The sequence below is a fragment of the Mycoplasmopsis fermentans PG18 genome (genome assembly GCF_000209735.1).
Lineage (GTDB): Bacteria > Bacillota_I > Bacilli_A > Mycoplasmatales > Metamycoplasmataceae > Mycoplasmopsis > Mycoplasmopsis fermentans.
Genome location: NC_021002.1, coordinates 824,375 through 882,045, shown reverse-complemented (window position 1 = coordinate 882,045; position 57,671 = coordinate 824,375). Strand labels below are relative to the sequence as shown.

Here is a 57,671-nt window from a genome sequence, read left to right as displayed (position 1 = left end):
CTTTTAATAAAACAAATTTTCCTCTGTTTTTTAATAAGTGCGCTGCACTTAAATATAAAACTTTAATGCTTGCAACAGCTCGAGCAGTAATAATCTCAAAGTAATTTGTTAATTTAAAAAACTCTTCAACTCTTGAATTAATTATATTGACACTTAAATTAAATCGTGCTTTAACTTTTTCTAAAAAATTGCATCTTTTCTTTTGAGATTCAATAATAGTTAAATTGAACTTATTATCTAATGCAATTAGAATTGGAATTGAAGGAAATCCTGCACCGGCACCTACATCTAATATTTTTTTGTTTTCTAGATTTTCATCATAATGCATCATGTAATTTTCAAAAGCTAAAATAGAATCAAGTATACCTTGTTCAAAAATATCATCTAGTGTTTTAAAACCTGTGATATTCATAACTTGATTTTGATCATAAATCATTTGAGCATATTCTTTTAATATGCTAATTTTTGAAGAATATTTTTCAAGTAAATCTTTTTTAGTAATTTTTCTATAGCTCATTATTTATTTGAAGTAATTTCTTTTGCAAATTGTTGATATAAATGAGAAATAGATTTACCACTAATTGATGATTCAATAACATTAGCTAGGAATCTGTCAAGACTTATTACTTCGAGTTTTTTGAATTTACCATCTCTTAATTCTGCATTTTCAATTGAATCAGTAATAATTACTTTATAAACATTTGGATTATTTTCAAAAATTTCAAATCCTTTTGTAAAAATACCGTGAGTTGCAGCTACAATAATTTTCTTTGCACCGTGTGCTTTTAATGTATCAACTGCTTTTAAAATTGTTCCTCCAGTATCAATGATATCATCAATGATAACTGCATTTTGACCTTCAATATCACCAATAAGTCCTAAAACTTCAGTTTGGTTTGTGCCAATACGACGTTTGTCAATAATACAAATTTTTACATCGTTTGAAATTAATTCAGCAAGTTTTCTTGCTCTAATTGTTCCACCGTGGTCAGGTGAAACAACAGTAAATGATTCATGTGTATTTTTAATAGCTTTTGCTAAAGTATAAGCACCACGCAAATCATCAATAGGAATATTGAAGAAACCTTGAATTGCAGGGTTATGTAAATCAACTGCAATAACTTTGTCAGCACCCGCTGTTTGTAATAAGTCTGCTACTAGTTTTGCACCAATAGGTTGACGTCCACTTGCTTTGTGATCTTGACGTGCATATCCATAGTAACTTAAAGCAACTGTAACACTTTTAACACTTGCTCTTTTAAGCGAGTCAATAAATAAGAATAACTCCATTAAGTTTTCATTAACTGGTCTTGATGTTGAAGCAATAACGAAAACATCTTTTTCTCTAACTGTTTTGTCGCTAACTAACATAACTTCGCCATCAGCAAAAGTTGTTTTAGTAATTCCTGTCAAAGGAACTTTAATAATTTTTGAAATTTTTTCTGCTAATTTCAAGCTATTCGGCATACCAAAAAGCATTACATTTTTTTTATCCATTATATAAATTTCTCCTTAAAATGACTTTTATATTTATATTTTAAACTAAAATTAATTAAAATGAATCTTATGGTAAATTATTGTTGAAAATATCATTTTTAAAAGTTTAAATTTTATTTATAAACCTATAAAAAAGGCTTTTAGCTTTATTTTTAGACTGATTATTAGCTATAAATAAATATGCTTTTTAAAAATGAATATTTTTATATAATTATAAACATGGAAAAAAATATGTTCAATTCGTTGTCTGATATTAAAAATACCTATGACAATTTAGTTAAAAAATTGGATGATCATGAAGTTATCAATAACATCAAGGAATACACAAAAATAAGTAAAGAAGTCAACAAAATTAAGGATATAGCAGAAACCTTTACTAAGTACTTAAATTTACAAAATGACTACAATGATGCAAAAGTAATGATCAATTCAAAAAATGAAGAGGAAGTTCTTTTTGCTAAAAGTATCATTGAAGAAAATGAAGTTAAATTAGCACAACTTGAAGAAGAATTAAAAATTTTAATTCTGCCTAAAGATGAAAACGATGACAAGAATGTTATTATGGAAATTAGAGGTGCAGCAGGCGGTGACGAAGCTAATATTTTTGCTGGCGACTTATTCAAAATGTACACAAAATTTGCAGAAGATTTAAATTTCAAATTAAAAGTTATATCTTCTTCAGCAGCTAGTGTTGGTGGTTTTACTCAAATAGTATTTAGTATTAAGGGTGATAAAGCTTATTCAAAACTTAAGTTTGAAAGTGGAGTGCATCGTGTGCAACGCGTACCTGTAACTGAAAGTGCAGGTAGAATTCATACTTCAACAGCAACAGTTACTGTTATGCCTGAAATTGATGATAGTGTTGATATTGAAATCAAACCACAAGATTTACAAATTGATACATATAGATCATCTGGAGCTGGTGGCCAATCAGTTAATACAACAGACTCAGCGGTTAGAATTACACACTTGCCTACTGGTATAGTTGTTTCATCGCAAGATGAAAGAAGTCAAATAGCAAATAGAGAAACTGCTTTAACAGTTCTTAAAAGTAAGCTTTATGATTTAGAAATTCAAAAGAAACAACAAGAAGAAGCAGGGTATAGAAAACTAGCAGGTCATGGTGATCGGAGCGAAAAAATTAGAACATATAACTATCCACAAGATAGAGTTACAGACCATAGAATTGGATATTCAACAAGTTTAAAACAAGTAATGGAAGGTAAATTATTAACTATTATTGAAGCATTACTAACAGAAGAACAAAATCAAAAAATAAAGGAAAGTGGCTTATAAAATGAATAACGAAGAAACATTAATTTTAGAAAAAAAGCGGTATGGTTTGGAACCTAAAATTACTGAAAAAGAATATGAATTATTAAGGCAAAATTATCCAATTCAATTAATAATGGGCTATGTTGAATACTTAAATACTAGAATTAATTTAAGAGAACAAGTTTTAATTCCAAGATATGAAACTGAAGAAATGGTTGATATTTATCTAAAAGAATTTGCAGCTGAAAATCAAGAAGTTTTAGATCTTTGTTGTGGTTCAGGTTTTATAGGTTTAGCAATTAAGAAAAACTTACGTTCAGCTAAAGTAACTTTAGTAGATATTAGTGATGAAGCTATTAAACAAACCATTGAAAATTCTATAGTAAATTTTGGTTTTAATCATGACTTAAAAATTTACCAAAGTGACTTATTTACTAATGTTAAGGGAAGATTTGATGTTATCATTTCAAATCCACCATATTTAAATTGCAATGACAAAAGTTTAGACTGAAAAGCATTAAGTTTTGAACCTAAAATTGCATTATGTGCACCTGAAGATGGCTGATATTTTTATGATAAAATCTTAAAAAAATACAAGAATTATTTAAAGAAAAACGGTTGATTAATTATGGAAATTAATCCTCAACACATTGAAAAATGAAAACAAATTAAGGGAGCACAAATTAAAAAAGATATCAATGGTAAATATCGCTTTGTATTTATTCAAAATATTTAGCTTTTTTAATTTATAATAAGAACATGGAAAAAAATAAAATTAAAGAAATTGTTATTGCAAGATTAGACAAACTTTCAAAGAAAAAGGTAACTTTTACTTCAACACTCGAAGAATTAAAAATTGATTCATTATCACTTGCTGAATTAATTTACGAAAGTGAAATAGAATTCAAAATTAGAATTGAAGATGAAGTGCTTTTAAAAATTAAAAATGTTAATGATATTATTGATGCAATAGAAAATGCTAAGAAAATTTAATTTTTGTGTATAATTATTTTTAGCTTATTAATAGGAGTATAGTTCAATGGTAGAACAACGGGCTTCAACCCCGTGTGTTGTGGGTTCGAGTCCTGCTACTCCTGCCATATCAGAATGACCTTTTTGCAACATTTGTTGCTTTTTTTATACAAAAAATCTAACCAAATGGTTAGACTTTTTTGATTATTATTTATTTTGGAATGATATTACTAATTTTTGATTTTTTCCTTTTATACGGAAAATAACTTCATATTCATCATACGTTTTTCTTACTGCATCAATTAAAACTAAATTATCAAGCACTTGTTGTTTAAGATGAGGATTACTTTCAATTTCAACATTTTTAAATTTTATAAATGATTTTATTTTAACTATTAATTCATTTAATTTTTCATGAGAATCAATTGAATAAAAATCTGTTTTATCTTTAATTAATGCAAATAATTCTTTTTGTTGAGCAACTGTAAAATTTTCAATTTCAGCTCAAATACCTTTAAGTTGTGAAGCTACTGGGCTTAGAAACTTATCTATATCAAAATCTAAATTAATTCCATCGGTTACATAAGGTAAACTATATCCATACATTTCTCTCATTTTGGTATCTATTACTGATATTTGAAGATTATTTAAACTATGACTAATAATTCTAACTTTAAATCTGTTGCCTTTATCTGTCGTTTTTGTATAATCAATTTCAAATACTTTTTCAAGATCTCTATCATGTAAATTTTCATCATAATACTTATTATCTTTTAATTTAATTCAATTATTTTTTATAATTTCATCAATAAATTTATTTAACTCATTGTTTGCAAAAACTTTAATTACATTTAAAACTTTCTTGTCAAATTTATTGCTATCAATATTAAATACATGTGTTTCATATCCAAATACCAATTTAACAACAACTTTGTTATTTACTTGATCATATGTAAATTCTACTTTGTCAAATCGATTAAGTCTTTCATAAACTTTAACATTTTCGAAAATTAACATCTTGAATAAATAAGCATTAATAAAGGAAATAGCTGAATCATGTTCTTTTATTTTAGCACCACCAACAGACATTAATTTTTCAAGGAATTCTAGTTTGTCTGCTTTAGATGACATAGCTTGTTCAACACCATATGCACTCATTAAGTTAATAAATTGTGTTTGAATTTCTTGTGAAATACCAATTGTTGCATCTTTTAATTCAGTTGATTTTGTGCTTAAACTTGGACAATGATTTTCTCTAATTTCTGAATCATGTTGATAAACAAATTCAAATTCATCTACAACTTTTCAAGCCTTAGCTTCTATTTTGAATATTTCAACTTGAATTTTAATTTTAGATTGATAGGCATCAATATTTGAGAATTCTTTAATTGTATATCTAAACAATTTTTGATCATCTTTAATCGCTTTGTTCTTTCTAGCTATTTCTGCTTGTTTGAAATATGAATTTAAAAATTTATTAAATTTAGAATCAAATTTATTATTTAAATAATTTTCAATATTTGTAACAATGATCTTTTTTGATTCTTCATCTAACAATATTGAATCATATTCTTTTTGTAGTTCTAAATCAGAAAGTACAAATTTGCTTATATCTTTTTTATTATCAGAAGTTTCTTTTTTAATGAAATCAAGTAAATAAAAGTTTTCTTTAATATTTGCTTCTAAATTGTGTTTAAAATCGTCTGTTTTAACATATTCTTCAAGTTTCGAATCTGTGAATGGAAAACTATTATTAATTTTTGGATCAAAGGTTTTTGGCGAATTAATTGAATTATGTGTTAATTTAATTGCTTCCAAGTCAAAATGATTATAGTCTGGTTCATATAATTCTAAATCTTCAAAAATTATTCTTGTATTTAAATTAAAATTATTTGATGAATCATAATATGTTTCAAATTTACAATTAGGAGCTAATTTAGCATAATTGCCTAAACTTCCACCAGAATCATAAGCATTAATATCTCATTCATTATCATAATAACTTTGAATTTCATTTAAAGCACTTTGATCTGTAAAATCTATTGCTTTAAATTTATTTGATACTGTATAAAAAAGATTACTACCATTCATTCAAGATTTTAATTGACGTCCTAATGATTCATTAAATGTATCAAGACTTTCATTTGGATTAATATAAGCTACCATTGACTTATTCAATCTGTCTACTAATTTAATAAGTGGATTTAAATCTTTAAAGTTATTAAATTGCAAGGTTCTAACTTTACTTATAACTCTTTGATTTTTATTGCTTCCATCTTTTTGATAACTAAATGTTACATCCGCTTCAAATGAATTAACATCTTTTTGACGATAATCAATAATATTTAAATAAACGTTTTCACTTTTTAAATCTGGTCATTCTTTTTTTAATTCAGCAATTGCATTTTTTCATTTTTTTTGTTCAAAAAATCCTATTTGTTTTTGTTTTAATTGAGAAAGAACTTTATGGGCATGATATTGTTGTAAGCCTTCTGGAAGTGAAAAGTCATAATTATCAATTAGTTTGTCCAAATATGCTTTTTCTGTTGTTTTTTCTGTAGCTAAAGTAATTTCTTTTGTGAATTCTTTTGTTGATATTTCATAAAATGACTTTTTACTTTTATCATCTAAATTACGACAAAGTTTAAATTTTAATTCTACTTTATCACCATTAATTGTGTAATCAGTTACAACAAATTTAGTTTTATTATATATAAAAGCTCGTTCCAATATGTTTCAACTATTAAGTGTTGTAATTGGATTAGATAAATCTTTTTTTGCTAATGATTCTAGTGCTGATTTTGTAAGATCATTAATGAGTCAAGAACTATATTTTCCATAAACTTGTGTTTTAAATTCTCCTGTGTAAATATCGAAGTTTTCTGGTTTTAGATAAAACTCTTTTGCTTTGTCAAAAATTGCATCTAATTCTTTAGATATTCTAAATGTTGGTCTTTTTTGTGTAGTGGGCATTGTTGCAAATACTCCGCTTGGTGTAACAGATAAATTTTGAGATTTTTTATTGTATAAAGCAGGTTTAAAACCATCAATAACAGTAACTTTTTTTATTAAACTATTTGTATTTTTATTTCAAAAACTTCAACTAATAATCACAGTTGAAACATTATAAATATTTAAAGTTCAAGATTCTAGGCTTAAATCATAAATAGATGAATCATAATTTTCAAATTTAACTAAATTCGCATTATATTCATAAATAGAAAAGCTACCTTTATCTTCATACGCAACATTTACAGCTTTTGCTGCATTAGCTACATCTATTAAATCAGGATTTTTAACACTATCAAATGGTTTGAAACCTTGAACTTTACAATAACCGTCAACAGAAATATTATTTGCTTTTTCTCTTAATTTAAACGATATATATAAATCGCCTGTTGCAGTATCCACTAGTTTGTTGTCGTAGTTGATATTTATTTCAAATAAGTCCTCATTAAAACCTGTAGCAACAAAATCACTAGCTTCAGTCTTATCTACTAAAACATCTTTTTTAAGAGCTGGATTATAATAATCAATTTTAACTTTTTTTACTTCTTTAAGTAAACTTTCTGAAGGATTATTAGCTGGAACTTTCCCTGGGTTTGAAGTAGTAGCAGATTTTTTGAATCCAGTTATTTCATAGGTATTTTCGTCACTTACAAGATTTGCAGAATTCTTAATTTTAAAGTAAATTTTTATTAAAGTTTCTTGCGCTTCAATTCTTCAATGTATTAATTCATATTTATTTAAATCTAAATTTGATACAACTAAATTTGATATGTTTTTAATATCCTTTGCAAATTTATCTTGTTTATTTTTAACATCAAAAACAATATTTTTTGCAAGTTTATTTAAATCAGCTTTTGTTTCTTCACTAGTTGGTTTACCGGTTGTTCCACCATTATCTTTACCAACACAACTACCTGCTACAAAAGCAAAAGGTAATGTACTTAATGAAGATAGGATTAAGAATAATTTTCTTTTTTTATTTTTCATGATTTCCTCCATTTTTTCTAAAAATCATTTAACTAACTAATTATTAGTTAACTAAATTATAATGTATTTTTGCAAAAAGTTTAAATTTTGTTTAAAAAATAAGTTTTTTTTGCACTTTTTGAATAAATCATTCTTTTAAAGCTTTTTAAAATTTCACTCATTTTTTGGCTCTTTAAGTAATTAATTTCACCTTATAAAAAAATAAGCATATTTTTTAAGAAAAAGTTAAAATTCTTGTTTTAAAATAATCATATATAAACAAAATAAGGAGTTATTATGTCAACACACATCAGCGCAAAAAAAGGTGAAATAGCAAGAATTTGTTTTCTTTCAGGAGACCCTTTAAGATCAAAATTTATGGCTCATAAATATTTAAAAAATGTAAAAGAAGTAAGCTCAGTTAGAAATGAAAATTACTACACAGGAGAATATAGAGGTATCAAAGTTACTTTTGGAGGACATGGAATGGGTATGTTCTCAATTGGAGCTTATGCTCATGAACTTTATAATGAATATGGAGTAGATGTTATTATTCGTTTAGGATCAACTGGTTCATATTATGACGAACACAATGTTATGGATACAGTAATTATTAATAGAGCTTTTAGCGACAACATTTCAATAGCTCAATTAATAAATAAAGAAAATACATATGAATACTTTCCAGACAAAGGTGTAACAGATGAATTAATTAAGGCAGCTAAAAAATTAAACAAAAAAGCACCAGTAGTTTCAGTACACTCAACAGATGTTTTCTATGCAACTAGACCTTTAGAGGAAACTAAGAAAGTATCAAAATGTCAAGTAGTTGAAGCAGAAAGTTATGCGCTTTTTGCAGAAGCTAAAAGAAGCAATAAAAAAGCCGCAACCATTTTACAAGTTAGTGACTCTTTAGCTAAAATGGAATTTAGTGATTATAAAACTAGAGAAACAGGATTTACAGAAATGTTCGAAATAGCTTTGGAAGCATTAAAAAATCTATAATGATTTTTACTAAAAAAACTATAAAAAAGCCGCATAGCGCGGTTTTTAATTTTTGATTTTTTTAGTGAATTGAACTCCAAAAGCTATTGAATATAGCAATAGTGAAGTGCCTGCTACAATTATGAAATTAACATATCATTGCATTTGATAATCGTTAAATTTGTAAAAACAACCCATTATTTTTTTAAATTGTTCTATGTGTGTTGGATCACTAATTAGACGATCAATAGCAGGTGAAACTAAGGTTTGTCTAAATAAAACATTAGCATGCGAAGCAGGAAAGCATTTAATAATTCATTGAAGCGCATCAGGCAGTGATTCCATTGTTGAATAACCACCAATTATAAAACCTGCTATAGATCCAATTAAAGCATTGATAGCTGCAAAAACATTATGTTTTTTAATGAAGTAAACAATTAAAAAGCTAAAACTACTTCCTATTAAACTTGAAACTAAAATCAATCCAATTACTTCAACAATTTGTAAAAATGATAAGAATTTTGCTCCAAAGCATAATGCATACACAAAACTAATAATAAATGATACAGTTGACATAATTACAGTAACAGCATAAATAGAAATAGCGTTTCCAATAATTATTGAAGATTTATTAACTGGCGAAGCATAAATGTCTTTATAGGCTTTTGATTCTATATCTTCAACCATGAAACTTGAAGCACCTAAACTAACTGTAATACAACCAATTGTCGTTGTAGTTGAAATCATTCATAAATTCATTATTTCTCTAGCGCTTTTGCTTTTATCTTCAATCACTCATCCTTTAAGTCCATCACTAATTGATTTACCTAAAAAAACTGCAACTATAAAGAAGACTAAAATAACACTTAATAAAGAAAAGAAAACATTAGTTTTGTCCATGAAATATTTTTTAATATTTCTTTTAATTATTGCACCCATATTATCTAATCTCCTTTCCAGTTATATTGATAAATACATCATCCATATCACCCTTTAAAACTTCGAAAGAAGATATCAAATCTTTAAGTTGATTTGCCAAATCTATAGCTTTAAACGAAGAGTCTAAATATATATCAATATAATCTTTAAATTCTTTGAATTTTAAACCTTTGTTTTTTAACAATTCAACTGTTTTAAAGTACTTTACATCATTTTCAAGATATACTTTTAACCTATCTTTTGTATATTCTTCTTTTAGTTTTGCAGGAGTATTCTTAGCCACAATTTTTCCATTATCCATAATCACAACATAGTCAGCTTTTTCAGCTTCTTCCATATAGTGAGTAGTTAAAAATATTGTTGTTTTATTTTTATTTTTTAATTCATAAATTAATTCTCAAATAAGCTTTCTAGTTTGAGGATCTAATCCTGTTGTTGGTTCATCTAAAAATAAAATTTTTGGATAATTTAATAAGGCTCTAGCTATATCCACACGACGTCTTTGACCACCTGAAAGTTTTTCATATTTTCTTTTCAAAATATCTTCAATTTGAGTATCTTTTACAACCCTTTCAAAAGCTGCTTTTATATCTGCTTTTTTACGATAATAATATGCTGCTCTAATTGTTAAATTATCTCTAACACTTAATTTTCGATCTAATACACTATCTTGAAAAACCACACCAATTTGTTTTTTGATTTCATCACTTTGTTTCTTTAAATCAAAACCACAAATTGTTATTTGGCCTTCATTATAATCATTCAATGTACACAAGGTATCAATTGTGGTACTTTTGCCTGCACCATTAGGCCCTAAAAATGCAAAAAGCTCTCCTTCTTTTACAATGAAAGAAATACCTTTGACAGCTTCAACTTTGCCATATGATTTTTTTAAATTTTCAACTTTTATTATTTCAGACATAAAAACCTCCTTAAAGTTATAAAGCATATTAATTATAAAAAAAATTTTTATAGTGTGGCATGGTTTTTACATTTTAGAAAACTTTTTTGCGTTTATTTTTAAGGCTTTTAATTTTTAATATATGATTATAAATATATAAGTAATTTAATGTTAATATTAATTATTTGGAAAGGGGTATTATGGCATATAAAGCACTTTATCGAAAATATCGTCCGAAGTCTTTTGATGATGTTAAGGGTCAAGATCATATTGTGCAAACATTAAAAAATATCATTTTAAATCACAAGATAAGTCATGCATACTTATTTAGTGGACCAAGAGGTGTTGGTAAAACTTCAGTTGCTAAAATTTTTGCTAATGTAGTTAACTGTGGTCATGGTGAAGATTTAACTAAACTTTGTGAAAGTTGTATTGAAAAAGCGGATCAAAATTTTGATGTTATCGAAATGGATGCTGCTTCAAATAATGGTGTTAATGAAATTAGAGATTTAAGAGATAAAATCCAACATTCACCAGCAAGTGGAAACTACAAAGTTTATATAATCGATGAAGTTCACATGCTTTCAAAAGGAGCTTTTAATGCACTTTTAAAAACATTAGAAGAACCACCAGCACATGCAATATTTATTTTAGCAACAACTGATCCTCAAAAAATACCTCTAACAATTCTTTCAAGAGTCCAAAGATATAATTTTAGGAAAATATCAAACCAAGTTCTAATTAACCAAATTAAAGAGGTCTTAGATAAAGAAAAAATTAAATATGAAGATTCAACCATAGCTTATATTGCAAGATTAGCAACTGGTGGTATGCGTGATGCACTTTCAATAGTCGACCAAGCTGCAGCTTATGGTAACGACAAAATATCGCTCAAAGATGTTATGTATGCTTTTGGAATTACTTCAAATGAAAGCTTAATTCAAATTGTAAACTACCTTTATCAAGGCAAAATCAAGGAAGTCTTAATTTTATTTAATAACCTTAAAAATGCGGGAATTGATTCAAATCAATTTGTTCAAAGCTTAATAGAATTGTTCAAGGATTACTTGATTTATGCAAAATCAAATGATGCTAATTTATTAGAACTTTTATCTCTTGAAGAATTAAATACTTTGAAAATTGATGTTAATTTTGCATTCAATTCATCTGAAAAACTTTATAAATTATTCAAAGAATTAATTTTTTCAGAAAACCCATTCCAATTAATCGAACTTTATTTAATTAAACTTAATCAAACTAATGAATTACAAAATAGTAAGGAGCAAACTATGTCAATTGATGTAAACAAAAAGAAACCTAAAAAAGATGACACAATCAAAACAGTTTTAAATCAAACTCAAGAATTAGTACTTGAAGCTAATCGTGACGCTGATGACAATTTTAGCCTAGAACAAGATCTTCTCAGTAGCAATTTTGAAATAGAAGAAGATTATGATGATGGTTTAGTAAGTACAGCAGAAATTCAACTAGATGATGAAATTCAAAATATGCCAAAACCAGTAGTAATCCCTGCTTTTGACTCAAAATACAAAAACTTGAAAACATTCAAATCAAACTTAAGTAAAAAAGATTTAATCAACTTACTTAAACAATCAACATTAACATTTTTAAATAGATACAAATCAAATTTAGATATTGTGATTAACACAGTTCAAAATCCAATTTACAGTGATTTAATTACAGTACTTAAAAAATGTAAAATTGCCGCAGCAGGCCCTAATTACATGATTTTTATCTCAAAAAATGTACCAGAATTAGTTTATTTACAAGAAAATGGTTACAACTCAAATATTCAAAAATTTATTCAAGATTACTTTGAAGATTACAAACACTTATACTGCATTATGAGTGATGATTACAAAGAAACAGCAAAAGATTTTGCAGCTAAAATGAAAGATGCAAAATTTGACACAAGCTTTACAGTACCAGGACCAGTTGTTTTACAAAATGTAAAGAGTCCAACAGGCAAATTATTTGATAAATTCAAAAAATAATTTTTAGTTTATACTAAATTTTATTTATACACTTTTAAGGAGAAATTATGGATCAAGCAATGTTAAGAAAGATGCAAAAATTGCAACAAGAAGTTCAAGAAAAAACTGAACAATTCATGGAAGAAACATTTAAATTAGAAAAACATGGAATTGAAGTTACAGCTAAAGGAAGCAAAAAAATAGTTTCAGTAAAAATCAAAGATTCTATTCTTTTAGACCCAGATGATGCTGAAACTTTAGAAGACTTGTTATCACTTGTGATTAATGAGTTATTTGACACAATTGATGAAGAACAAGAAAAATTAATGCCAGCTATGCCTGGTTTAGGTGGACTTGGCTTCTAATAATGAAAATTGAAACAATTGAAAAACTTAATCAAGTTTTAACAACAATTCCAGGAATTAGTAAAAAGCAAGCAGACAAAATGTCAAACTTTTTCTTAAAACAAGATCAAGAATATATTGACAATTTAGTTAAGTCAATTAATGATCTTAAAACCAACATTTCATATTGTTCTATTTGTAACTTTTTAAAAGAAGGTGGCAAATGTTTAGTATGTGATGATAAGAGCAGATACAACTTTTTAATGATAGTTGAAAATGCTGCAACTTTAAGAAAAATTGATGACATGAATTTTTACAATGGCTACTACTATGTTTTGCCTTATTTGTTTAATTTAAAGAATAATAAGGAAATTAAAAACTATGATTACAAAGAATTAATAAACTATATTCAACATAAAAAATTTGATGAAGTAATCATAGTTTTGAGCCCTTCTTTAGAAGGCGAAATGACAACAGGTCATTTATTAAAATTGATTAATAGCCAATTTAAAATTAAAGTAACAAGAGCAGCTATTGGCATGCCTATGGGTTCAAATTTAGAATATCTTGATACTTTCACAATCAAACAATCTATTGAAAATAGAAACAAATAAAACTTAAGGGAGGTTAATTATGTTTATTACTTTTGAAGGACCAGATGGTAGTGGTAAAACTACAATAATTAACCGCCTTATTATTGAATTAATTGAAAAATATCCAAAGCTTGCATTAAATTATGTTTTGACTCGTGAACCGGGTGGCAAAGACATAATTGAAGCAGAAAAAATTAGATCATTAATTTTGGATAAAGATTCAAAGCTTTCTTCAGTTTCTGAAGCTCTTTTATATACAACTAGTCGTCGAATTCATCTTGAAAGAGTAGTATGACCCGCTCTAAAAGAAAACAGACTTGTTTTGTGCGATCGCTATGTCGACAGCTTTTTTGCATATCAAGGTTATGCTCGTAATTTAGGTATTACTTTTGTTAAAAAACTTACTAATTTAATAATTGATAAAACTATGCCTGATATTACAATCTTTTTTGAAATCAAACCTGAAGAAAGTAAAATCAGAAGAGAACAAATAAGAATTGTTAGTGACAGATTAGACAGTGAAACCGAATTATTCCACCAAAAAGTTTACAAAGGTTATCATGAGCTAATTAAAAAAGAAAAAGATAGATTCATTGTTGTTGATGCTACAAAAAGTATTGAAGAAGTTTTAAAAGAATCATTTGAAAAATTAGATAAACATCCAAGATTTAAAAAATGAATTAAGGAGTTTAAATAATGGTTTCAAAAAATGTCATAACTATTTTAGAAAACTCAATAAAAAATAACAAACTTAGTCACTGTTATTTACTAAAAGCTCCTTCAGGTTTAAACATCGATGATTCAATTTTATACATGATTAATAAACTTTGCAACTCACAATTGCAATCTTTAGATCTTGAAACAATGCTGCCTAATGTTCAAATTTTTGAAGATAATGGCACTGAAAATAATCTTAAAAAAGATAAAATTGTGGCCGGCTTTGAAGAATCAAGTTTATCTTCATTTGTTGAAGGGCAAAAGAAGATAACTGTATTTAAAAATGTTGAAAATGCTTCTAAAGCTGCTCTTAATTCATTACTTAAAATAATTGAAGAACCAAGTGATAATGTAGTCTTTATTTTAACAACTAATAACATAACAAAAGTTTTAGAAACCATCAAATCAAGATCAATAACAATTAACATTAATGCGCCTTCAAACGAAGAGTTAGCAGAAGAATTAAAAGGTGAAAATTTAAAAGAAGAAGCTATATGATTTTATAGCCATATTTTTGCTGATTTAACACAAGTAAAAAAATATACAAATAATGAATCATTTAAACTAATTAAAGACTTGCTTGAAGCTATAGAAAAAAGTATTAAAAATCCTCATTATTTATATATTTTCTTATCTAGATTTACAAAAAAAGATAGCAAAGATACCTTTGTATTTTTGGCTATGGCTTTGCGTTTTGTTTTCTCTTGAGTATGAACGGCTGATGCTTTTTGTAGAAAAAATTATGCTAAATTATTAGTTAAATTAAAAAACATAAAATTTGACTTATTCAACTGTTTTATAGTAATAGACGACTTTTTAAAGATTCAAAATACAAATGCAAATTTCTTCTTACAAGCTGAAAAAATGTTAATTAAATTAGTGGAGTCTTATGCCTAAAATATATATTGTTGGAACACCTATTGGAAACTTAAAAGATATAACTTTAAGAGCTCTTGAAACTCTTAAGGCTGTTGATGTTATTGCTTGCGAAGATACTCGTGTTAGTGCTAAATTATTGAACCATTATGACATTAAAAAACGTTTAATTTCATACAACAAAATCAATGAAAAAGCAAGTGCCCAAGGCCTTATTGATTTAATTGAAAAAGATGACTTAAAAATGGCTTTAATTAGTGATGCAGGTATGCCTTTAGTTAGTGATCCGGGTTTTGAATTAATTAAACAAGCAAGAGAAAAAAATATTGAATTAGAACTAATTCCAGGAGTCAATGCAGCTATTAGTGCTTTTGCTTTTAGTGGACTAAGTAATACCTTTATTTTTATGACTTTTCCTAAAGAAAAAAGTGGCCAAAGATTAGAACAAGTCAAAAGCTTCACAAGTGAACATGCATATGTTTTTTATGTAGCTCCGCATAAATTAGAAAGTTTCTTAAAAGACATTGACTCAGTGTGAGGCAATCAAGCTCAATTATTTATGGCTAGAGAGCTTACTAAAATACATGAAGAATTTATTTATGCAACCGCAACTGAACTATTAGCAAAAAACAAAACTAGTCCTTTTAAAGGTGAGATAACTTTAGTTATCAAACTAAAAGAAATTAAAAAAGAGAAAATAAATAAATATGCTCACTTAAAATAAAATTATTCTTATATAATTAAAGTCAACTTAATTGTTTATTATTTTTCACATTAAATGATTATTATAAAAGGAGATAATATGAATCATATTAATATTTTTGCTCTTGGTGGGCTTGATGAAAATGGTAAAAACTGTTATGTTTTCGAATTCAATGATGACATTTACATTATTAACTCAGGAACTAAAATTCCAATCAACTCAAATAATGGAGTTGATACTTTAATTCCTTCTTTTGAATACTTAGAAAAACACAAAGATAGAATTAAAGGTATCTTTATTTCTGATGTTAAAAATGAATCGTTTAGTGCATTGCCTTGATTATTAATGAAAATTCCTAACTTAACAATTTATACTTCAGCATTCAACAAAATCATGATCATGGATCGTTTATCAAAATATAAGATTCCAACAAAAAACTACAAAGTTATGGTTATTAATAAAGTTACACCATTTAGTGACAAACTTTTTGTTAAGCCAATCGATTTAGCTGGTTCAATGCCAGGACACATTGGTTTTGACTTCATCACACCAGATGGAGATATCTTATTTATGTTTAACTTTGTCGAAGGTGACTTAGGAATTTATGGTAAATTAAGCTTTAATGAACTTAAACAAAGATTTACAAAACGTAAAATTTTAGCTCTAGTTGTTGACTCAGGTAAAGCAAACTTTGGTGGTAAGGCTATTGAAAAAATTGGTTTACCAGAAGGTATTAGAGATGTTTTTTTAGAAACCAAAAAGAATGAAAGAATAATAGTTGGTGCTTATGACGAAGAAATGGTAGCTATCCACAAAATTTTAGAATTAGCTCAAGAAACAAGTCGTCCAGTTGTAACTTATGGTAAAACTTATGGCCAAATATTTTATTTAATTAAAAAAGCTCATCCTGAACTTAAGTTACCAGAATTAATTGATTATCGTAATGCTAACAAAGTTAAAAATGCTGTTATTTTAGTAACTGGTGCTACTGAAAGACTTTACTCAAGATTTATTAGAATAACTGACAATAATGATGTTTTTTTAAAACTTCAAAAAAGCGATACTGTTGTAATGATTGCTCCTCCTATTAATGGACTTGAAAGTCTTGAAGCTTTAACTTTAGATGAAATTGCAAGAATTACTCCAAAAATTAGTGATGTTAATGCTAATGAATTTTATAGATGTCGTCCTGCTAAACAAGACTTAATTGATTTAGTTAATGCTCTAAATCCTGAATATGTGATTCCTGTGCAAGGACTTTATCGTTACTTAAATGAAGCTACTATAGCTATAAGTGAAAATACACAAGTGAAACAAAATCATTGTTTAGTTATGCAAAATGGAAAAATTGTTCACTTTATTGATGGCAAAATGTCAACAACCAAGGGCAAAGTTAAAGAAATTGGCGACACTATTATTGATGGTTTTGGTGTTGGCGATATTAGTACTGAGGTTATTAGTGAGCGTGAAGCTTTAGGTCGTGAAGGTGTGATTTTAGTGTCTTCTCAATATAATCCAAAAACAAAATTATTAACTGGTAAATTACAAATAAATTTTGTTGGTGTCATAAACAAAGAGGAAAAAAATGAAGCTAGCGACATAATCAAAAGCACAATTGTAAAATTAATTGAAACAGAAAGTTTTAATGGAATAAAAGATTTCCAAAATGAAGCTCGTCATGCTATTAGAAAAAGAATTTACAAAACTTTTGAAAAAGAACCAATAGTAATTGTAACATTGGCTCAAATTTAAAATCATAAGTTATAAATTTAGAATTTAAGCAAAAAATTCAAAAAATAATTTACAGAATACTTTTACTAGCCTTATTTATAAGTATAAAAGTATTTTTTTTATATATAAAAAGTTAAACATAAACTTTGTTTTGCAAAAGCATTTTTAATAACATTTTTTAAAATATAAAAGCCTATTTAGCTTAAATATAAATATCTATGTTTTATGCGTTTATGATGTTCTATGACGCTTTTTTTAAATAACCAATAATTTATCTTTTTAGTTGTTAATTCAGTTAAAAATGTGACGCAATTTTCATTTTTAATATAAAAATTAGTAAAAAATTTTAAATTTTTTTAATCTCATATTATTAATAACAAATTTAATATTGCCACATTATAATTTTGCACATATAAACTAAAAAATGAAATCACAAAACAAATTGCAATTTTTTCTTATTTTTTGCAAAATTTGCCAATAAAAACCAATTTTTGAGATATTTAAGCAAAATATCTATATAATGTTCAATATACAATTAAAAATAAGGAGATTATATGAAAAAGTCAAAAAAAATTTTATTAGGATTGAGTCCTATTGCTGCTGTTCTTCCTGCAGTAGCTGTTTCTTGTGGAAACAACGATGAATCCAATATTTCATTCAAAGAGAAAGATATTAGTAAATATACCACAACAAATGCTAATGGAAAACAAGTTGTTAAAAACGCTGAATTGTTAAAATTGAAACCAGTTCTTATTACAGATGAAGGTAAAATTGATGATAAATCATTTAACCAATCAGCTTTTGAAGCTTTAAAAGCTATAAATAAACAAACTGGTATTGAAATTAACAGTGTTGAACCTAGCTCAAACTTTGAAAGTACTTACAACAGTGCACTTTCAGCCGGACACAAAATTTGAGTACTTAATGGCTTCAAACACCAACAATCTATTAAACAATACATTGATGCTCACAGAGAAGAACTTGAAAGAAATCAAATCAAAATCATTGGTATCGACTTTGATATTGAAACAGAGTACAAGTGATTCTACTCATTACAATTCAATATTAAAGAATCTGCATTTACAACAGGCTATGCAATTGCAAGTTGATTAAGTGAACAAGATGAAAGTAAAAGAGTTGTTGCATCATTTGGTGTAGGTGCATTCCCAGGTGTTACAACATTTAACGAAGGTTTTGCAAAAGGCATTCTATACTACAACCAAAAACATAAATCAAGTAAAATTTACCACACATCACCTGTTAAATTAGACTCAGGTTTTACTGCTGGTGAAAAAATGAACACTGTTATTAATAATGTTTTATCTTCAACACCAGCTGATGTTAAATACAACCCACATGTTATCTTATCTGTTGCTGGACCTGCTACATTTGAAACTGTAAGATTAGCAAACAAAGGTCAATATGTAATTGGTGTTGACTCAGACCAAGGTATGATTCAAGACAAAGACAGAATTCTTACATCAGTTCTAAAACACATTAAACAAGCTGTTTATGAAACATTATTAGATCTTATTCTTGAAAAAGAAGAAGGATATAAACCATATGTAGTTAAAGACAAAAAAGCAGACAAAAAATGAAGCCACTTTGGAACTCAAAAAGAAAAATGAATCGGTGTCGCAGAAAACCACTTCTCAAATACAGAAGAACAAGCAAAAATTAATAACAAAATTAAAGAAGCAATTAAAATGTTTAAAGAATTACCAGAAGATTTCGTTAAATATATTAATAGTGACAAAGCTTTAAAAGATGGTAATAAAATTGACAATGTTAGTGAAAGATTAGAAGCAATTATTTCTGCTATTAACAAGGCAGCAAAATAATTAATCAAAAAAATGCTGGAAAATATCCAGCATTCCTAGATTGTAATCTGTAAGTTTACACCTAGAAATTTGGAATATCGCATGTCGATATTCCTTTTTAATTATTAATATTGTTATTATTTTTTGTCCAATAGGACAAATAAAAGTGAGGGCATTAGCCCTCCCTAAAATATTTGGCGACTTGTCGCCCTTTCTAAAATATTATTTTAATTTTCCTATTTTTTTGAAAAACAAATTTCTATTCTTGTTACTTTCTCAGTTTCTCTTTTGTTTTCCATATAATAATTTGTCAATACCTGTTGAATTTCAAGGATTTTCTGCATTCAATTTTTCGTACATTTCTAAAGCAGATAAATATCCAAAAATTTCTCTTGGACGATTGTTTATTTCATTTTGTACTTTTAGAATTTCTTCTTCAGTAATATCATCAAAATTAGTTTTTTTCTTAAAAAATCTTCTAACTAAACCATTGAAATTTTCATTTAAACCCCTTTGAAAAGAAGCATATGGATCAGCTTTATATATAAAAATTTTTAGTTTATATCCAATGAAAAATAATGTTGAAAATTCTAATCCATTATCCTGAGTTATAGATTTAACATTTAATTTATGTTTTCAAATAAGATTCCATAAATACAAATTCAAATTTCATGGATTTTTATTAGGAATTTTTACCAAAAACCCATATCTAGAGACTCTTTCGGTAAAACTAAGTAAATGACAATGTGTGCCTTTACTCTTGCCTATAATAAGGTCTATTTCCCAATGGCCGAATTCTTTTCTTTCGTTTATGTTTGCTGGTCTAGATCAAAAAGGTCTTACATAACGTGCGCCAACCAATCTTCTAGCAGCGCTTTGTTTCTCTCTTTTTCCACCTTTTTTGTAGACTTTTCTTAATAAACCTTTTCAGTTCAAAATTCAATAACCACTTTTTATTCAATTGTAGACTGTTTTAAAAGAAGGAACATCAATATTAGGATAAAGATTTTTTATTTTTTCAATTGTTAATTTGACAGTTCACAATTTGCCATCATATTCTTTTTTAAATAAAGAAGAAAATTCTTTATATTTATTTAAATTGTTTAAAAATTTAAAATGATTTTTTCACTTTTCTCTTGTAATTGTTTTTTCAATTGCATCTAAAGCAAAATAACCCCAAAAAGTAGAATTATTTTTTATTTCATTATTAATAGTTGTTCTTGAATAACCTAATATTTTTGCTATTTTTGTTATACTATAATTAGTTGCTCAAAGTAAGTATTCAAGAACAGTGCGTTCATTTCATGATAATTTTTTTTGCATTTCTTCATGACAGTCGCCAAATACTCTTTGGGTGACTTTTTTTATAAAAAAAACTTCACCCATTATAGATTCTATCTAAAATGTGTAAAGTTTCAGATTACAATGTAGCAATGCTGGAAAATATCCAGCATTTTTTATTTTAAATATGAAAAAAGTATATTTTTTTGTTAATTTTTGAAGAAATTAGATAAAACAGTTTTTCCGTTTTTGTCTTCAAATAAGATAAATAAGAGAAAAAAGGTTGTAAAACTGCCTAAGAAAAAAAGAGTTGGAAAACATAAAAGTTAAAGACCAAATTATTTAACTATTTATGACTTTGAGATGGATACGGTTCATGGGTGTAGAATGGATGAATATTTCATTTTGATTTTAATAAATAGATTGACTAGAGAAGTACACTTTAAAAAAAGATAAAAAAATTCTTTATCTACCAAAATAACTTTATAGGAAATCATATAAGAAAATAGCCTTAAAATCAATACATTAACTATTGATAATGGACCTGAAAATTATAGGCTAGATGAAATCGATGCCGTGGGCCAAATATATCATTGCGATGCTTTTTGTTCTTCATAAAAAGGTCGTGTTGAAAACTACAATAAATTTATTAGAAAATATATTCCAAAAGGAAAAACATTAGACAATTTATCAAATAAATATATTGCGTGAATTCAAAATGAAACTAACTCATTCATAATAGATAAAATTAAAGAATATCCATATGCAATGAGTGCAAATGATTTTGCAATTTAAGTTATGATGAACAAACAATATAACCAACAATGATTTATCAATTTATATCCAAATATTTAAAAATAAAAAATAAATATAAAATTACTAGCTTTCGCTGAATTTTGCTAGCTTGCATTAAAATATTTTCTTTTGCGTTTTTTTCGCTTTCAGTCAAAAAATGACTTTTTAATTTAAAATTTAGCAATCGATTTAGAAAAATGTTTTTCTTAAAACTTACCACACTCACTTTTGGAAAAAATAATAAACTATATTTTTAACATATTATTTCTTATTTATCTATTAATTGATATACTTAAATAGTTAATTTTATTATTTATATTAATATATAAAAATATATATAAATATGAGTCTGAAACAAAATTAACTAAAAATTTTATTTAAGAAAAGGACAAAGATGAACGCAATTGAATTTATTAATATTTCGAAAAGTTTCGGTGTAATCAAAGCTAACCAAGATATTAATATTCAAATTAAAAAAGGTACAATTCATGCACTTATTGGTGAAAATGGTGCAGGTAAAAGTACCTTGCTATCAATTCTTTTTGGACTATATGAACCCGACCATGGAATTATCAAGGTTAATGGTAAAGAGGTTTTAATAAATAATCCAAATGATGCTAATAATTTGGGTATTGGTATGGTTCACCAACATTTTAAATTGGTTGGTGCATACACAAACTTACAAAATATAATTCTTGGTGCTGAAAGTGAATCAAAAACTTTTAAAACTTTGGATTATAAACCATCAATTAAAAAAATTAAAACTATTCAAAGATTATTTAATTTAAATTTTGATTTGAATAAAGACACAGGCACTGAATCAGTTTCAACACAGCAAAAAGTTGAAATCATGAAGATGTTATATCGTGATTCAGAAATTCTAATCTTTGATGAACCAACTGCTGTTTTAACAGATGAAGAAATTCAAGGTCTTCTTGAAACATTCAAATTGTTTAAATCGCAAGGTAAAACAATCATTTTTATCTCTCACAAACTAAAAGAAGTTAAAGCTGTAGCTGATTATGCAACAGTTATACGTCACGGTAAAGTTACTGGTAACTTCGAAGTTGCTAATACTTCTATTGAAGAAATGGCTAACAGAATGGTTGGTGACAATATTGTTATGGCACAAAACCAATCACTTGACGTTTTTGAAGATAAAGACACAGTTTTAGAACTTGAAAATGTATCAACAAAAGGTACAAAATCACTTAAAAACTTAAATCTTAAGGTTCATGCTGGAGAAATTCTAGCTATTGCTGGTGTTGAAGGCAATGGACAACAAGATTTAGAATATGTTGTTAGTGGAATTGTTAAACCTACAAAAGGTAATGTCTACTTAAAGAAAACACCTTTAGTTGAGGAAAGAGTTAAATTCATTCATAAAAATAAAATCAAGAATTTCATTATTTTAAGTTCATTGCTTGCATTATTTATAGCTTTTGGATCAATTTTTTTTGGTGTTAGTCCATTTCAGCAAAATTATTCAAACATTTGATTAATGTGAGCTATAGGCATTAGTTTCTTTGCTCTATTTGCTGTTGGTTTAAGTATCTTGATAGTAAAAATTATTAAATTCTTTAAAACCAAAAAAGATGAAGAGAAACTTAAAGACAGGATTAATTTAAACAATTATTCAGTCTTAGAAAAATCAATGCTTGCTTCAAGTTTTATTCCAAGTGATAGACATAAACATGGTCTAGCATTAGATTACAATATTAAAAATAATACAATATTAAGACGTTTATGAGATCCAAAATATCAAACTTTTGGTTTCATAAAACCTAAAGCTGTTAAAAAAGAAACAGCTGAAGTTATTGACAAATATGACGTTCGTGGTGCTAGAGAAGGTTATTCAACTTCTAGATCACTTTCTGGCGGTAACCAACAAAAATTCATTGTTGGTCGTGAAATGAACTCACCACACGACTTTATATTAATTCTTCAACCAACACGTGTACTTGACGTTGGGGCTATTAAAAATATCCATGAAAGAATTCTTAAAGAAAAAGCAGAAGGAAAAGCAATTCTTTTAATTTCTTATGAATTAGACGAGGTTCTTTCACTAGCTGATACTATTGCTGTTATTAACGAAGGCGAAATTAGACTTTCAAAACCCGCAAGAGAATTAACTAGAAAAGAAATCGGTCTTTACATGGCTCAAAAAGAACATCAAACGGAAGGAGGCACACAATAATGAAAGAAACAAAAGAAAAATTATCATTTTCTTCTAAAGTAAGAACAGGCTGAAATAAATTTAGATCATTTATTACACTTGAAGATCAACAAAAAGGAAGAAGAAAATTATACTCATCATTATGAGCTGTTGTTTTCGGATTAGTTGTTGCTAGCATCTTCTTCATGATTCATCAAAGCATGGAAGGACGTAGTGCAGGACCATTCGACTTTGTTATAAAATTATGAAATTATAGCTTTATTGACAAAAACATTAAATTTGACTTTGCAACATTTTTTGTAATATTTGGTTTACTGGTTTAGCTGTTTCAATCGGTTTTAAAGTTGGATTATTTAACATTGGTATTTCTGGTCAAATGCTTTTACCAGCAATCTTAGTATTCAGTTTTATAGCTAAAGCTAGAAACTTTAATGTTGACGCAGGATTCTTATGATTAGCAATTATTTTGTTCATAATCGTAGGATTTGCAACAGGTGCAATCGCTGGATTATTAAAAGCATATTGCAAAATTCACGAAGTTATTTCTACTATTTTCATTAACTGAATTGTTGCCTTTATATCAGGATGATTATTTAGTTTAAATGGGAAAATGTTTAATCCAGAATCATATTCACCTACAACTATAGGTAGTGCTAGAATTGCAATTGAAAATGCAGTTAAATATCAATTTGTTTACTTTGGTATTGGAATGTTTGTTTTAACAGCTATTGTTTTATTTGTGATCTACAACTTCACAACATTAGGTTACAAAATAAACATGGTTGGTAAAAATCCTTCAAACGCTAAATATATTGGTCTTAACGAAAAAATGTTAACCATTATAGTTATGGGATTTTCAGGAGCTTTAGCTGGTTTCGCTGGATTCTACTACATTATTATCAAAGAAGGCTGAATTGTCGATTCATTTGGTAGCAACCCTATTGCAATTGGTTTTGAATCAATTGCTGTTTCACTTATTGCATTAAACCACCCTATTGGTATAACATTATCCGGATTTTTCTATTCAATGATTTATACAACAAGAGATTTATTTGCTATAAAAGATAAATTAACAAAAGACTTTTTCCCTATTATTACTGGTATAATTGTCTTTATGGCTGCTTTAGCTATTATGCTTTATAAATTCAAACCACTTGGTTTCATGTGAAAATACGGAACGCTTTGAATCAAAAAAGAATACTGAAAAGAATATGGTTCATACATGAAAACCAAAAATGCTAAATATAGAGAATATGTTAAAGCTCTTAATGAAGAAAAAAGAAGGAATAGAAAACTCAAAAAAGAATTTGCTTCAATTAAAGAAGAATATCAAAAATGAGTTGATTGTAAAATAACTTCACTTAAAAGCGCAAGTGATGATACTATTATGTCTATCTATGACGAAATGTCTAAGAAAAAATTCGAATATCTCAAAAAATACAGTGATTTTGGCTTAAACAATCTTAAAACATTAAAAAATCAATATAAAGCTGAAAAACACGAAAGAAAAATTCAATATATTACTAAAAGAGATTTAATTTATACATCTCATTGAGACAAAGTAAAAGAAAATTGAGCTAAAAAAAGAGATATGAAAAAAAGCAATCAAGCAAGTAAAGGAGGTGAATAATGTATAGTTGAATATTAATTTTAACTACAACCATTTTTATGTTTTCAGCTCTAACACTTGCAACCCTTTCAGGTATTTTCTCAGAAAGAGTTGGTATTACAAACATTGCTGTTAACGGGTTTATGATTTTTGGAGCTGCTATGTATGCTCTAATAAGCTTCCTAATGACTGATGTTGTTTTCAAAGGTAAAACATTAAGTCCATGATTCCAATTATTGTACTTTGCTTTTGCAGGTATCTTATCCTCGGGATTTGCACTGTTGTTTGGTTTCGCAACGATTAAACTTAAATCAGATCAATCTGTTTCAGGTTTCGCTATGAACATTCTTGCAGTTGGTGTTGCTTCTATCCTTTTATTATTTGTTAAAAAAGCACAACAAGGTGGAGACTACTTCCAAATGCGTGGCCAAACAGAACTTGCTTTAAGTCCTAATGTTGACAACTGAAAAAACATTATTTCACTTAAACTATTCTTAGCTTTAATTATTGCTGGTGGTTCTTGATTCTTCCTTAACAAAACTAAATGGGGTTTAAGATATAAAGCTATAGGTGAAAATCCTCAAGCAGCAGACGTTGCTGGTATTAACGTTTTTAAATACAAATGATTAGGTATTGCATATTCAGGTTTTATTGCTGGTTTAGCAGGCGCTATATTTATTCAATGTAAAACAAACCAATTCTCACTATACATCGAAGTTGGAGGTTTAGGTTTCTTAGCTCTAGCTATTATGATTACTAGTGGTTGAAAAATTAGTTGAACATTATTGATATGTATCATTTTCTCATTTATCTATGGATTCTCATACTTCGGAATTTCATGACTTGAAAGATTCGAATCTATGAAAGGTGTTTCAAGATTCGCTGAACTACTCTACACATTGCCATTTATTATCACACTTGGAATTATGATTGCTAAAATGAAAAGCAAGCAAATGGGGCCAGCTGCTGCAGGTCGACCTTATGACAAATCAGAGCGTTAGCTATATAAGGAGATTATTATGAAAAAAAGAAAATTTATATTTGCTTTATCATCATTAACAACAGCTTTTTTAGCTACACCTCTTATTTCTTCATCATGTACTAATGCTGATAAATTGTCTAATCTATTAGATGATTTAGACATTACTATTCCAGATTCAGAATCTAAAAAACCAAATGAAATCAAAGAATCGGATTTAAAATTTTACTCAAAAAATATGCCAAGTTTTAATAGTGAATATACTGTTGAAATACAAAAAATTCAAAAATATTCTTCAGAACTTGTAGTAACTTTTAGACTACGCGAAAAAAACTCAAACATTGTTTCAAAATACAAAACAATTACATACAAAAATTTCTTAAACTTTGATCATATTAATGAAGCTTTAACAGTACAATATTCTAATTCAAAAAATACTTATGTAAAAGATGTTGCTCAAACAAGTGACATTATCTTTAGAGATATTAAAACAGGATACAAAATTATCGATGTTAAAATTGATAACTCAAGAATTGAAGAATATCAAAAAAATTTATCTGACAAACTAAAAGATATAAATGAATTCTTAACAAAAAATAAATCTGAATATGATGCTGAAAAAGCTAAAGCAAATCCTAATAAGGAAATTATTGAAAAATATGAACGCGCTTTAATTAGAAAAGCTAAATATGAAGATACTGCGGATAAAGATTCATATATCAAATCATTCGAGAATTTAAATATAAAATACAAAATTCAATCAATAAATGATCCTAAAATTGTATCTGATGAATTCAGTCGTTCAATTCCAAACTTCAAAAATGATTCATACATTGATTACTATGTTTTTGATAAAAGTGACACATACTCAACAGTTTCGCATTCATTTCACTCTGTTTCAGATTTAACTGAAGAAATAAAGAAATACATTAAAAAAACTGCTTCACTAGAATATACAGGAAATACAAATGTTTCTGTATCTGAAGTTAAGGCTGATAAATTTAAATTTAATTTTGACACACCAATTGATTTTTCAATAGAAAACATCAAAGTTGAACCTGCTGATTCAGAAGGCAAAGTAAATCTTAAATTTAATATTAAAGCACCTATTAACAAACAAGCAACAACTTTATTAGTTGATGAAAACAAAAAAACAATTGAATTTGATTATGCATGTGAAATAGAATTTAACAAAAAAGATAGTAAAGAAAAATTAAGTGAAATTGAAAAACAAATTAGCTTTACATATGAAAATGCTGCAACAACAGAAGTTGATAAGGCAGAAGTTTCTAAAGTTAAATACACTTTATCTAACCCAAATTATGAAATTACTGATTTAAAAATTATTGGTTATGAATTCAACAATTCAACTATTGTTATTGAATACAAAGCAAAAAGTAAAAGCAGTTCAATTGAACAAGTTTATTCAAGAACAATTAGTGGCTTTTCTAAACTTTCACAATCTAAAATTGATGCAATTTTAGATTTAATTAAATTGAATTATAAACGTAAAAACTTAGTAGCTGCAAATGAAGCGAATAAAGATCATGTATTTATTGAATCAATGGATTCAAACTTCATGATTGAAGTTACAAAAATAGATTCATTTGATCTTAAAGATAAATCAATATTAGTTGAATTTAAATTATATGAAGTTGATGCACTTTCTAAATTAAAACCAGACAACAAAAAACGCGGTTTCAAATTTGTTAAATCATTCACAAAGAAAATTACAGGCTTCTCAGAAAAATCATTGACACAACATATCAATGAAGAAATTCAAAAGGTTACTTGTACTTGTCCAACAGCTTCAAGCAAATTGCCAAGTCAATTAAACATTAATGATATTAAATTTACTAACTTTGATAACAATATTTTTGAAATTGAAAAACCATCAATAATTGTTGCTAATGATCAAAAAGGCGAAGTTGTTATTACATTTAAATTACGTTACAAAATTGGTTATGTACAAAAAGTTTATGACCAACAAAAGAATGAATATGTTGAAAAAGAAATACCTTTCAAAACTGTTTCAGACTCAAAAACAGTTATATTAAATGGTTTTAAAAAAAATAAATTATAAGGCTCATAAAGCCTTATTTTTTATGCTTTAGGTTTAAAATAAATTTAAAAAAACTCAAATATTAAATTTAAAACTTATTTGAAGATTAATATTTGACTTCGAAAAATCAAAAAACAAAAACGAATATTTTCTTTTCAAAACTAATTTTTGCAAAATTTTTAACTAATTTTTAAAATGTGGTAAAAATTACAAAAAGTGCATTTTTGATTAAAAAATAGGTTAAAAAATAATTTTTTATTTTTTAACAAAAGATTAAAAATATGTTAAGATTAAGTTACTTAAAAAAATGAATAAGGAGATTTTATGTTAAAAGAAATTAATCAAGATGAATACAAGAACAATGTTATTGGAAAAGAAAAAGGCATTTATGTTTTGGTTTTTCACGCATTATGATGTCCTCCATGTCGAATGTTTAAATCTTCTTTAGAACAATTAGACAAATTAGACAACATTCCAGTTTATCGTGTAGATGTTGATGAAAATACAAAGCTAACTCAAGAAATGGGTGTTAATTCAATGCCAACATGATTCATTTTTAAAAATGGAAAAATGATGGAAAAAGTTATGGGCTATGTACCTTATGATCACCTTAAAGCAAAAGTTATGGAATACAAATAAAATAATTAAATAGGCTAGTCCTATTTTTTATTTATAATATTTAAACTATGAAAATAATAAGCGACAACAAACGCGGAATGCACAACTATAAAGTAATTGACAAATATGAAGCCGGCATATCTTTAATGGGTTGAGAAGTTAAGAGTGCTCGAGCTAATACTGTTAGTTTATTGAATTCATATTGCTTTTTTAGAAAAGGCGAAATTTTCTTGTGCAATGCACAGTTCAAACAATACATGTTAGTTAAGTGTGATGAAACTAGAGATCGCAAATTATTGATGCATAAAAATGAAATAGTTAGATTGCAGTCTAAACTTCATAAGCTAGGTCATGCAACTATTATTCCAAGCAAAATTTATTTTGATAATCGCTCACGTATTAAGATTGAAATAGCTTTAGTTCAAGGAATGAAAAAAACAGATAAACGTGAAGAAATCAAAAAAAGAGATAATGAAAGATACATCAAAAAAGTCTTGAAAAATGTATATTAAAATGACGCTAAAGTGCGTCATTAATTTTTTAATTATCGAATAAAATTTTTGGTTTATAAATTTTGTTTTCAATTGTGTTATCAACGTCACAACTATAAAGCATTTTTTCAATTTCTAATCCAACTGCAGGATAATCAATAAAGATTTTAGCTTTATATTTGTGTTGATAGTCATAAATTGAAACTCAACCAATATCAGTTAATCTTAAATTACGATCGCCTGATGAAATTAAGTTAATAAATACTTCATGAGTTGAGCAAACAACATTAACCAAATTGTTATTTCTTAAGTAATTTAAGAAAAATTGTACTTCTTTATTATTTTTGTTTTTAAGTGAATAGATTTCATATTCTACATTAAGCTTCTTGCAAGCATTTTCAAAACCTATACAACGAAGTCTTTTTTGTTCTTCAGTTAACTTAACATCTTCAACAAAAACAACCTTTTCGCCTTTATCTATATAGTTTATGAATCTTGAAGTTAAATGATGAAATGAGTTCTCTTCATCAATTTTTATTCAATTTAATGTTTCTACTTCTTTTCCATAAACTAAAATATTTGATTCAAAATTTGTGTTCTTAATATAGTTTGTAATTGTGTTTTGAGGATCTTCAGGAAGAAAGAAAACTATTGCCATAGGTTTTCAGCTTGAAACATATTTGATAGTTTCAATATATTCTTCAGGATTAGGTGAAGAGTGAGTTATAACAACTTTTCTATTTCTTGTCTTTGCTCCTTGTTCAATTCCATTCATAATTTGAGTATATGAGTTTTCATATCACTCAGGCACAATAATAAAGATAGAAGTGTCACGGCCACGAATTGTTCTGGCTCCATGATTTGGATAATAATCGTTTTCTTTTATGATATTAGCAATAACTTTTTTAGTTTCCTTGCTAACATAACCACCACGATAGTAACGGCTTACAGTACTAATAGAGACACCTGCTTCTTTAGCAATATTTTTATATGAGAAATTTTTCATATATTAATTATATAGAAAAAATTAAAATGTGAAAATTTCCACAAAAAAATTTATATTTTTTTTAAATAGTGTATATGAATAAGCAAAAAACGATCTTTAGACCAATAAAAAAAGCCTGACTTAGTCAAACAATTTGAAATAAATAAATTTTTGGTATAATTGTAGCGTCAGTAGAACAATAACCTTGTAACCTGGTCAGGTCAGAGATGAAGCAGCCATATCGAGTAGTGTTGTGTCTATTGACTTTTTTTATTTTTCTAAAGCTACTAATATTTCATATTCTTTAATTAGCTTTTGATAGATCTTTTCTTCTTCATTTTTCAAATGCCTAAATTGTTAATAAATATTTCACTTGGTTTATGTCTTTTCATACTTCAATTTTAAATAAAGTTGACTCAAAATAAAAAATGTTTTGATTTTTAAAAAATGTGTTTATAATATTAAAAGCAAAAACGCGAATGTAATTTAATGGTAAAATGCCAGCTTGCCATGCTGATAATGGGGGTTCGATTCCCCTCGTTCGCTCCATTTATTCTTTATGAATGCCACACCTGTCTTCGACAGGTTTTTTATTTAAAAATCTGTGCAAAAACTAAATCGTTATTTTTTGATTTGACCTTTAACATTATATTTTTTAAATTAAAATTTATATATATTCTTATGTTAAATTAAAAGTTAATAAGTTTATTTTTTAAAATATTTTTTTAATATATTTTAAAAGATAATAAGTATTAATTCTAAAAGTGAGACTTCTAGGTTTTAGAGATCTCACTTTTAGAATTAATAAAACAATGAGAAAATTTATCAAAAATTTTTTGTATATGTAATTATGTTAAATAAAAATACCACAAATGTGGTACTTAAAATAATTATTAAATGTCAATATTCTTTACATATTTAGCGTTTTGTTCAATGAATTCACGACGAGGCAACACTTCATCTCCCATTAATGTTGTAAATGCTCAGTCAGCTCTTGCTGCATCTTCAATTTGAACTTGAAGCATTTTTCTATTAACTGGATCCATAGTTGTTTCTCAAAGTTGTTCAGGGTCCATTTCACCAAGTCCTTTGTAACGTTGAACTGTTACTTTTTGATTTTGATTTAAGCCTTGCATAATTTCTTCTTTTTGAGCATCGTTGTAAGCATATCCAATAAATTTGTTTTGAGCTATTTTATATAAAGGAGGTTGAGCAATATAAATAAATCCGTATTCAATTAAAGGTCTAAAGTAACGGTAGAAGAACGTCAATAACAATGTTCTAATGTGAGCACCATCGACATCGGCATCGGTCATGATGATAATTTTGTGATATCTTAATTTATTAATATTAAATTCTTCACCGACACCTGTTCCAAGTGCTGTAATTAATGAAAGAATTTCAGCATTTGCAAACACTTTTTTAGGTTGATTCTTTTCAGCATTAATAACTTTACCACGAAGAGGCAAGATAGCTTGAGTCATTCTGTTTCTTCCCATTTTAGCTGAACCACCAGCTGAGTTACCTTCGACAATGTAAAGCTCACTAATTTCAGCATTTTTTGAAGAACAGTCAGCTAATTTTCCTGGAAGTGAACCTGTATCAAAAACAGTTTTTCTTCTAGCTGCATCTCTAGCTGCTAAACCAGCAAGACGAGATTTTTTAGCAAAAATTGTTTTTTGAACAATAGTTTTTGCTTCAGCAGGATTTTCATTTAAGAAACGTTCAAATGAATCTGAAAACACTTTGTTAACAGCCATTCTGGCATCTTTGTTTCCTAATTTTCCTTTTGTTTGGCCTTCGAAAATAGGGTTTGTATGTTTAACTGAGATAATAGCAACAATACCTTCTCTAACGTCTTCACGAGTAACTTTGTCTTCTTCAGTTTTGATTAATCCACATTCAGTTCCATAATTATTTACTAAACGAACTAAAGCATCATAAAAACCGCTTTCGTGTGTTCCACCTTCAACTGTAATAATGTTGTTAGCATAAGAAACTACATTTCCTGTAATTCTTTCATTATATTGAACAGCTACTTCAACCTGAACTGCTGGAGAATCTTGGAATGAGTATTCACCTTCAGCATAAATAACATCGGGATGAATTAATTTTTGACCTGTATTTAATTCTTTAACATAATCAACAATGCCACCTTCAAAGTGATATTCTTCTCTTGATTTGTCTCTTTCATCATTAACAATAATTCTTAGGCCTTTGTTAAGATATGCAATTTGTTTAGCATGATCAACAATAACACCTTTATCTCATTCGTTTTTGTCCATAATGCTAAAGTCTGGATGGAATTTAATTCTTGTTCCTGTATCTTGAGGATCTACTTCGTTTAATATTGTAAGATGTTGAAGAATTTTTCCACCATTGTTAAAATGAGCATAGTGTAATTTACCATCACGTTTAACTCAAACTTCAAAGTCATCGCTAAGTCCATTAACTACTGAAGCACCAACCCCGTGAAGTCCACCAGAAACTTTATATGAGTCAGAGTCAAACTTACCGCCAGCATGTAAAACCGTTAAAACTGTTTCAACTGTTGAAAGACCAGTTTTAGGGTGAACTGCTGTAGGAATACCACGACCATTATCGATAACATCAATGTAACCATCCTTTGTAATCGTGATTTCTACTTTGTTTGCAAAACCTGCCATAGCCTCATCAACAGAGTTATCAACTATTTCTCAAATAAGGTGGTGAAGACCTCTAATTCCTGTTGTACCGATGTACATACCAGGTCTAACTCTAACGGCTTCTAATCCTTCTAAAACTTTAATATTCGATGCATCATATTCTTTAGACATATTGCCTCCAATTCTTTATATTTTTTAATATAAAGATTATACCTTAAAAAGGTGAAAATTTTATGGAATTTTTCATAAATTTTTTTTAATTTTATTTTTATAAATTTCAATAAATAAAATTTTTTATTTATTTAATTAAAAGACTATTCTATAGGCTTTTTCGTAAAAAATGACTATTTTAATAAAATTAAAAATATTTAAAAATAACTAAAAAATTGCACTTACAATTATTACAATTAATTAAGGTTTATAAATTTAATAAAAAATAATGTAAAATACTATAAGTGCTTTTGCGCGTTTTTTTAAAATTTTTGAATAATTAAAAGAAAGGAGTTTATGCCTAATAAATCACAAAATGATGAAAAATTAAATCAATCATCAGTCGAAGAACATAATGTAAATGAAGAACATACACAAAAACAAAAAGACAAAGAAGTGATGGACGAGGTTAATGCATTCGAAAGAGACGTTTTACTTAATAATGGTAGAGTCGAAGACAAGCATGTTGAAGAACATCATGAAATGAATTCAATTCATTTAGATGACGTTGTTAACAAAAAAAATACTCAATACAAATACACAAAAATGTCGAATTTTGTGTTGAAATTATCTCGTTTTTATGCTCCTATGCCTCTTTGAAAACTAGGTCTAATCACAGCTGGTTTTGCAATTGTTTTTGGTATTGTCGGAGTTTTCTTTGTTAAAAACCCAGGAATTTATAACTTTGGTTTAGCAGCTTTTGGACAAGCAATTTCAAGATTGACTAACGTTCTTTTAAGATCAAACCCAAACATTAATGACACTATTTATAACGTTATTGACCACGCCTTGTTCTGAATTCTTTATCTTGTTTTGAGTATTCCAATTTTTATATTTGGATGAAAAAAAGTCGGTAAAGTTTTTACTATATTAACACTAGAATTTCTAGTTGTAAGTAGTTTAGTTTCATTTGGTTTAGGTCAAATACCAGGGGCTAACTCAGTTTATATTATTGGTAACTTTTCACACAGTGATATACCAGAAGAATTAAGAAAAGCAGTAGCAGACAAATATTGACAAGGAAAAGAACAATTATGATCACTAGTTCCTCTTCAATGAAATGATGGAGGTAACATAATTGCTCAAATAATTTTTTCTGTTGCTTATGGTTGAATGCTTGCTTTCTTCTTTGCAATTATTGCAATAATAGGAGGTAGTGCAGGAGTTACTGGAATTATTGGCGAATATATGGCTGTCGTTAAACAAAAAAACTTTGGAACAATTAATGGTTATATCAACTTAGTAATTATTATTGTTTCAGTTGTACTTGGTACATACTTACCAGGAAGTTTATTATTAAATGACATTAATGGTTTTAAAGCAGATTCAGTGACTTGAGAAAATACAACAGTAGAAAAAGTTGAAGAAATTCTTAAATCTCTAAAAACGTTACCTTGAAAACCATCGCTTTACTTCTCGCCTAACTTTATATCAACATTTATTTGTAACATTATTTTTGTTATGTACCTTAACAAATTATTCCCTCGTTACAAAATTGTTCAAGTTAAAATTTACTCGCCTCACATGAGTGCTATTAGAGAAGCAATTATTAGTGATAATAAAACTGTTAATAGCTTTACTATCACTAAAGGCGTTGGAGGTTACTCAGGAAATAACACCAAAGTTCTTTCATCAATTACTCTTTACAATCAAGTGCCACGTCTTATTAAGAAAGTTCGGGCCGTTGATCAAAACTCGCTGATTACTATTAGTAATGTTGCTAGTGTTGATGGAAAAATATATCTTCCTGAAAACAAATTCTAAAATTACAGCTGCGGCTGTTTTTTTATTTCAAAAATAAAAGTAATATTTAATATAATAATAAATACTATGAAATTAAACTATATTGAATACAATGGCGACAAAGTTCCTTTATATATAGAAGATAACAAAAAAAATACAACTTTTTTGTTTCTTCATGGACTTAATTCAAACTGAAAATACATGAGACCATTATTAGATTACACACATAATTACAATGTTGTGGCTATTAATTTTCCAGGAAGTAAATTTTTCAAAAATGTAGAACCAGAAGAAATTAAACTTGAGTGATGAATTGAAGTAGCTAACGAGGTTTTAAATAGAATTAAAACTAAAAAAGTGGTCATAGTAGCTCACTCAATGGCAGGTGGCGTGGCTACTGTTTTAGCTAAGGATCCTAAAGTTGTTAGATTAATTATGATGTCAACAATTAATCCTTATATGAAAGAATCTACTTCTTATTCAGTGTTACAATCTGTTATTAAACCTCAAAATAAATGAAGCTCATTTATTGGCAAAGTTATTTCTAAAATAGCTTCTAAGTTTAAAAAAACTGAAAAATTAATTGAAAGTTTTACTCGACAAGGAGCTTGATTTAACTTACTTGAAAAATATGTTTTGAATCCTGAATATATGGAACAATTAGATTTACAATACAAAGCAAATTGTCACAAAATGCTCTTTTTAGTAGGTGAAAAGGACAAAATTATTGGTACTAAATATTTTGAAGATTATGCAATTAGTTTAGAAGTTCCAATTTTAATTATGGGTACGGGACACTCGCCAATTAAAGATGAACCAAAAAGAATTGCAAGATTTTTTAATGCATTGATTGAAAGCAAAAAAAGACACTTTTGACAAAAATTTATGAATATTAAAATGAATCAATTCTTAGAATTTGATGAAGAAAAAACAAAAGAAGAAGATATTCTTCTTGAACTAGAACAAAACGTTGATTAGGAGATTATTATGGAATACAATCAATTTGAAATGGAACTTAGAAGTGCTTTAACAACAGGCAATGGTACAAAACTTTTATACAAAATAATTGATGCACCTTATAGATTTTTTTCACCTTTGCAACCTTTTAATTACAAAGTTAAATTAGAACAAGCATTCTTAAGAACACAAGAAAACACATATGTAAAATTTATTAAATATTGTGCTGAATATTTAATTACTCAATATGGTTTTAAATTAGAAAAAAGTTCTTTTAAATATACTTTACCACTTAAAGAGGGAGAAGAATTCCCAGAAGAAGTAAAAGTCAATGCAGCTATGATTTTTAGACAAAAAGAAAATGGCGGAGATGAAGAAACAGCTGATATTTGTGTAATTTACTTGAAAAAAAGAGATTACTATGGAGCTAAAGAAGTTACTAAACTTCATGACAATATCATTAAGCAATTAGAAGTATTAAGAATAATTTATCCTAATAATAAAATCAAAGGTATCTTATGATTTTTAGATAATGACTATCACAAAAATGTTAACTTTTTTAATGAATGCTATGATAAAGAACATTCATTTGAAACACCTGGTTTTAGAGCTTATTATGGTGCACAATTTTTCAAAATTTTTGATAAAGAAGAAGACTGATTATTAGTTGAAAATCATATTAAAAAATTTAAAAATAGTAACTATGATTACTTCTTAAAAATGCCAGATTTAGATCAAGATGAAGATGTTTTAAATGCTATGATTAATTTAAATGAAACATCTTGACAAAAATTAATTTCACCTGATGAAGTTTATGCAAATATTAGACAATATATTTTCAATGAAAGAAATGAAAATTCTAACTTATTTAAAGCTCTAAAACTTAGAGATATTAAACGAACTTCAGTAGATGATGATGAAGAAAAAAGACGCATTTTAGAATTGGAAAATAAAGCAAATCAAAATGAATAGATTTTTCTAATCAATCTGTTTTATAGGTAAATTAAACAAAAAGCCAGACACTTCAAATGCCTGGTTTTTCTTATTATTATTTTGTAATTTTTGTTATTCCGTCCATATAAGGAACTAATTTCTTAGGTATAGTAATTGAACCATCTTTGTTTTGATAATTTTCGAGAATTGCTGCAATTAATCTATCAATTGCAAGACCTGAACCATTCATGGTATGAGCATAAACATTTTCACCATTTTCATTCTTATATCTAATCATTGCACGACGTGCTTGGAAATCTCCCATATATGAAACTGATGATATTTCACGATACTTAATTTCTGAAGGCAATCAAACTTCTAAGTCAATAGTTTTTCTACTTGAGAATCCTAAGTCACCTGTACATAATAATAATTCTCTATAAGGTATTTCTAATTCTTCTAAAACCGATTTAGCTTGTTCAAGCATTTGATTAAATTCAGCTTCTCAATCTTTTTCACTAACAATTTTTACTAATTCAACTTTTTTGAATTGGTGGTTTCTAATAATACCTCTTGTATCTTTTCCACTACTTCCTGCTTCTGATCTAAAACATTCAGTAAATGCTGTCATTCTAATAGGTTTTGATAAATCTATTATTTCATTATTATAGTAGTTTGTCAAAGGGACTTCAGCTGTTGGAATTAAATAACTTTGAGCATCTTCTAAAGCAAAAAGATCTTCTTTAAATTTAGGCAATTGACCTGTACCAAAAAGAATTTCAGGTTTAACTATTACAGGTACCGAATATTCTTCATAACCATTTTTGGTATGTAAATCTAACATAAAATTCATAATAGCTCTAGCTAATCTAGCACCTAAACCTTTGTAAATTACAAATCTTGAACCTGACATTTTTACTGCTCTTTCAAGATCGATAATGTCTAAGTCTTTAGCTATAACATAGTGAGGTTGAACGCCTGAAACTAATCCACGTCCTAATTTATCATGATTTTTTATAACTTTATTTTGGTTTTCGTCTTTACCAAGTGGCACATCTTCCATTGAAATATTTGGTATTCTGATTAAAATATCATTAACTTTCTTTTCAATATTTTTAGCAGCTTCTTCAAGTGCTACTTGTTCTTTTTTAATATTTGCTACTTCTTTTTGTAATTTAGCTAATTTAGTTTTATTGTTTTTGTTAGCTGCAAATTCTTTACTAAATTTTGTTAATTCAGCTTTCTTGCTTTGAGCTTCAAACATTAGCTTTCCACGCTTATTTGCTTCTTTAATAAGCTCATTAAATTGCTTTAGATCGAAATTTCTATTTTTTAAAGCTTCTTTAACTTTCTTTTCATTTTCTAAAACGTATTTTAAATTTAGCATTTTGCCTTTCCGCCTATTTTATAGGCTTATAAATCAAAAAATAACCTTAAAAATTCTTCCTTAATTTCATAAAATTATCTTACTTAAATAATACAACAATATTAAATTTTTAATACTTTTTTACAAAAATGATTTAAGACAATAATTTCTTTTGCATTTTTAATAATTAATATATAATTAAGGCACATTTTATTGAGATTTAAGTATTAATATTAATATTTGATAAAATGCATGCATAAAAAAATAATTTAAGGAGGAAATATGAGTTTAAGAACATATCAACCAAACAAGACCCAACACATCAAGACTCATGGTTTTAGAGCAAGAATGGCAACAACAAATGGTAGAAAAGTTTTAGCTGCTAGAAGAGCTAAAGGTAGAGCAAGACTTACAGTTTCAGATGCTAAATAATTAGTTAGTTTATAAAATGAAAAAAATTTATCGTCTTCAAAAAAGTTGAGAATTTGACGCTGTCATCAAATTTCAAAAGCAAGTTCTAAATAAATACATGATTATTTATTACATGCCTAACGATGATTTCAAAATTGGTATAACTGTACCGAAAAAGTTTTGCAATGCAGTTTTAAGAAATTACTATAAACGCCAATTAAAATCAATTATCCATTCTTTGAATTTGTATGGCGAAAAAATGCATTTTGTCTTAATTCCAAGAAAAGATTTTTTGAATTTAATATATGAAGATAAATTGACTATAACTAAAAAATTATTTGAAAAGATTAAAAATGGAAAACAAAAATAGATCAGACAAATTCAACTATTTTTCAGATTCTAATTCCGAAAAAGAAAAGAAAAAGAATCTCTGAAAGAAAATATGATACTGAACCAAAATAGTTTTATACACCTTGTTATTTGGTTTAACTATGACAGGATGTATTCAGACTATGGTTATCAAGACCTCAACATATACAGGTGCAGGTACTGAATATTACACATCATACGATAAAATTAGTCCTTATGTAACATCACTTGAACCAGCTAAAGCTGATAAAAAAATCGACAAAGATGACAAGGCTTTACAACCTGGTGAATTCAAGAGAATTGTTAAAAATGATTCTACAAACTACCATGCTAGCTACAAAAATCATGCCGAAATACTTAAAAAGTTAAGAGAGCAAACAGGCGGAGATGTTTATGGAAAATATAACTCATATTCATCTTCTATTCAATGATTCTATGACACTCATAATGCTGATGGTAAATGAAAAGCAAACTATTACGATTCTGCAATAGTTAAAGGTGAAAATGGTAAATATCTTTTTGATATGAGCGAGTCTGCAACATATAAACCTACCTACACAACACCTTATAGTGAAATTAAATTTATTGACCCACAATTCAATTTAAATTCAATTTTATCTTTAGTTGATCAAAAAAATCCAGATCTTTATGAAGTTAAAAAAGATCGTTTAGAAAATAAAACATTCAAAACCCCTAAAAAAGCAACATTGTTTTCAATAGCTACACCAGACCAATTGAAAGCAAAAAATAAAATTGCTGGTAAGGAACTTAGTGAAATTGAGCTTTCAAAACAATACTATGCTCGTGATGTTTTAGAATTTTTATATAGAAAAACATTTATTGAACAAGTAAATGGTAAAGATAATTATTTTGCTAGAAGATTCAAACAAGAGTTTGGTACCGATAAATACAATGATGTATTAGGCAAAATAATTGATCCTACAAATACTAACAAATATAGTAAAAAACAAGTGGAACTTATTTATGAATATGTAAATATATTAAATGGATATCTTAAAACTACAGGTTTCACAAATATTTATGACGACACTCAATTAACAAAAGTTGAATTAGCTAAAGGAACTGAAAAAGTTAAAATAGCTAAAGAAAATGCTTATCTTTCTCCTGCTCCAAAACTTGTATACACTCATAGTGAACCATTCAAACCTTTTGTTAAATGAGGTGATTCATGAAAACGCTGAGGTCCATTCTTTGGATTATTCGTTCACCCTATTGCTTGATTAACAGGATCAATGCGTGAAAATATGCCTTCACTTGCTGGTTGAAGTACAATATTTGTTATTATTATTGCTGTTGTTATAACTCGTCTGCTTGCTTTAGCAATTACTTGAAAATCTCAAGTTAATCAATCTAAACAAGAAGATATTAAAGCTAAAAAAGCAAAAATTGATGCTAAATATGCTGACTTCAAAGGCAATAAACAAATGAAAATAAGACATCAACAAGAAATTGCGGCTTTATATAAAAAGAATAATATAAATCCTCTTGATGCTTTCTTGAATATAATTATTTCCTTCCCTATCTTCATTGCTATGTGAAGGGTTATTCAAAGTATTCCAGAAATGAAATCAACTCATTGACTAGGTATGGACTTTGCTGCAACTAGCTGAAAACGTTTATTTGCTGGTGAATGAGCTTACCTTGGAATATTAGTTGTTGCTTTAGCAGTTCAATTCTTCTCGCAATTTACTCCACGGTTACTGAACAGGAAAAAATTCAAAGAAAGAACAACTATCGAAGAAGAAAAAGCATTGAAGAAAAGTAATAAGACACAAAACATTATTATGATTGTATTCTTATTCATTACTTTAATGTTTAGTTGTGGTGTCCAAGTGTATTGAATCTTCAGTGGGCTTTGAAATATCATCCAAACAATTTCAATTCACTTCTTCAAAAAATCTGCATATTATAGAAGAAAATATGCAAATGCAACCGTTTAAAAATAATCATAAAACCAGATCATTCTGGTTTTATTTTTACTCTTTTTTAAAATAATTTATTAAATATTTTAAGAGTCGACTTTTTAAAATATAATAAAGAAATAAACATAAAAAAAATAGGAGAATAATATGAAAAAAATACATGCTTATGTAGCTGGTCCATTGTTTACTAGAGCAGAAATTGACTTAAGATACGCAATCGAAGAAACAATGAAAAAAGCACTAAAATCAAAAGAATTAAAAGGCAAAATTGACTTTGACATTTTCAATCCGATTCATCTAAATGAAGAATTAGAACAAAACGGAAAATTAACACCACAAGAAATTTTCAAAAATGACTTAGCAGCAATTCAAAAAAGTAAACTTACAATTCTTGACATTGACAACAAAGATGATGGCACCATGGCAGAATTTGGTTACTTCTTAGCAATGAAAGAAAGAGATCCAGAAGTTAAAATATGTGTTTGAATGTCAGATTTTAGAGATGTAGCAGATCGCGACATTAGATTAAACAGATTTATCAACGGAATGATTTATGTATCAGATGGTTGCGTAAAAAATCAACAAGAACTATATGATTGATTAATTAAGGCATATAAATAGAAGGGCTTAGGCTCTTTTTTCTTAATAAAAAAGGCTTTATTTAATTTATAATAGATATATAAAATTTTAGGAGACTTATGAAAAATAATTTAATCGAAAATAAATTAATTGCTTCAATGCGCGGCATAGCATTGGATTCAATCAACAAAGCAAAAGGTGGCCACATTGGTATGGCTATTGGAGCTGCAAATATTACTTATTCATTATTAGGAAAGGAATTAAGATTCTCAAAAGAAGATCCGAAATGAATCAATCGCGATCGCTTTGTTTTATCAGCTGGACATGGTTCAATGTCATATTATTCAATTATGCATTTCTTAGGTTTATTAGCAAAAGAAGACATGCAAAATCATAAAAAAATGGACTCAAAAACACCTTCTCATCCTGAGTTAGAATATACACCTTTTGTGGATGCTTCAACAGGTCCTTTAGGTCAAGGAATAGCTATGGCTACTGGTATGGCTCTTAGTCTAAAAGTACTACAAAACAGGTTTAATCGTAAAAATTACAATATTATAGACCACTACATTTATGCGCTTCATGTAGACGGTTGTATTCAAGAAGGTGTGGCTCATGAAGCTATTCAATTTGCAGGTACAAATCAATTAGATAGACTTATTTTAATTCATGATTTTAATAATGCTCAAATTGATACAAAAACCGAGGTTGTTAATAATATTAACTTCATTAAATATTTTGAAGCTTGTCATTTTGCAACCTTTGTAGTTAAAGAAGATAAACCTGAATTAATTCTTGAAGCAATTCAAAAAGCTAAAGCTTCTAAGAAACCTTCATACATTCAAGTTCACACAGCAATAGCTAAAAATACACCTTTTGAAAACTCGCCAAAAGGTCACCATGGAATGTTAAAAGAAGAAGATACTATTGAATTTAAAAAGAAATGTGGTTTAACTTCATTTGTTCCTTTTGAATATGACAAAGAAGTTTATGACTATGGAGAAGAATTATTAAAAGAAAAAGACAAACATTATAAAGAATGATTACATCTTTATGATAAATATAAAAAAGAATATTCTCAAGAAGCTAAAGAATTAGAAGATTTATATAATAAAAAAGAAAAATACAATTTTGATGATATTGAATTTAATGAAAGTAATGCAGCAACTAGAAACTATTTTGCTCCTATAATGCAAAAAATAGATCAAAATTACAAAAACGTTTTAGGTGGTTCAGCTGACTTAGCCTCAGCTACAAAAGTTAACTTTAGCAAATCTTATGCTGAAGGTGGCAAAAACATTCACTATGGAATTAGAGAATTTGCTATGACTGCTATAAATAATGGAATCTATTTACACTCACATTTAAGAACAATAGATTCAACATTCTTAGCTTTTAGCGATTATGCTAAAGGTGCTCTAAGACTAGGTTCAATTATGAAAATACCTTCAGTTCATGTTTACACTCATGATAGTTACCAAGTTGGGGGTGACGGACCAACTCATCAACCAGTAGAACAATTAGCAATGCTTAGAAGTACTCCAAATTTTAAAGTTATTAGACCTATGGATGAGAGCGAAGTCAAAGCAGCATTCAATTATGCATTAAATCAAAATGAAAATCAAGTAGCTATTATTGGTTGTCGTCAAAATGTTAAATCTTACAATTTACATCCTGAAGGTGAATTGCAACCAGCTTACATTATTCGTCCTGCAAAAAACCATGACATTAGTATTTTGGCTTCTGGTAGTGAAGTTGACTTAGCAGAAAAGGTTGCTAATAAATTAGTTGGAGCAGGCATTAAAGCTCAAGTTATTTCCGTTCCTTTATTACAAGATTTAGTTAATGATGAAAAATTAATCAAAAGCTTAGGCATTGACAAAAAACCAATATATGCTATTGAAGCTTCAACAGATCCATTGTGATATAAACTTGGAAAATATAACAAAATTGATGCCTTTTTAGCTGATGGCTATGGTTATTCAGCTGATGGTTTTGAAGTGTACAAAATCAAAGGATTTAGCTTAGATAATATTCACAAAAAAGTTTTAGAGTTCTTAAAATAAAAAGAATAAACACAAAAAAAATATTTAAGAGATTTCTTTATTTATTTAACATGGATACATATAATTTTTTTCACTAATAAATTTTAGATACGGCTTATTTATAGGTAAATTTTTCAAAACTTAGTTGTTTTGATTTTGTATTGATATATAATAAATTAACACAAAAAAAATATAAAAATAAAGGGAGAAAAAATGACATCTACAAAATCAAGAACAGTTTTAACTATTCTTTCATTCTTCCTTGGATGATGTGGAGTTGATAGATTCTACTCTTGTGAAGTGGTTCTTGGATTTTTAAAATTGGTAACAGTTGGTGGATTAGGAGTATGATATCTTGTCGACTTTATTCTAGCTATTACTGGCGCACAAATAGATGGTCAAGGATACATTATTAGCGATTGAAGTCTTTCATCTACACCTGTAAACGGAGGACCAAGAATCGAAACTGATGAAGGTCCAAAAGACAAACACAGCTCATAATTTCAAGCTATTAATGAACTTTATTCTATTAATTGGAATAGAGTTCATTTTTTATTCGAAAGTTATTAATCTTATATTTAATGCTTTCTTTAATTTTTAATTTTTTTGAATAAATTGAATTATATTCAAACATATATAGTGTTATGTAAAAAAAATAAATGATTTTTCTGTCATTTTTAACCATTTTTTGCAAAAATTGTAATAAAATTATAAAGTAACATAATAGGAGGAATAAATGTCAGCAAAATTTTATCAAGTTATAGAAAATCAAGGGATTGGCACACAAAATTGATTAATTTGAAAACATCCAGAGTGTGAAGTAAATAACAATTCAAAATTAATCGTTAGACCAGGTCAAGTTGCCATAATTGTTCAAAGCGGACAAATGATTAAGCTTGTTGAACCAGGAACAAGTAATATTGATAGCGATTGATTCCCTATATTAAAAAATAAGACAAAAGAATTTTGAAATAAAAACCCATATCCAATTGAATTTTATTTCGTTAACACAAGATTAAAATTAGACTTTCTTTGAGGAACAAATTCGCCTATTCCACTTAGAGACCCTAAATATGGATTGCTTTTATATTTAAGAGCAAGAGGTCAATTTGGTTTAAGAATTACTAAATATGAATACTTATATAGAACATTAAATGGATCATTTGATTCAAGTAGAACAATTTATTACGAATTCATAGACAGAATCTTAAGAGGCTGAATTAATCAAAACATTAAAAAAATTATTTCAAAATTCATTCTTGAACACAAAATACCTTTTGATGAAATAATCGCATCAATAGATAATATTAATGAAGATTTCAAAGAAGCTTTAAAATCTGAAACACAAAAATTAGGTATGGAAGTTGTTAACTCAAGCATTGAAGATATTAGTATACCTAAAGAGCAACAAGATGAATTGAACAAAATTCTTAAAAGAAAAGCCGAAGTTGATATCATGGGAGACGACTATGCTAAAGTTAGAGGCTATGACGTTTACCAAGATGCAGCAAACAATTCGGGTTCAGTAGGAACTTTTTTTGGAGCAGGCATTGGTTTAGGACTAAACGAAGGTGCTTCAAATTTATTAAGTGATAGCAAAATCAATAAATCAGCAACCCCAACAGCAGCAGCTGCATTATTAATCACTTGCGGTACATGTGGAAGCAAAGTATCTAAAGATTCTAAATTTTGTTTTGAATGTGGTTCAAAAATCGCAACAAACAAATGTTCATCATGTAATATCGACTTATCGCCAAATGCAAAATTCTGCGTAAATTGCGGAAAGAAGGTAAAATAAAATGAATAACAACAATCAACAACAAGAATTAGTTGAACCTAAAACAACAATCTTTAATGATCGTGAAACTATTAAAAAAAGATGACCATGAATGCTCGCTTTTGGATTAATATTCATCACAATGATTTTAATTCCAATTGGTGTTAAGAAATTTCCATTTCATGACAAAAGCACCGACATGTTGTATTGATATATTGGTGTTAAATGCTTCGCTTTATTGTTTTTAATTTTCGGTTTTGTACACACAACATTCTTCAAAATAGCTAGATCATTCTACTATAGATTAATGGTAATAGTGGCCCTTTATCAAGTTGTGCCATTTATATTAAGATTTTTTGGTTACTTACCTAATTTCAACAATATCAACATTTGATTATCACTTTACTTTGTTGTATCACTTATTATCTTTATCGTTCCATATGCTACTTTAACATTTATAAGCAACAAAATGAGTAAAACAGATCAAAAATTTAAATCAAGAGAAAGATCACTTAGAGAAGAATACATCACAGGACAAAAACCTAAAGATGAAGAAGGGTTGTACTAATTATGGAATGCAAATCATGTGGAGCTAATGTTAGAATCACAGATAAATTTTGTTCTTTTTGCCGATCATTAATCGAAGCACCTAAATCAAGCGTTGAAACATCTCAACACACAACTGCAACTACAAGAGTAGTAACAGAATCAAAAGCAATTAATTATGATGTATTGAACTTATTAGTTATAGAAGATAAATATGACGAAATTGATTTTGATTTATCTTCTAACACAGCTGCAAACTCAATGAAAACATATGTAAACAAAGGAGGAAGCATTTCAGAACTTGAGAAAAGTTATGTTTTAGCAAATAAAATCGATTACTATGAATCACTTGACAAAGATGAAATCTTAAAAACTTACTCAGAAAAAATTAAGAAATATTCCGGTAAAGATATTTGTTGTTTAAAAAGAAGTGAATTACAAGCCTTAGAAAGAAAAATGAGTTTATATGAATTCAATGATTATCTTAAAGTATTAAAAGATAGAGTATTTAATAAAGAAGGAATTATGCTAAGTGACAGCGACCTACTCGACAAAATAAACTCAGATAGAAACATTGAAGTTTTTGCTATTTGTTCTTATGACTTCTGAGACAAAAAAACTGTTGAATTAGATAGACAGAACAAAGTCGAATATGAACAAAGAATAAAAAGAATTAATAACAAAAAGAAAACAGCTAAAGTCATTATATGAACTATTGTTGGTATTTTTATTTCTATATTTATAATATGTTTTTTAGTTGCCTTAGGTGTAACAATTAGATCTTCTGTATCAATTGCTTCAACATCAAGCAGTTATTACTAAAAACAAATTGACATCTTTTTAAAAGGTGTCTTTTTTTATTAACTCCAAAGCAAAAAATAAAACCTAAACTAGTACAAAAAGACTTAAATATTTTTGGGATTTAAGTCTAATTTTTTTGTCCTGGTTTATTATTAAACTCAATTTAGTTTACTATCATGTAATAGTTGATCTAAATAAAGCAGGGAAGAATTTAGACATAATTTTTTTACCATAAATTACCTCCATAATTCATTGTCTTAATGCATCATGTTTTTCTACTTCATTTTCAAAAGACAAGTGTTCAAGTTTGATTTTTTTATCAATAAATCTTGATACTAAATTGATTTCATTCATTTTAATTGCTTCTAATTCTAAGTTTATTTTTGAAATATAAGCTATCTTTTTTATGTCTGTTTCATAGTCATTATTATTAACTTTATTTCATCTTTCAATAGCATGGTCTGAAACCATAATATCAAAAGTTTCTATTGCTTTATCTCTTATTTCTCTAAAGAATTTTGCATAAACATCATGCTTATATCATCTTTTAATTTCATTTAATTCTTCTTTTGCTAAATTTTTTGAACCGCCCGGATTATATTCCATTGCATATTCTTCTAATTTATTAATTGGTAAAGGATCAAAAGCTGGAATATAGTCTTTAGGAACTAAATTAATTTTAGCAATTTCATTTGGTTTGAATGTTTCCATGATAACTTGGTAGTCACAATTATCTAAGGTTAAAGTTTCTTCTTTAACAATTACATCAAAGTAAATAAATGCTCCATATTTCTTTTCTAATTCAATTTTTTGTTGAACAATTTCATTAAATTTTTCATTTAAAACTGTTTTGCCACTTAGAGCAATTAGCATAGGTTTTGAAATTGGTTTTGAGTGTTTAATTTGTTCATTCGTTGTTAATTTAATTCAATCAAATTGAGGATAATTTTTATCCAAAGTTGTAATACTTGATTTTACTAAAGCTTTCATATTAACTCCTTTTATAATTAACTCAATTTCTTATTAAATATAGCATAAAACAATGGTTTTGGTAAAAAATTAATTTGTTTAATTCAAATATTTTTTAACATTTTTATATGACTTTCTATGAAATTCACAGATGCCATATTGACTCATTGCTGCTTCATGTTCTTTTGTACAATAGCCCTTATTTTTCTTGAAATTATACATAGGAAATTTTTTGTCAATTCCAACCATAATTAAGTCCCTAGTTACTTTAGCTAAAATTGAAGCTGCTGCCACATTAATACTTAATTGGTCACCTTTTACTAAATTAATTTGAGGTATATTGATGTCATTAATTTTTTCAAAATCTGTAATTACTAATTCAGGTTTTGTATTAAGTTTATTAATACACCTTTGCATGCCAATTCTTGAAGCTTGCTTTGGATTTAGTTGATCTACTTCTTGAGCATTAATAATAGTTGTTACTGTTTCAATAGCATTTTCAAGAATAATTTCTAACGCTTCCTCACGTTGTTTTTGACTCAATTGTTTAGAATCCTTTATTAAAGGATGGTTAAAATTTTGAGGCATAATAACACAACCAACTACTAAAGGCCCTGCACAACAACCTCTTCCTGCTTCATCTAAGCCTACAATTAATTTAGTGTCAGGATAATTTTCTTTTTCATAATTCAACATAATCAAAATTATACAAAAAAAGCAAAACTTGAATTCTGCTTTTTGTATTGAAATTATTTTTTGTCTTTGTTTGCTTCTTCGTCTTCTTTAGCCTTTTGAGTATCAACAATTTGAACAATTAAGCGGCATAATTCTTCTTTGTCCATTTTTTTGTAACCACTAATGTATAGGGTTTCTGCTATGTTGTAAAGTTTTGCATTAGGCAATGCTAATAATTTTTTGATTTTTTCTTCATTTTCTTTTTCATTATTTTTAAGATGTGCTTTGTTATCAACTATTTCAGCTTCTTCAATATCTTCTTCTTTATTGAATTTGCTTTTATCTTGATTAGCACTTACATCATCAACATCATCTAACATGATTCCAAAAAGATTGTTTGCTAAATTGCTTTCATCCATCATACCTGATTCTTTCATCTTTTTTTGAAGTTGTTTGATTTCTTCTAATCTTCTTGCATTAATAAATACACCTTTGAAGTATCTTAATTGACTAACAAACAAGAATTGGAAAACAATTAAAACAACTGTGATAACTGAAGTAACTATTGTTATTGATAAAATAATTGGATTGTAAGCAGTAGCTAGTGATCTAATGTTTCTAATAATTGAGAACAAGTTTATAAATCAAGAAATGATTAAAACCATTGAAGGTCATGTATGCATGTTGGCTAATGATTTTTCTTTAAATGTTCGAGCATAAAAAACTAAAAATACAATAATGCTAACTAACATACCAACTGTAACTAAACCATTTGTAATAATCATGCTCATTATTTGATCTTCAGGTTTAAAACTTGGAGTTGTACCACCATTAATTTTTACAATATAGTCAACTAAATTATCTTTAAAAGCAGCGAGCAAAATTGTTGAAGTTAAAGCACAAGCAAGTGCTAAAAAGAATGTTAAAAGAGAAAGAATTACAACTGGTCTAAATCTTTCTTTTTCTAGAGCTCAAAGTTTATTTGTGCTTTTAATTTGTAAATATTTTTTGTCGAATAAATTCATTTTTTCTCCTATATCTAATTAATATATTATAAAACATTATTTTTTAATAGTTCATTAAAATCATAATCGGCTACATCAAATTCTTTAGGCACCGGTGCATAAACACAAATTTCTTTTTTAGTAAGTGGATGAATAAATTTTAATTTATAAGCATGTAATCTTTGATTAAATTCATCAACACTTTTGCCATAAGTAGGATCACCGTAAACTGGATGTTTGATGTAAGACAAGTGGACTCTAATTTGATGAGTTCGACCTGTTTTTAATTCGCATCTAACTAAAGACATTGGTTCTTTATCTAAATAAAAGTGCTTAAGCAAATGAACAAAGGTTATAGCTTCTTTACCTTCTTTATGAACTGACATCATTTTACGATCAACAGTATTTCTAGCAATTGGTAAATTAATTTTAGTAAGTGGATTTTCAATTAAGCCTCTAACGATAGCTAAATAACTTCTTTCAATTTCATGTCTTTTGAGCATGTCAGTTAATGAGTTATGCATCTTGTTATTTTTAGCAATTATTAATAAGCCACTTGTGTCTTTATCAATACGGTGTACTATACCTGGTCGAAGTAACCCATTTTCATTTGATAAATTGTTTTTAAAATGATATAAAAGTCCATTAACTAGTGTGTCATTGTAATGCCCCGGTGAAGGGTGGACAACTAGATTACTTGGTTTATTAATTATTACTAAATCATCATCTTCATATTTAATGTCAAGAGGAATATTAACTGGTTCAATTTTAATTTCTTTGTTAAGTAATTTAACAATTGTAATTTCTTGTCCTTCGCGAACGATGTAATTACATTTATGTACTTGAACGTTGTCATTAATATAAACTGCACCTTGCTCAATTAACTCTTTAATATCATTTCGACTTAATTCACTATTTTGACCGATATACTTATCGATTCTCTCTTTATATTGAACACTAATTTTTAACATAGAGTAATTATATATTATAATTAAAAATTCAAAATTGTTTTTAACCTAGTCAAGGTTCAAAAATAATTAAAGCTAAAACTATGTTGCTTAAGATCAAAGCGACCACAGGGACTTTTTTAAGATAAAGAGTAGTTGAAAGTATCACTCCAACAGGCACATAACAGTAAACAGCAATTCGACGTCAACCCCTATAAAACAGTGCTTTTTGTGTATCATTATTTATTCCTACATAGTTAGTAAATGATTTATTAAAGAAAACTTGAGGTGCTACTGAAGCTATAAAAAGTTGAAAACCCAAGGCAACAATAATACCTGTTACAACAGGATTCATTATGTTAATTAATTTTATTAAATATTTATTATTTTCAAATTTTTTTGAATATTTCATTGCTAATTTCATCATTAAAATTGGTGGAATAACAAAGACTAAATAAGTTAAAAACATAACTATAAATCCTCATCATTCTTTATTAGCATAGAAGTATCCCGTAACTAAAGCAAACTTAGTAGATAAAATTCCAGGTGTTGCATTACCAACAGCAAATACTTGGCTAATATCACTTTCAGTAATATTACTTCCAAATCATTCTCTAAATAATCCTCAGAATCAACTAAAAATAGGCATAAATATTTGCCCACCGCCAAAAACAGATAAGCTAATTAATACCAAAAAAGGTAGGGCAACAAGTAAAGCAAGTCAAGCCATTATTGACCTCCTTTCTTGTCACTATTCAAATCATTTTCTTTGGTCTCTAATTCTAAGTTTTGTTCTATTTTTTCTTCTATGTTATTGTCTAAATTAGTAACTTTATTTTCAATATTTTCTTTAAGTTTTTTGATTTCTTTTTTGTGTTTGATTGCTTCAACAGTTGCAAAAATACAAATAATTAGAACCATAATTATTACAGGCATATTTCATGGAGTTGGTATAAAGAAACTAAAGGCAAAGGTTATTAAAAATAAAATTAATCACAAACTAATTTTAGTTTTGCCTCTTGATTTTTTGAAGTATTCCCAAGCAAAACCAATCAATGATCCAATAATTGCAACAATAACACCAAGTTCAATAACAAACAAATATTTTTGAGGAATATGTTGCACAAAATAAAAGATTAAAAAGAAAACTAAAACATGAGGTAAGGTTGCAAAAGTTGCCAAAAACAAGCCCTTTTTGAAACCTAAAAGTTTAATAGTAATATAACTAATTGCTTCAATGACGCTAGGACCTGGAAGCATATTTGTAATAATTACATTTTCATCAAATTCTTTTTCATTTAATCATTTATATTTATCAACAGCATACTTTTTAATAACAGGCATCAAGGCATTGCCACCCCCAAAACCTATGAAAGTAATAAATAAAATAAACAAAAAAACATTTCAAAATGTTGGTTTTTTTGTATATTGAGTTGCTTGTTGATTTTGATTATTCATATTTTGAATTATACTTTTATTTTTAAATTTTTTTAGTGCTTTTTTTGTGTACAAAAAATTTAATTTAAATAAGATCAAAATTTAAAATAACTTACAAATTTAATATAATTTTTATAACAAAATTATTTATTTATAATATTCTTAGACAAACAGGAGATATTATGAATGCAAAAAATGTTTATCAATTGCAAAGAGAAAAAATATTAAAAAATGCTTTTATTGACAAAAAATTGAGAAAAGAAAATATCGAAAAACTTTACTCAATAATTGTGCAAAATGAAAGTAAAATTAAAGAAGCTTTATCTTTGGACCTTAATAAATCATCACTAGAATCATATTTTAGTGAGATAGGTTTAGTCTTAAAAGAAATCAAATTTAATATTAAAAATTTAAATAAATGAACTAAGCCTTTTCATGTTTCAACGCCTTCTCATTTAGCTTTAGGAAAAAGTGAAATTCAATATGAACCTTTAGGTCAAGTATTAATAATTAGTCCTTGAAATTATCCTTTTTATTTGAGTTTAATGCCATTAGTTTCAGCTCTTGCAGCAGGCAATAGAGTAATCATTAAACCAAGTGAATTTTCAGTCCACACTTCACAATTATTACAAGAATTAATCAACAATAATTTTGATCCTCAATATGCTTTTGTAGCAGACAGTTCTTTAGAAGTTGCTCAAGAATTGTTGGACTACAAATTTGATTTAATTCATTTCACAGGTAGCACAACAGTTGGAAAAATTATTGCTAAAAAAGCATCTGAAACTTTGACACCAATTACTTTAGAATTAGGTGGGAAGTGCCCTTGCGTTGTTGACAAAAGTCAAGACATAATTTATTCTGCTCAAAAAATTATGGCTGGTAAATTGCTTAATGCAGGTCAAACTTGTATAGCTCCTGATTATGTTTTAATTGATAAAAATAGAATTAACGCATTTAAAGCTGCTTGTTATGTTTATCTTGAAAACGTTTTGCAAAATGAAGAATATATTAAAGGTAATTATCCAAAGATAATTAATCAAAAACATTTTGAAAGATTAAAAAAATATTTACCTAAAGATCATAAAATTAATGAAAAAACATTACAAATAATGCCTTATATTTTTGAAACAAGCTGAAATGATCTTATAATGCAAGAAGAAATTTTCGGGCCGTTGTTGCCTATTATTCCTTATGATAATTTAGATGATTTATTAGTCAAATTTAAATCACTTCCTAAACCTTTAGCTGCTTATTTATTTACTAAAGATAAGAAAATAATAAAGCTATTTAAAGAACAAGTTACTAGTGGAGCTTTAGTAATTAATGATACCATTATGCATATAGCAAATAGTAATTTACCTTTTGGTGGTGTTGGTGATTCTGGCTATGGCAGAAGTCATGGTTTTGAAGGTTTTAAAGCTATGTCAAATCCAAAAGCTATTTACCAAAGAAAAGGTTTTAATTTTAAATTAAATGAGCATCCTTACAGCAAGAAAAAAGAATTCTGAATCAAAAAAATAATTAAGTAGATTTTACTTGGAATACTATAAAACAGCATAATAAATCACACTTAGTGTAAAAAATCAGTGTGATGTTTTTTAAAATTTTAGTTAGTAATCTATTTAAAGTTCTTTTAAATATTGTTTAAATATTAATAAAGATTCTTTGAAACTTTGTAGATAATCAAAAAAGAAAATAATGCCAAAAATCAAACTAATAGTTATGCAAATAACGTTAATTATTTCAAAGCTTATTAAGAAATAAATAAGGAAATTTGCTTTAGTTGAAACTGCTACTTGCGAAATAGTTAAGATAATTAAGATTACTCCTAACGATATATTGACATGCGAAAAATATTTTAATTTTTCATGACTGTAGCCAACAATAATATAAGGCAACATTACTAATATTGTTTGACCAATTAAAGATATAAAAACTCCACTACCTTTTTGTCAACAACAAACTAATACAACATTAATTATTAATAAAACTAAGCCAATTATTACATAGCTTAATAGCATTCATCATCTCTTTTGTTTATTCATTTTTACTCCTTAATAATTATATTTAAAATTTTTATTTTTATAGCCTTGTATGTTCAAGTTATAAAAAAATTACGTAAAAATTAAATTATAATTTTAGAAGGAGATAAACAATTATGAAAATAGCAACAGCAGATATTGGCGGAACAAATACAAGATTCGCTTTATTTAAAAAAAATAAATTTTGATCTAAAGTTAAATTTGAAACTAATAAAAATAATTATCGTGAAACTTTAAATCATATTGCTCATTTATGCAATTTGCATAAAATAGAATGCTTGGCTTTATGTATTCCAGGACCAGCCGACTATGACAAAGGAATAGTTTTAAATACACCTAATTTACCTGGTTGAGTTAACAAAAACATTAAAAAATATTTATTTAAGCATACTAATCTAAAAGAAATAATTACTGAAAACGATGCTAATGTTATGGCTTTGGCAAATCACAAATATTACAAACAAAAGAAAAGTGATGTAACTCAATTTTTCACAGTATCAACAGGTTTAGGTGCTGGTCTTATTATTAATGATCAAATATATGTTGGTAAAAATCACTTAGCTCAAGAAATCGCGAGAGCACCTTTAGGTACTGATGAAGATGACTCATTTCATTTACTTCCTTATTCAGTGGAATTGTATGCTTCAGGAACAGGCATTGAATTAAGATATAACAAATTAACAGGAGAAAAATTAAACGCTAAAAAAATTTTTGCTTTATATCCAAATAATGAAAATGCAAAAAAAATAATAAATGAAGGTATAGATTCTTTAGCTAGAACTATCTCAACTTCTTTAGCTTTTTTAAATCCAAGTCTTGTTGTTTTTGGCGGTAGTGTTAGTGAACATAATAATTGGTTTATAGAAAAAGCTATTGAAAAAGCTAAAACATATACAATTAAATCTCAATATCAAAATGTAAAATTTGCTTTTGATCCTTATACAGATTTCAGCGCTGTAATGGGTTTATATTGTTTAGCAAAAGATAAATTTAAATAACATTTTTTTCTAAAAATACTTTAAAATAGAATTATTGGTAAATCAATAATTTTTTTAAATCATAATTAATGAAATTTTTACTATTAATTTGTATAATTTTAAAGTAATCATTAAATTAAAAATGATGTAGAGAAGAGATGAATTAAATGAAAAAATTCAAGTGACTTTTAGTTCCATCAGTTATTGGTGTTTTATCTACACCAATGATTTCAGTAAGTTGTTTAGGAAATCAAGAAAAATGAATAGCTTTACAAGACTTTGTTGACAATTTAAAAGAAGGAAAAGATTATAATTTTTCAATTTCTACTGACGACTTAAAAAAAGAATGCAAAGCTATAGCTGATGAATGAACAAATAATCCAGAATTCAAGAAGAAATATGCAAAAGATGTACTACCTCCTTCTACAAGACAATTAATTGATAATCCTTCTGCAACAATAAATCCTGAACCATCAGAATTTACTGCTGAATATTTATGAATAAGAGGATATATAAAAATTAAATCTAAAAATCCTAAGTATAGATTCGATGTTCTGGAAGTTTATGACAATGGAACATTAAGAAATGCTAGAGCTAGGGTTGGTTTTAAAATTGTCGATGTTTCTGATGAAAATTATTATCAAAAGATTAATACTAATAGCTCGCCTATTAATATAACAAATACAAGAAGTTATGGTAGTGAGCACTTCCATGTTGATTTAACTAAAATAAGAGAAAATGAAAGAACATTATTGAAATTATATGCATTTAATCTAAAATTAAATGGTTTTTATGAGTATGACAAACATTAGCAGAAAGAAGAAGATGAAAAAATATTTTTTGAATAGATTTATTTTAGGTAGTGCTTTATCTTTTGCTCCAATAATATCTGCTTCTTGTGTTCAAAAACAAGAAGTTCCTTTTGAAGACAAATTAATTGAATCAAAATATGAAAATAGTTCAATAATTGGCTTAAAGGACAAAGATTTACTTAAATTAAATTTAAATCAAATAAAGTATTTTATCGAGCAAACTAATAAATTAAGATTAAAAAATAATTTTGAACTAAAACAAGTTGTAAAAGAAAATGATAATCTATTTTTGTCAATAAATAATAAAAAATATTCATTAAAAAGTTTTTTAAAATCAGTTAATGATAATTGGGATATATTATCAAAAAATTGAGAAATTGTTACAAATAAAAATAATAGCCTTATTAGAAAAGGCAACAATAGTACTGACGTAAATGTGTTTTTTGAAAATGATAATTCAAATTTTAAAAATTTAGGCTATGTTAATTATGTTAAAAGATTGTTTAAATCAAAATACAACAATTTAGCAAATGCTTCTAAAAATTTACCTGATTTACAAATGATTTTACAAGTTGCAATTTCAGGAAGTAATAGATTTTCAATTTGAAAAAATCAACTAAGTTCAAACTTATTAAGAATTGAAAATATTTTTGATGAAAATGCTATTTTAAATCAATTCAAAGAATACTTCGAAAAACAAGCAACTTTTTACTTAAAAGCCTATAAAATAGTTAATAAAGAAAATAAAGAATTTGAAAAATTAATTATTACAAGTAAAGAAAAAGAAGAGTACAAAGGCAAGAATATTTTAAAAATAAAAGTAGATTTATTAGATAAAAATAATCAAAGTATATTAAATAATGATCAAAAAAATAAAGTCTTTTATTTGATGGATTTTCAAGATTCTAATCCTAGATATCATGCATTTCAAAAATATGGAAATTTTGAAATCGATTCTTCATTAGAAACAAATGAAAAAAGCAAATCTTTATTTAATGAAATGTTTAAGGAACCAACACTTTCATTTGAAAAAAATATGTTCAATTTTAATGATTTTGATTCATTAATGCACCCTTCAAAACCTTATTTAGGTTTTAATCTTAATTCTTTTATGCAATTCTATAACGCTTATAAAGAAAAGGTCAAAATTAATGTTCCTGATGAAAATTATGAAGCAAAAATAAAAGAAATAAAATTTGACAAAATATTAAATAATTCACATTCAATAGGCAAGGCTATAGTTGAAATTAAAAACAAAAAAACTAATAGAGTACAAGAAGCTAATTGGTTTACTATTGACTTTACATATGCACATAAACATATATTTGATGGCTTTTATATTCAAAATAAATTAGATTGTGATCCTTTAAAAAATGATGAATTCTTCAGCTATTATATAAATAAAGGAATTGGAACAAATAATGAATTAAAATTACCTGAAGGCATTAATGCAGAAGAATTTTATAACACTAATTTAATAGATATTGTTAACTTTATTATTTATCAAAACAGAGATTCATTTAACATTTGAAATAATAAAAAAATGAACAAAAATAGTGTTCTAGAAATAATTCAAAATAAAGCAGAATTTGAAAAAAAAATAAGTACATTAATTTCCCAATATGTCCTTAAATTCTTTATAAACAACAAAAAACCAGGTTATGAAGAATTAATAAAAGAAGTTAAAGTTACTATTGATCCAAATAATGATTATGACGCCTTAAAATATGGCGTCGGTAAGTTACCAATTAGAATAGATTTCATTAATCATAAAAATGAAGATATGATTAAAAACATAAGTGAAAGAAAATTCTTATTAGGCGGTTTTGTTGGTTATGATTTCAGTGATATTGAAGCAAAATTAAAAACATTAACTGATGCTGATTTTGAGAGACCTCTTAAGGATAAAACTCCACCTTATTTAATCAAAAACTAAACAAAAAAACTTGCGATTGGCAAGTTTTTTTCATCTGGCCGGTAGTAAGGGATTTGAACCCTTGAATGACTTTCACCATTATTGGTTTTCGAGACCAACCTCTTCAGCCTCTCGAGCAACTACCGTTAAAAAAATTATAAATAAAAACTCAAATTAATGAGTAAATTATTTATGAACTTTATGATCATGAGATGCGTGTTCGTTTGTGTGTTTTAATTCTTTTTCTT

At 27.0% G+C, this 57,671-nt stretch carries 52 protein-coding genes, 3 tRNA genes and 1 other RNA gene (2 of these 56 running past the window's edge); 38 read left to right on the top strand and 18 right to left on the bottom strand.

Features of this window, described 5'->3' with window-relative positions:
* Positions 1 to 517 carry the 5' portion of a 16S rRNA (guanine(527)-N(7))-methyltransferase RsmG gene (gene rsmG, locus MBIO_RS03960; protein ID WP_013354974.1) on the bottom strand. It extends 176 nt beyond the left edge of the window, so 517 of the gene's 693 nt are visible here — the first part of the coding sequence; the start codon lies at positions 515 to 517; its stop codon lies beyond the left edge, outside the window.
* Positions 517 to 1,497, bottom strand: a complete 981-nt coding sequence (locus MBIO_RS03955; protein WP_041594256.1) for a ribose-phosphate pyrophosphokinase — start codon at positions 1,495 to 1,497, stop codon at positions 517 to 519. Before MBIO_RS03955 ends, rsmG begins: the two co-directional genes overlap by 1 nt.
* 219 nt (positions 1,498 to 1,716) lie before the next feature.
* Here MBIO_RS03955 and prfA point away from each other — a divergent pair, with 219 nt between their 5' ends.
* The 4 genes from prfA (at position 1,717) to MBIO_RS03935 (ending at position 3,872) form a co-directional block, all read left to right on the top strand.
* Entirely contained in the window at positions 1,717 to 2,793 is a 1,077-nt protein-coding gene (gene prfA / locus MBIO_RS03950) for a peptide chain release factor 1 (protein ID WP_013527156.1), read from the top strand.
* Between the two features lies 1 nt (position 2,794).
* Positions 2,795 to 3,508 carry a peptide chain release factor N(5)-glutamine methyltransferase gene (gene prmC, locus MBIO_RS03945; RefSeq protein ID WP_013527157.1) on the top strand — a complete coding sequence of 238 codons (714 nt, stop codon included), beginning with the start codon at positions 2,795 to 2,797 and terminating at the stop codon, positions 3,506 to 3,508.
* 23 nt (positions 3,509 to 3,531) lie between these two features.
* Positions 3,532 to 3,765, top strand: coding sequence for a phosphopantetheine-binding protein (locus MBIO_RS03940; RefSeq protein ID WP_013354978.1), 234 nt, complete (start codon positions 3,532 to 3,534; stop codon positions 3,763 to 3,765).
* A gap of 32 nt (positions 3,766 to 3,797) precedes the next feature.
* Positions 3,798 to 3,872 (top strand) — tRNA-Trp (locus MBIO_RS03935).
* 79 nt (positions 3,873 to 3,951) lie between these two features.
* Here MBIO_RS03935 and MBIO_RS04930 read toward each other — a convergent pair.
* Positions 3,952 to 7,740 (bottom strand): hypothetical protein, encoded by a 3,789-nt coding sequence (locus MBIO_RS04930; protein ID WP_041594255.1) that lies wholly within the window; start codon positions 7,738 to 7,740, stop codon positions 3,952 to 3,954.
* Between the two features lie 276 nt (positions 7,741 to 8,016).
* Here MBIO_RS04930 and MBIO_RS03925 point away from each other — a divergent pair, with 276 nt between their 5' ends.
* Entirely contained in the window at positions 8,017 to 8,724 is a 708-nt protein-coding gene (locus MBIO_RS03925; protein ID WP_013354980.1) for a phosphorylase family protein, read from the top strand.
* 45 nt (positions 8,725 to 8,769) lie between these two features.
* Here MBIO_RS03925 and MBIO_RS03920 read toward each other — a convergent pair whose 3' ends face one another.
* Together MBIO_RS03920 and MBIO_RS03915 are read right to left on the bottom strand one after the other, a co-directional pair.
* Positions 8,770 to 9,642 carry an ABC transporter permease gene (locus MBIO_RS03920; protein WP_013354982.1) on the bottom strand — a complete coding sequence of 291 codons (873 nt, stop codon included), beginning with the start codon at positions 9,640 to 9,642 and terminating at the stop codon, positions 8,770 to 8,772.
* Between the two features lies 1 nt (position 9,643).
* The gene (locus MBIO_RS03915) at positions 9,644 to 10,564 is read right to left on the bottom strand and encodes an ABC transporter ATP-binding protein (protein WP_041594254.1); all 921 of its coding nucleotides are present in this window, start codon (positions 10,562 to 10,564) and stop codon (positions 9,644 to 9,646) included.
* A gap of 179 nt (positions 10,565 to 10,743) precedes the next feature.
* Here MBIO_RS03915 and dnaX point away from each other — a divergent pair, with 179 nt between their 5' ends.
* The 8 genes from dnaX to MBIO_RS03875 all read left to right on the top strand — a co-directional run bounded on the left by dnaX (position 10,744) and on the right by MBIO_RS03875 (position 19,342).
* Positions 10,744 to 12,558 carry a DNA polymerase III subunit gamma/tau gene (gene dnaX, locus MBIO_RS03910; RefSeq protein WP_013527161.1) on the top strand — a complete coding sequence of 605 codons (1,815 nt, stop codon included), beginning with the start codon at positions 10,744 to 10,746 and terminating at the stop codon, positions 12,556 to 12,558.
* A gap of 47 nt (positions 12,559 to 12,605) precedes the next feature.
* Entirely contained in the window at positions 12,606 to 12,902 is a 297-nt protein-coding gene (locus MBIO_RS03905; RefSeq protein ID WP_013354985.1) for a YbaB/EbfC family nucleoid-associated protein, read from the top strand.
* A 2-nt stretch (positions 12,903 to 12,904) separates the two neighbouring features.
* Positions 12,905 to 13,495, top strand: coding sequence for a toprim domain-containing protein (locus MBIO_RS03900; RefSeq protein ID WP_013354986.1), 591 nt, complete (start codon positions 12,905 to 12,907; stop codon positions 13,493 to 13,495).
* A 19-nt stretch (positions 13,496 to 13,514) separates the two neighbouring features.
* On the top strand, positions 13,515 to 14,171 hold the full coding sequence (gene tmk / locus MBIO_RS03895) for a dTMP kinase (protein WP_013354987.1): 657 nt from the start codon (positions 13,515 to 13,517) through the stop codon (positions 14,169 to 14,171).
* Positions 14,171 to 15,088, top strand: a complete 918-nt coding sequence (locus tag MBIO_RS03890) for a DNA polymerase III subunit delta' (RefSeq protein ID WP_013354988.1) — start codon at positions 14,171 to 14,173, stop codon at positions 15,086 to 15,088. Before tmk ends, MBIO_RS03890 begins: the two co-directional genes overlap by 1 nt.
* On the top strand, positions 15,081 to 15,791 hold the full coding sequence (gene rsmI, locus MBIO_RS03885) for a 16S rRNA (cytidine(1402)-2'-O)-methyltransferase (protein WP_013354989.1): 711 nt from the start codon (positions 15,081 to 15,083) through the stop codon (positions 15,789 to 15,791). The genes MBIO_RS03890 and rsmI overlap by 8 nt, the downstream gene beginning before the upstream one ends.
* Positions 15,792 to 15,869: 78 nt before the next feature.
* Complete coding sequence (locus MBIO_RS03880; RefSeq protein WP_013527162.1) at positions 15,870 to 17,522, top strand: ribonuclease J; 1,653 nt, start codon at positions 15,870 to 15,872, stop codon at positions 17,520 to 17,522.
* Positions 17,523 to 18,055: 533 nt separating this feature from the next.
* On the top strand, positions 18,056 to 19,342 hold the full coding sequence (locus tag MBIO_RS03875; protein WP_015511198.1) for a BMP family ABC transporter substrate-binding protein: 1,287 nt from the start codon (positions 18,056 to 18,058) through the stop codon (positions 19,340 to 19,342).
* A gap of 201 nt (positions 19,343 to 19,543) precedes the next feature.
* Here the strand turns inward: MBIO_RS03875 and MBIO_RS03870 are convergent, their stop codons facing one another.
* Positions 19,544 to 20,644: an IS30-like element IS1630 family transposase gene (locus MBIO_RS03870; protein WP_086558162.1), complete on the bottom strand. Its 1,101-nt coding sequence runs from the start codon at positions 20,642 to 20,644 to the stop codon at positions 19,544 to 19,546.
* Positions 20,645 to 21,791: 1,147 nt separating this feature from the next.
* Between MBIO_RS03870 and MBIO_RS03865 the strand changes: the two genes are divergently transcribed.
* From MBIO_RS03865 to smpB, 7 genes are all read left to right on the top strand, one after another.
* Complete coding sequence (locus MBIO_RS03865; protein WP_041594253.1) at positions 21,792 to 23,594, top strand: ABC transporter ATP-binding protein; 1,803 nt, start codon at positions 21,792 to 21,794, stop codon at positions 23,592 to 23,594.
* Positions 23,594 to 23,896, top strand: coding sequence for a hypothetical protein (locus MBIO_RS05170; protein ID WP_015511195.1), 303 nt, complete (start codon positions 23,594 to 23,596; stop codon positions 23,894 to 23,896). Before MBIO_RS03865 ends, MBIO_RS05170 begins: the two co-directional genes overlap by 1 nt.
* Positions 23,851 to 25,203, top strand: coding sequence for an ABC transporter permease (locus tag MBIO_RS03860; RefSeq protein ID WP_309299403.1), 1,353 nt, complete (start codon positions 23,851 to 23,853; stop codon positions 25,201 to 25,203). Before MBIO_RS05170 ends, MBIO_RS03860 begins: the two co-directional genes overlap by 46 nt.
* A complete protein-coding gene (locus tag MBIO_RS03855; protein WP_013527168.1) occupies positions 25,203 to 26,183 on the top strand; it encodes an ABC transporter permease in 981 nt (326 codons plus the stop codon). The genes MBIO_RS03860 and MBIO_RS03855 overlap by 1 nt, the downstream gene beginning before the upstream one ends.
* A gap of 18 nt (positions 26,184 to 26,201) precedes the next feature.
* Positions 26,202 to 28,244: a lipoprotein 17-related variable surface protein gene (locus MBIO_RS03850; protein WP_041594252.1), complete on the top strand. Its 2,043-nt coding sequence runs from the start codon at positions 26,202 to 26,204 to the stop codon at positions 28,242 to 28,244.
* Positions 28,245 to 28,547: 303 nt separating this feature from the next.
* Positions 28,548 to 28,862 (top strand): thioredoxin family protein, encoded by a 315-nt coding sequence (locus MBIO_RS03845; RefSeq protein ID WP_013354996.1) that lies wholly within the window; start codon positions 28,548 to 28,550, stop codon positions 28,860 to 28,862.
* Between the two features lie 47 nt (positions 28,863 to 28,909).
* Positions 28,910 to 29,353: an SsrA-binding protein gene (gene smpB, locus MBIO_RS03840; RefSeq protein WP_013527170.1), complete on the top strand. Its 444-nt coding sequence runs from the start codon at positions 28,910 to 28,912 to the stop codon at positions 29,351 to 29,353.
* A 28-nt stretch (positions 29,354 to 29,381) separates the two neighbouring features.
* Here the strand turns inward: smpB and MBIO_RS03835 are convergent, their stop codons facing one another.
* Entirely contained in the window at positions 29,382 to 30,338 is a 957-nt protein-coding gene (locus tag MBIO_RS03835; RefSeq protein ID WP_013354998.1) for a LacI family DNA-binding transcriptional regulator, read from the bottom strand.
* Positions 30,339 to 30,498: 160 nt separating this feature from the next.
* Here MBIO_RS03835 and ffs point away from each other — a divergent pair.
* Both ffs and MBIO_RS03830 read left to right on the top strand, forming a co-directional pair.
* Positions 30,499 to 30,591, top strand: an RNA gene (gene ffs, locus MBIO_RS04610) — signal recognition particle sRNA small type.
* A 201-nt stretch (positions 30,592 to 30,792) separates the two neighbouring features.
* Positions 30,793 to 30,866, top strand: a tRNA-Gly gene (locus MBIO_RS03830).
* A 344-nt stretch (positions 30,867 to 31,210) separates the two neighbouring features.
* Here MBIO_RS03830 and gyrB read toward each other — a convergent pair.
* The gene (gyrB, locus tag MBIO_RS03825; RefSeq protein WP_013354999.1) at positions 31,211 to 33,133 is read right to left on the bottom strand and encodes a DNA topoisomerase (ATP-hydrolyzing) subunit B; all 1,923 of its coding nucleotides are present in this window, start codon (positions 33,131 to 33,133) and stop codon (positions 31,211 to 31,213) included.
* Between the two features lie 336 nt (positions 33,134 to 33,469).
* Here gyrB and MBIO_RS03820 point away from each other — a divergent pair, with 336 nt between their 5' ends.
* The 3 genes from MBIO_RS03820 to MBIO_RS03810 all read left to right on the top strand — a co-directional run bounded on the left by MBIO_RS03820 (position 33,470) and on the right by MBIO_RS03810 (position 36,844).
* Positions 33,470 to 34,936, top strand: coding sequence for a DUF2179 domain-containing protein (locus MBIO_RS03820; RefSeq protein WP_013355000.1), 1,467 nt, complete (start codon positions 33,470 to 33,472; stop codon positions 34,934 to 34,936).
* Positions 34,937 to 35,002: 66 nt separating this feature from the next.
* Entirely contained in the window at positions 35,003 to 35,893 is an 891-nt protein-coding gene (locus MBIO_RS03815) for an alpha/beta fold hydrolase (protein WP_041594251.1), read from the top strand.
* Positions 35,894 to 35,902: 9 nt separating this feature from the next.
* A complete protein-coding gene (locus tag MBIO_RS03810) occupies positions 35,903 to 36,844 on the top strand; it encodes an HpyAIV family type II restriction enzyme (RefSeq protein WP_013355002.1) in 942 nt (313 codons plus the stop codon).
* A 76-nt stretch (positions 36,845 to 36,920) separates the two neighbouring features.
* Here the strand turns inward: MBIO_RS03810 and serS are convergent, their stop codons facing one another.
* Positions 36,921 to 38,192 (bottom strand): serine--tRNA ligase, encoded by a 1,272-nt coding sequence (gene serS, locus MBIO_RS03805; RefSeq protein WP_013355003.1) that lies wholly within the window; start codon positions 38,190 to 38,192, stop codon positions 36,921 to 36,923.
* A gap of 261 nt (positions 38,193 to 38,453) precedes the next feature.
* Between serS and rpmH the strand changes: the two genes are divergently transcribed.
* The 9 genes from rpmH (at position 38,454) to MBIO_RS03760 (ending at position 46,663) form a co-directional block, all read left to right on the top strand.
* Positions 38,454 to 38,603, top strand: coding sequence for a 50S ribosomal protein L34 (gene rpmH, locus MBIO_RS03800; protein WP_013355004.1), 150 nt, complete (start codon positions 38,454 to 38,456; stop codon positions 38,601 to 38,603).
* Positions 38,604 to 38,619: 16 nt separating this feature from the next.
* Complete coding sequence (gene rnpA, locus MBIO_RS03795) at positions 38,620 to 38,952, top strand: ribonuclease P protein component (protein WP_013527172.1); 333 nt, start codon at positions 38,620 to 38,622, stop codon at positions 38,950 to 38,952.
* On the top strand, positions 38,936 to 40,912 hold the full coding sequence (yidC, locus tag MBIO_RS03790; protein ID WP_232048375.1) for a membrane protein insertase YidC: 1,977 nt from the start codon (positions 38,936 to 38,938) through the stop codon (positions 40,910 to 40,912). Before rnpA ends, yidC begins: the two co-directional genes overlap by 17 nt.
* Positions 40,913 to 41,041: 129 nt before the next feature.
* On the top strand, positions 41,042 to 41,515 hold the full coding sequence (locus tag MBIO_RS03785) for a nucleoside 2-deoxyribosyltransferase (protein ID WP_013355007.1): 474 nt from the start codon (positions 41,042 to 41,044) through the stop codon (positions 41,513 to 41,515).
* 77 nt (positions 41,516 to 41,592) lie between these two features.
* On the top strand, positions 41,593 to 43,539 hold the full coding sequence (locus MBIO_RS03780; RefSeq protein ID WP_015511185.1) for a transketolase-like TK C-terminal-containing protein: 1,947 nt from the start codon (positions 41,593 to 41,595) through the stop codon (positions 43,537 to 43,539).
* A gap of 192 nt (positions 43,540 to 43,731) precedes the next feature.
* Entirely contained in the window at positions 43,732 to 44,019 is a 288-nt protein-coding gene (locus MBIO_RS03775) for a TM2 domain-containing protein (RefSeq protein ID WP_041594250.1), read from the top strand.
* Positions 44,020 to 44,254: 235 nt separating this feature from the next.
* On the top strand, positions 44,255 to 45,316 hold the full coding sequence (locus MBIO_RS03770) for an SPFH domain-containing protein (protein ID WP_013527175.1): 1,062 nt from the start codon (positions 44,255 to 44,257) through the stop codon (positions 45,314 to 45,316).
* A 1-nt stretch (position 45,317) separates the two neighbouring features.
* The gene (locus tag MBIO_RS03765; RefSeq protein WP_013527176.1) at positions 45,318 to 45,863 is read left to right on the top strand and encodes a hypothetical protein; all 546 of its coding nucleotides are present in this window, start codon (positions 45,318 to 45,320) and stop codon (positions 45,861 to 45,863) included.
* Between the two features lie 2 nt (positions 45,864 to 45,865).
* Complete coding sequence (locus MBIO_RS03760; RefSeq protein WP_041594249.1) at positions 45,866 to 46,663, top strand: hypothetical protein; 798 nt, start codon at positions 45,866 to 45,868, stop codon at positions 46,661 to 46,663.
* A 150-nt stretch (positions 46,664 to 46,813) separates the two neighbouring features.
* On the opposite strand, the gene MBIO_RS03755 is transcribed toward MBIO_RS03760, so the two are convergent.
* From MBIO_RS03755 to MBIO_RS03730, 6 genes are all read right to left on the bottom strand, one after another.
* The gene (locus MBIO_RS03755) at positions 46,814 to 47,632 is read right to left on the bottom strand and encodes a hypothetical protein (RefSeq protein WP_013355013.1); all 819 of its coding nucleotides are present in this window, start codon (positions 47,630 to 47,632) and stop codon (positions 46,814 to 46,816) included.
* A gap of 78 nt (positions 47,633 to 47,710) precedes the next feature.
* Complete coding sequence (locus tag MBIO_RS03750) at positions 47,711 to 48,307, bottom strand: ribonuclease HII (RefSeq protein ID WP_013355014.1); 597 nt, start codon at positions 48,305 to 48,307, stop codon at positions 47,711 to 47,713.
* Positions 48,308 to 48,360: 53 nt separating this feature from the next.
* Positions 48,361 to 49,311, bottom strand: a complete 951-nt coding sequence (locus tag MBIO_RS03745) for a hypothetical protein (RefSeq protein WP_013527179.1) — start codon at positions 49,309 to 49,311, stop codon at positions 48,361 to 48,363.
* A gap of 26 nt (positions 49,312 to 49,337) precedes the next feature.
* Complete coding sequence (locus tag MBIO_RS03740) at positions 49,338 to 50,261, bottom strand: RluA family pseudouridine synthase (protein WP_013527180.1); 924 nt, start codon at positions 50,259 to 50,261, stop codon at positions 49,338 to 49,340.
* Positions 50,262 to 50,301: 40 nt separating this feature from the next.
* Positions 50,302 to 50,967: a chromate transporter gene (locus MBIO_RS03735; protein WP_013355017.1), complete on the bottom strand. Its 666-nt coding sequence runs from the start codon at positions 50,965 to 50,967 to the stop codon at positions 50,302 to 50,304.
* Positions 50,967 to 51,695, bottom strand: a complete 729-nt coding sequence (locus MBIO_RS03730; protein ID WP_013355018.1) for a chromate transporter — start codon at positions 51,693 to 51,695, stop codon at positions 50,967 to 50,969. The genes MBIO_RS03735 and MBIO_RS03730 overlap by 1 nt, the downstream gene beginning before the upstream one ends.
* A 161-nt stretch (positions 51,696 to 51,856) precedes the next feature.
* Between MBIO_RS03730 and MBIO_RS03725 the strand changes: the two genes are divergently transcribed.
* Complete coding sequence (locus MBIO_RS03725) at positions 51,857 to 53,206, top strand: aldehyde dehydrogenase family protein (RefSeq protein ID WP_041594248.1); 1,350 nt, start codon at positions 51,857 to 51,859, stop codon at positions 53,204 to 53,206.
* A gap of 93 nt (positions 53,207 to 53,299) precedes the next feature.
* Here MBIO_RS03725 and MBIO_RS03720 read toward each other — a convergent pair whose 3' ends face one another.
* Entirely contained in the window at positions 53,300 to 53,722 is a 423-nt protein-coding gene (locus MBIO_RS03720; RefSeq protein ID WP_013355021.1) for a hypothetical protein, read from the bottom strand.
* A gap of 113 nt (positions 53,723 to 53,835) precedes the next feature.
* Here MBIO_RS03720 and MBIO_RS03715 point away from each other — a divergent pair, with 113 nt between their 5' ends.
* The 3 genes from MBIO_RS03715 (at position 53,836) to MBIO_RS03705 (ending at position 57,444) form a co-directional block, all read left to right on the top strand.
* On the top strand, positions 53,836 to 54,717 hold the full coding sequence (locus tag MBIO_RS03715) for an ROK family protein (RefSeq protein WP_013355022.1): 882 nt from the start codon (positions 53,836 to 53,838) through the stop codon (positions 54,715 to 54,717).
* Positions 54,718 to 54,863: 146 nt separating this feature from the next.
* Positions 54,864 to 55,508 carry a hypothetical protein gene (locus MBIO_RS03710; RefSeq protein WP_013527182.1) on the top strand — a complete coding sequence of 215 codons (645 nt, stop codon included), beginning with the start codon at positions 54,864 to 54,866 and terminating at the stop codon, positions 55,506 to 55,508.
* 13 nt (positions 55,509 to 55,521) lie between these two features.
* Positions 55,522 to 57,444 carry an MAG3240 family lipoprotein gene (locus MBIO_RS03705; protein WP_013527183.1) on the top strand — a complete coding sequence of 641 codons (1,923 nt, stop codon included), beginning with the start codon at positions 55,522 to 55,524 and terminating at the stop codon, positions 57,442 to 57,444.
* A 35-nt stretch (positions 57,445 to 57,479) separates the two neighbouring features.
* Here MBIO_RS03705 and MBIO_RS03700 read toward each other — a convergent pair.
* Together MBIO_RS03700 and MBIO_RS03695 are read right to left on the bottom strand one after the other, a co-directional pair.
* A tRNA-Ser gene (locus MBIO_RS03700) sits at positions 57,480 to 57,569 on the bottom strand.
* A gap of 40 nt (positions 57,570 to 57,609) precedes the next feature.
* A protein-coding gene (locus tag MBIO_RS03695) for a potassium channel family protein (protein ID WP_041594247.1) crosses the window boundary here: on the bottom strand, positions 57,610 to 57,671 show its end. 1,066 nt of this gene lie beyond the right edge of the window; only the last 62 of its 1,128 coding nucleotides appear in the window; the start codon falls outside the window, past its right edge; it ends in the stop codon at positions 57,610 to 57,612.